At 50.8% G+C, this 57,671-nt stretch carries 45 protein-coding genes and 6 pseudogenes (2 of these 51 cut by a window edge); 27 read left to right on the plus strand and 24 right to left on the minus strand.

Annotated elements, in window-relative coordinates; translation table 11 throughout:
* The 4 genes from ACLJRS_RS03730 to ACLJRS_RS03745 all read right to left on the minus strand — a co-directional run.
* Positions 1–1,153, minus strand: partial view of an MFS transporter gene (locus tag ACLJRS_RS03730; protein ID WP_000824240.1) — the 5' portion only. 134 nt of this gene lie to the left of the window's left edge; the window shows 1,153 of its 1,287 coding nt (coding positions 1–1,153); it begins with the start codon at positions 1,151–1,153; its stop codon lies beyond the left edge, outside the window.
* Positions 1,154–1,329: 176 nt separating this feature from the next.
* Complete coding sequence (locus ACLJRS_RS03735; RefSeq protein WP_000476919.1) at positions 1,330–2,886, minus strand: PhoPQ-activated pathogenicity-related family protein; 1,557 nt, start codon at positions 2,884–2,886, stop codon at positions 1,330–1,332.
* Between the two features lie 69 nt (positions 2,887–2,955).
* Positions 2,956–4,197, minus strand: a complete 1,242-nt coding sequence (locus tag ACLJRS_RS03740; RefSeq protein WP_001095725.1) for an MFS transporter — start codon at positions 4,195–4,197, stop codon at positions 2,956–2,958.
* The gene (locus ACLJRS_RS03745) at positions 4,187–5,695 is read right to left on the minus strand and encodes an FAD-dependent oxidoreductase (RefSeq protein WP_000214835.1); all 1,509 of its coding nucleotides are present in this window, start codon (positions 5,693–5,695) and stop codon (positions 4,187–4,189) included. The genes ACLJRS_RS03740 and ACLJRS_RS03745 overlap by 11 nt, the downstream gene beginning before the upstream one ends.
* 44 nt (positions 5,696–5,739) lie before the next feature.
* Here ACLJRS_RS03745 and ACLJRS_RS03750 point away from each other — a divergent pair, with 44 nt between their 5' ends.
* Together ACLJRS_RS03750 and ACLJRS_RS03755 are read left to right on the plus strand one after the other, a co-directional pair.
* Complete coding sequence (locus tag ACLJRS_RS03750; protein WP_001293637.1) at positions 5,740–6,228, plus strand: MarR family winged helix-turn-helix transcriptional regulator; 489 nt, start codon at positions 5,740–5,742, stop codon at positions 6,226–6,228.
* A 192-nt stretch (positions 6,229–6,420) separates the two neighbouring features.
* The gene (locus tag ACLJRS_RS03755; protein WP_000954688.1) at positions 6,421–7,500 is read left to right on the plus strand and encodes an S-adenosylmethionine:tRNA ribosyltransferase-isomerase; all 1,080 of its coding nucleotides are present in this window, start codon (positions 6,421–6,423) and stop codon (positions 7,498–7,500) included.
* 51 nt (positions 7,501–7,551) lie between these two features.
* Here the strand turns inward: ACLJRS_RS03755 and ACLJRS_RS03760 are convergent.
* A pseudogene (locus tag ACLJRS_RS03760) lies at positions 7,552–7,683 on the minus strand (Rid family hydrolase); the annotation flags it as partial.
* Positions 7,668–7,796: pseudogene (locus ACLJRS_RS03765) on the minus strand (type II toxin-antitoxin system RelE family toxin); the annotation flags it as partial. The pseudogenes ACLJRS_RS03760 and ACLJRS_RS03765, both read right to left, overlap by 16 nt.
* A 153-nt stretch (positions 7,797–7,949) precedes the next feature.
* Between ACLJRS_RS03765 and ACLJRS_RS03770 the strand changes: the two are divergent.
* Together ACLJRS_RS03770 and ACLJRS_RS03775 are read left to right on the plus strand one after the other, a co-directional pair.
* Positions 7,950–8,387: pseudogene (locus tag ACLJRS_RS03770) on the plus strand (STM2901 family protein).
* Positions 8,381–8,710 (plus strand): annotated as a pseudogene (locus ACLJRS_RS03775) (DUF1493 family protein); the annotation flags it as partial. The pseudogenes ACLJRS_RS03770 and ACLJRS_RS03775, both read left to right, overlap by 7 nt.
* Positions 8,711–8,803: 93 nt before the next feature.
* Here ACLJRS_RS03775 and ACLJRS_RS03780 read toward each other — a convergent pair.
* Positions 8,804–8,977: pseudogene (locus ACLJRS_RS03780) on the minus strand (DUF29 family protein); the annotation flags it as partial.
* Between the two features lie 298 nt (positions 8,978–9,275).
* Between ACLJRS_RS03780 and ACLJRS_RS03785 the strand changes: the two are divergent.
* The 4 genes from ACLJRS_RS03785 to ACLJRS_RS03800 all read left to right on the plus strand — a co-directional run bounded on the left by ACLJRS_RS03785 (position 9,276) and on the right by ACLJRS_RS03800 (position 13,394).
* Positions 9,276–9,398 (plus strand): LysR family transcriptional regulator, encoded by a 123-nt coding sequence (locus tag ACLJRS_RS03785; RefSeq protein WP_001176644.1) that lies wholly within the window; start codon positions 9,276–9,278, stop codon positions 9,396–9,398.
* 178 nt (positions 9,399–9,576) lie between these two features.
* Entirely contained in the window at positions 9,577–10,584 is a 1,008-nt protein-coding gene (locus tag ACLJRS_RS03790) for a LacI family DNA-binding transcriptional regulator (protein ID WP_000201080.1), read from the plus strand.
* A 143-nt stretch (positions 10,585–10,727) separates the two neighbouring features.
* Entirely contained in the window at positions 10,728–12,179 is a 1,452-nt protein-coding gene (nhaC, locus tag ACLJRS_RS03795) for a Na+/H+ antiporter NhaC (protein ID WP_410957750.1), read from the plus strand.
* Between the two features lie 12 nt (positions 12,180–12,191).
* Positions 12,192–13,394 (plus strand): MalY/PatB family protein, encoded by a 1,203-nt coding sequence (locus ACLJRS_RS03800; protein ID WP_000347162.1) that lies wholly within the window; start codon positions 12,192–12,194, stop codon positions 13,392–13,394.
* A 112-nt stretch (positions 13,395–13,506) separates the two neighbouring features.
* Here the strand turns inward: ACLJRS_RS03800 and glgX are convergent, their stop codons facing one another.
* The 6 genes from glgX to ACLJRS_RS03830 form a co-directional block, all read right to left on the minus strand.
* Positions 13,507–15,582 (minus strand): glycogen debranching protein GlgX, encoded by a 2,076-nt coding sequence (gene glgX, locus ACLJRS_RS03805; RefSeq protein ID WP_000210600.1) that lies wholly within the window; start codon positions 15,580–15,582, stop codon positions 13,507–13,509.
* Between the two features lie 56 nt (positions 15,583–15,638).
* Complete coding sequence (gene treY, locus ACLJRS_RS03810; protein ID WP_000613147.1) at positions 15,639–18,167, minus strand: malto-oligosyltrehalose synthase; 2,529 nt, start codon at positions 18,165–18,167, stop codon at positions 15,639–15,641.
* Positions 18,164–19,948, minus strand: coding sequence for a malto-oligosyltrehalose trehalohydrolase (gene treZ, locus ACLJRS_RS03815; RefSeq protein ID WP_000095544.1), 1,785 nt, complete (start codon positions 19,946–19,948; stop codon positions 18,164–18,166). Before treZ ends, treY begins: the two co-directional genes overlap by 4 nt.
* Positions 19,949–20,076: 128 nt before the next feature.
* A complete protein-coding gene (locus ACLJRS_RS03820) occupies positions 20,077–20,862 on the minus strand; it encodes an OBAP family protein (protein WP_000698592.1) in 786 nt (261 codons plus the stop codon).
* Positions 20,863–21,004: 142 nt separating this feature from the next.
* Positions 21,005–21,334: an acid-activated periplasmic chaperone HdeB gene (hdeB, locus tag ACLJRS_RS03825; protein WP_001032161.1), complete on the minus strand. Its 330-nt coding sequence runs from the start codon at positions 21,332–21,334 to the stop codon at positions 21,005–21,007.
* Between the two features lie 349 nt (positions 21,335–21,683).
* Positions 21,684–22,115: an OsmC family protein gene (locus tag ACLJRS_RS03830; RefSeq protein WP_000152297.1), complete on the minus strand. Its 432-nt coding sequence runs from the start codon at positions 22,113–22,115 to the stop codon at positions 21,684–21,686.
* A gap of 511 nt (positions 22,116–22,626) precedes the next feature.
* Between ACLJRS_RS03830 and bdm the strand changes: the two genes are divergently transcribed.
* The 4 genes from bdm to adhP all read left to right on the plus strand — a co-directional run bounded on the left by bdm (position 22,627) and on the right by adhP (position 26,250).
* On the plus strand, positions 22,627–22,842 hold the full coding sequence (gene bdm, locus ACLJRS_RS03835) for a biofilm-dependent modulation protein (RefSeq protein ID WP_000495700.1): 216 nt from the start codon (positions 22,627–22,629) through the stop codon (positions 22,840–22,842).
* A gap of 94 nt (positions 22,843–22,936) precedes the next feature.
* Complete coding sequence (gene sra / locus ACLJRS_RS03840) at positions 22,937–23,080, plus strand: stationary-phase-induced ribosome-associated protein (protein WP_000841559.1); 144 nt, start codon at positions 22,937–22,939, stop codon at positions 23,078–23,080.
* Between the two features lie 176 nt (positions 23,081–23,256).
* Complete coding sequence (locus ACLJRS_RS03845; RefSeq protein WP_000450509.1) at positions 23,257–24,954, plus strand: NAD-dependent malic enzyme; 1,698 nt, start codon at positions 23,257–23,259, stop codon at positions 24,952–24,954.
* Between the two features lie 285 nt (positions 24,955–25,239).
* Positions 25,240–26,250 carry an alcohol dehydrogenase AdhP gene (adhP, locus tag ACLJRS_RS03850; protein WP_000642447.1) on the plus strand — a complete coding sequence of 337 codons (1,011 nt, stop codon included), beginning with the start codon at positions 25,240–25,242 and terminating at the stop codon, positions 26,248–26,250.
* A gap of 90 nt (positions 26,251–26,340) precedes the next feature.
* Here the strand turns inward: adhP and fdnI are convergent, their stop codons facing one another.
* Genes fdnI through fdnG form a run of 3 tightly spaced genes read right to left on the minus strand, consistent with a single transcriptional unit; the run spans position 26,341 to position 30,935 of the window.
* Positions 26,341–26,997 carry a formate dehydrogenase-N subunit gamma gene (fdnI, locus tag ACLJRS_RS03855; RefSeq protein ID WP_000045660.1) on the minus strand — a complete coding sequence of 219 codons (657 nt, stop codon included), beginning with the start codon at positions 26,995–26,997 and terminating at the stop codon, positions 26,341–26,343.
* On the minus strand, positions 26,990–27,874 hold the full coding sequence (fdxH, locus tag ACLJRS_RS03860) for a formate dehydrogenase subunit beta (RefSeq protein WP_000061599.1): 885 nt from the start codon (positions 27,872–27,874) through the stop codon (positions 26,990–26,992). The genes fdnI and fdxH overlap by 8 nt, the downstream gene beginning before the upstream one ends.
* Positions 27,875–27,887: 13 nt before the next feature.
* Positions 27,888–30,935 (minus strand): formate dehydrogenase-N subunit alpha, encoded by a 3,048-nt coding sequence (fdnG, locus tag ACLJRS_RS03865; protein ID WP_001574320.1) that lies wholly within the window; start codon positions 30,933–30,935, stop codon positions 27,888–27,890.
* A gap of 277 nt (positions 30,936–31,212) precedes the next feature.
* Between fdnG and yddG the strand changes: the two genes are divergently transcribed.
* From yddG to ACLJRS_RS03880, 3 genes are all read left to right on the plus strand, one after another.
* Positions 31,213–32,094 carry an aromatic amino acid efflux DMT transporter YddG gene (yddG, locus tag ACLJRS_RS03870; RefSeq protein WP_000203795.1) on the plus strand — a complete coding sequence of 294 codons (882 nt, stop codon included), beginning with the start codon at positions 31,213–31,215 and terminating at the stop codon, positions 32,092–32,094.
* 524 nt (positions 32,095–32,618) lie between these two features.
* Positions 32,619–33,707: a porin OmpD gene (ompD, locus tag ACLJRS_RS03875; protein ID WP_000769037.1), complete on the plus strand. Its 1,089-nt coding sequence runs from the start codon at positions 32,619–32,621 to the stop codon at positions 33,705–33,707.
* A 143-nt stretch (positions 33,708–33,850) separates the two neighbouring features.
* Positions 33,851–34,231, plus strand: coding sequence for a GFA family protein (locus tag ACLJRS_RS03880; RefSeq protein ID WP_014343841.1), 381 nt, complete (start codon positions 33,851–33,853; stop codon positions 34,229–34,231).
* Between the two features lie 24 nt (positions 34,232–34,255).
* On the opposite strand, the gene smvA is transcribed toward ACLJRS_RS03880, so the two are convergent.
* The gene (smvA, locus tag ACLJRS_RS03885; protein WP_000489726.1) at positions 34,256–35,743 is read right to left on the minus strand and encodes a methyl viologen efflux MFS transporter SmvA; all 1,488 of its coding nucleotides are present in this window, start codon (positions 35,741–35,743) and stop codon (positions 34,256–34,258) included.
* Positions 35,744–35,860: 117 nt separating this feature from the next.
* On the opposite strand from smvA, the gene ACLJRS_RS03890 reads away from it, so the two are divergent.
* The 7 genes and pseudogenes from ACLJRS_RS03890 to ACLJRS_RS03920 all read left to right on the plus strand — a co-directional run bounded on the left by ACLJRS_RS03890 (position 35,861) and on the right by ACLJRS_RS03920 (position 45,773).
* Positions 35,861–36,439, plus strand: coding sequence for a TetR family transcriptional regulator (locus tag ACLJRS_RS03890; protein WP_000121040.1), 579 nt, complete (start codon positions 35,861–35,863; stop codon positions 36,437–36,439).
* 213 nt (positions 36,440–36,652) lie between these two features.
* Positions 36,653–38,041 (plus strand): annotated as a pseudogene (locus ACLJRS_RS03895) (NarK family nitrate/nitrite MFS transporter).
* Between the two features lie 91 nt (positions 38,042–38,132).
* Positions 38,133–41,873, plus strand: a complete 3,741-nt coding sequence (locus ACLJRS_RS03900; RefSeq protein ID WP_000040391.1) for a nitrate reductase subunit alpha — start codon at positions 38,133–38,135, stop codon at positions 41,871–41,873.
* Positions 41,870–43,414, plus strand: a complete 1,545-nt coding sequence (gene narH / locus ACLJRS_RS03905; RefSeq protein WP_000702587.1) for a nitrate reductase subunit beta — start codon at positions 41,870–41,872, stop codon at positions 43,412–43,414. Before ACLJRS_RS03900 ends, narH begins: the two co-directional genes overlap by 4 nt.
* A complete protein-coding gene (gene narW, locus ACLJRS_RS03910) occupies positions 43,414–44,097 on the plus strand; it encodes a nitrate reductase molybdenum cofactor assembly chaperone (RefSeq protein WP_410957751.1) in 684 nt (227 codons plus the stop codon). The genes narH and narW overlap by 1 nt, the downstream gene beginning before the upstream one ends.
* Positions 44,094–44,774, plus strand: a complete 681-nt coding sequence (narI, locus tag ACLJRS_RS03915; RefSeq protein ID WP_000617106.1) for a respiratory nitrate reductase subunit gamma — start codon at positions 44,094–44,096, stop codon at positions 44,772–44,774. The genes narW and narI overlap by 4 nt, the downstream gene beginning before the upstream one ends.
* 105 nt (positions 44,775–44,879) lie before the next feature.
* Positions 44,880–45,773, plus strand: coding sequence for a PhzF family isomerase (locus ACLJRS_RS03920; RefSeq protein WP_000804298.1), 894 nt, complete (start codon positions 44,880–44,882; stop codon positions 45,771–45,773).
* A gap of 35 nt (positions 45,774–45,808) precedes the next feature.
* Here ACLJRS_RS03920 and nhoA read toward each other — a convergent pair whose 3' ends face one another.
* Complete coding sequence (gene nhoA / locus ACLJRS_RS03925; protein WP_000200330.1) at positions 45,809–46,654, minus strand: N-hydroxyarylamine O-acetyltransferase; 846 nt, start codon at positions 46,652–46,654, stop codon at positions 45,809–45,811.
* Between the two features lie 283 nt (positions 46,655–46,937).
* Positions 46,938–47,570, minus strand: coding sequence for a type III secretion system effector SteA (gene steA, locus ACLJRS_RS03930; protein WP_001120858.1), 633 nt, complete (start codon positions 47,568–47,570; stop codon positions 46,938–46,940).
* A 512-nt stretch (positions 47,571–48,082) separates the two neighbouring features.
* Between steA and ansP the strand changes: the two genes are divergently transcribed.
* Positions 48,083–49,576: an L-asparagine permease gene (ansP, locus tag ACLJRS_RS03935; RefSeq protein ID WP_000857112.1), complete on the plus strand. Its 1,494-nt coding sequence runs from the start codon at positions 48,083–48,085 to the stop codon at positions 49,574–49,576.
* 76 nt (positions 49,577–49,652) lie between these two features.
* On the opposite strand, the gene ACLJRS_RS03940 is transcribed toward ansP, so the two are convergent.
* Both ACLJRS_RS03940 and ACLJRS_RS03945 read right to left on the minus strand, forming a co-directional pair.
* Positions 49,653–49,874, minus strand: coding sequence for a YgdI/YgdR family lipoprotein (locus ACLJRS_RS03940; RefSeq protein WP_000732362.1), 222 nt, complete (start codon positions 49,872–49,874; stop codon positions 49,653–49,655).
* A gap of 144 nt (positions 49,875–50,018) precedes the next feature.
* Positions 50,019–51,080 carry a YncE family protein gene (locus tag ACLJRS_RS03945; protein WP_000550641.1) on the minus strand — a complete coding sequence of 354 codons (1,062 nt, stop codon included), beginning with the start codon at positions 51,078–51,080 and terminating at the stop codon, positions 50,019–50,021.
* 263 nt (positions 51,081–51,343) lie between these two features.
* Between ACLJRS_RS03945 and pqqU the strand changes: the two genes are divergently transcribed.
* A complete protein-coding gene (gene pqqU / locus ACLJRS_RS03950; protein ID WP_000692055.1) occupies positions 51,344–53,464 on the plus strand; it encodes a TonB-dependent receptor PqqU in 2,121 nt (706 codons plus the stop codon).
* Between the two features lie 55 nt (positions 53,465–53,519).
* Here pqqU and mcbR read toward each other — a convergent pair whose 3' ends face one another.
* Together mcbR and ACLJRS_RS03960 are read right to left on the minus strand one after the other, a co-directional pair.
* Positions 53,520–54,185 (minus strand): colanic acid/biofilm transcriptional regulator McbR, encoded by a 666-nt coding sequence (gene mcbR, locus ACLJRS_RS03955; RefSeq protein ID WP_001119592.1) that lies wholly within the window; start codon positions 54,183–54,185, stop codon positions 53,520–53,522.
* Between the two features lie 333 nt (positions 54,186–54,518).
* Positions 54,519–55,556: an NADP-dependent oxidoreductase gene (locus ACLJRS_RS03960; RefSeq protein WP_001522633.1), complete on the minus strand. Its 1,038-nt coding sequence runs from the start codon at positions 55,554–55,556 to the stop codon at positions 54,519–54,521.
* Between the two features lie 211 nt (positions 55,557–55,767).
* Here ACLJRS_RS03960 and mddA point away from each other — a divergent pair, with 211 nt between their 5' ends.
* Together mddA and ACLJRS_RS03970 are read left to right on the plus strand one after the other, a co-directional pair.
* A complete protein-coding gene (gene mddA, locus ACLJRS_RS03965) occupies positions 55,768–56,283 on the plus strand; it encodes an L-methionine sulfoximine/L-methionine sulfone acetyltransferase (RefSeq protein WP_000155373.1) in 516 nt (171 codons plus the stop codon).
* Positions 56,283–56,732 (plus strand): DMT family transporter, encoded by a 450-nt coding sequence (locus ACLJRS_RS03970; RefSeq protein WP_001076571.1) that lies wholly within the window; start codon positions 56,283–56,285, stop codon positions 56,730–56,732. Before mddA ends, ACLJRS_RS03970 begins: the two co-directional genes overlap by 1 nt.
* 4 nt (positions 56,733–56,736) lie before the next feature.
* Here the strand turns inward: ACLJRS_RS03970 and ACLJRS_RS03975 are convergent, their stop codons facing one another.
* A complete protein-coding gene (locus tag ACLJRS_RS03975; RefSeq protein ID WP_000018721.1) occupies positions 56,737–56,970 on the minus strand; it encodes a YdcY family protein in 234 nt (77 codons plus the stop codon).
* A 223-nt stretch (positions 56,971–57,193) separates the two neighbouring features.
* On the opposite strand from ACLJRS_RS03975, the gene srfA reads away from it, so the two are divergent.
* Positions 57,194–57,671 carry the 5' portion of a virulence-associated effector SrfA gene (gene srfA, locus ACLJRS_RS03980; RefSeq protein ID WP_001129948.1) on the plus strand. It continues 842 nt past the right edge of the window, so 478 of the gene's 1,320 nt are visible here — the first part of the coding sequence; the start codon lies at positions 57,194–57,196; its stop codon lies beyond the right edge, outside the window.

Below are 57,671 nucleotides of genomic sequence, written 5' to 3' on the forward strand. Positions count from 1 at the left end.
CGATAAAACCGGTGACAAGCGGACCGATAATACCGGATATATTAGCCAGGCCATGCATGGCTCCGCCGACGCTCCCTACCTTATCTTTATGAACAACATCCTGAATAACCGCCCAATAAATTGGGCCTGTTAAATAGAGCAGGAAGAGTGAAACTGACATGAGCGTAATTGCGCTACCAATAGTGCTAACGGTACCGGAAACGGCAACACATACCGCCGCGCCTGCCAGACATACGCCCAGAATAAGTCGACGTGAGAGCAGGGCATTACCGGTAATCCGATAAATTACATCAGAACAGACGCCGCCGAGCACCATACCAATGGCGCCGATGACCCAGGGAATTACCGTGGCGATACTAATTTCTTTAATATCGAGATGTAACGAATGGTTCAGATAACTTGGGAACCAGGTCAGGAAGAAAAAAAGAATATAGTTGTAGCTGAAAAAAGCCAGAGTTGTCGCCCATACCATTGGTTGTTTCATGTAATAGCCGAGTGAAGGCGTAGCCCGGCCATCATCAGATAAAATAACGTCCTCATGATTTTCAAAATCAATGCGTTCTTCCGGCGCCAGGCGTTTACTCATTGTTGGCTTATCGCTAACGATAAAGTACCACAGTAGTACCCAGACCAGGCCAAATAAGAAAATAATGCCAAATGCGGGGCGCCAGCCTAAGGATAACGCCAGCAGGCCCACTATCGGCCCGGACACCGCGCCGCCGAGCGGGGAACCGGCGCTAAAAATTCCGATCGCCGTGGCAGACTCCTTTCGGGAAATCCAGTTATTGATGATTTTATTTCCGGCAGCGCTGACCGGTCCTTCAGCCATACCGAAAAGAACGCGCACGATAAGCATTGTCCACAATCCGGTGACCAAACCAGTTAAGCCACAAAATACAGACCATAGTAACGCTGCGATGAGAAAAACCGTTTTTGGCCCAACTTTATCGCTGGCCCAGCCACCAATAAAATTAAACAGGGCGTATCCGATAAAAAACGCGCTGAAGATCATCCCCATCTCCGCGGCGTTAAATCCTAACTCCTTTTCGATCAAGGGGGCAGTTATCGACAATGCTGAACGATCCATATAGTTGAGCATGTAAACTATAAATAGAAGAAAAACGATAAGCCATCCCATTGTTTTTCTTTTCATGATTAATCCTCTTATTGTGGTCTAGCGGCCTGACCACAATATTTTAAGGTTATTTTCAAATCACCTCTCTTGTGGTTAGAACGTGATCAATATAACAAAAATTTATCGCAGAGGATTTTTATCCATCGCAAGCGTGATGGATGAAGTTCTTTAAAATCAGACAATTACTTGAAAATTCAATCGAGACTATCGTTTTCCCCTAATCCACGCCCCGGTAACGTTTGACATGCAGCGTTAACAGAAGGTGGCGCTGTCTGTGGGTATTTTTCATCGGGCGTAATATAAACCTGACTCGTGGCGACATAGCCATCATTAAAAGTGGCTTCGATATAGGTAGCTTCCCAACCTGTCTTCGGTTCATTTAACGTAATACTGATCTTATTGTTGGCGGGAATATCTATTGTAAGCGGCTGATAGCGGATGCCACAGGCATAACGAAAATCACGCGCATTTGGATTGTTGGCTGTCCAGCGAACGACTTTTACCGGCGCTTCTGAGAAATAGACCGTAAGAAGATGGTGGTGAATAAGGCCGATCAACTGTGGTAATGTTTTTTTACTTTGAAACCTATTAATAAATGGAACGAGGCTTTCTTCAGCGAACTGGTTAATTGAGTAGTGGTTCATATTAGACACTATACGTAATGATTTTACGCCAGGAAGTTTGCTATAATAAAAGCGAGTGTTGTCTGGTACGAAAAAATCATCGCCACTTGCATTAATAATATATTTCGGTATTGCAAGGCGGGGTTGATAAATAGTATTGAGATATCTTAACGGATCTATTATTTGCCTTAGTTGGGTAAATGTGGGGGATTTTATTTTCTCATCTATGCCTTGCTGGTAGTAGGGGTAGAATGTAATGGGCCAATTTCCACCGTATGATTGATAAATATGCTCAAGAGAAGCATCAATATCAAGTAGATCAATGGCGAAGGGAACAATTGCTTCAACATCAGGATCGGCGATAGCTGACAACCAGGTGGTCCACCCACGCTTTGAAATACCTGTAATGATAAAGGAATTTATATTCCATTGCGTTAACTCCTTTTTTGCTAATCTCATCGCTTGCGATAGGGCAGTGACCATAGGAATATTTAAAGGCATTAACTTACGTTGCTCCGGCGCTTCCATAAATAATGCCCAGCTTCGGGAAACGCTTTCGTCCTCTTTCAGTAGTTTTTTATCATCCTGAAAGGTTAAATATTGGTTAGGTATATCACTCACTGATATTACGATGGTATTCGTATCACGGGAGATGCTTGCCAGTGTTTGCTGAGTAAAATCAACGGGTTTACTGGGGATTTGTACGCCTTTTTCATAATTAATTCCGTTGTTTACAACCACCAAAGCATGGTGCTCTTTTGCCGTTTCAGGGATATAAATATCAACGTTATGTCGCCATTGCGCAGGGGTTACCATGTCATCTGGCGACCAGTGTTGCGATAATAATTCATAGTGTCTGACTACCACCTGTGCTAATGGAGCTGTATTAATCAAGGTATATTTTAGCGGTGTGCCTGAAATCTGCTCCCGGTAGTCGGGGAGAACATGAGACAAATCACACTCCGGGCTGTTTCGACAAAAGAAGATGTTGTTATGAAGTAGTGTATAAACTTTTGTAGAAATGAAAAACAGTACGATAACAACGAGATATGTTTTTTTCATGCTTTCCCCGCGCTTTACAAGGGCAAATGCCAGCCAGCATAATTTCCATAAATACCTCTTAAACATTCAATATAAGTACAATACTTTTGATAAATAAGGGAAGAAGGGAACAATAATGTTTGTGACGTTGTCACATTATTCTGTTTCTGGTTTCACTATTAGCACTGAACTTTTTGAAAGGTAAATCATTGCCGTCACCAGACCAATAATGGCGACAGAGATAGCTATACCGATCCAGACGCCATACAGAGCATAACCCAGGACAAATCCGCCCAATACGGGGGATATAAAATCAGCGATTGCGATTAATGCCTGCGCCGTTCCGATGACGATACCTTGTCGGGCAGACGATACATGGACGGACAAGGCGGCAAGATAAGTGGGTTTGGCTAGCGCATCAGCGATGCTAATACAAACGATAGCAAAAACAAGCACAGGTATGGTCGTGGCGATACCCGCAGTGAGAAATCCAGTACAAAGAAGGGCGAAGATGAGGATAATTAGCTTTCGCTCCGAAAAATATTGGCTCACCCAACCTAACAGAAATAGCTGAACGAAAATATTAATAACCCCGTCCGCCATTAACAGATAGCTTAACGCTTTTGGCCCAAAGGGAAGCCCATTCCAGATGAAGGTGTCAGAAAGAAAAACAGGTAATTGTGAAGAGTACATGCCATAGGCGAAGAAATGACAAAGCATTACGATGATTAAGACGCGAAGGACAGGCATCTTTAAAATAGCGCGGGCAGAGAACGCCGCTATTTTATCTGTGGTACGTGATGTTGTGGAAGGGTCTTTTAACCCCCAAATCGCGACCAGGGCAGACCCAAGGACAAGTATAAAGGCGGCGTAGATCGGCGCGCTCAGACTGATACGCGATAACCCCCCGGAAACGCCTGCCCCGACAATACCGCCTAAACCAATGCAGCCTGTGAGGATACCGATTGCCTGACGCCGATTTCTGACGTGCGTACAATCGGCAATATAGGCTGCGGCGGCTGACAAATTCCCGGCGCTAATGCCAAAAAGCGTGCGGGCGAGCAGGATAAACAGGATACATTGCGCGTTGGCGAGTAATAGTAAACTTATCGCCGCAATAGCCAGCGTGACAATCAGTATTCGCTTGCGGCCAACGCGATCGGAAAGGTGGCCAATCAGGGGCGCCGCACAAAATTGGCTAAAAGCTTCAGTGGCGATGATGATTCCAATGATAAGCGGCGAACCGCCCATCTCGCGGATATAAAAAGGCAGTACCGACATTACAGCCGCTGTACTGGCGGCATAAAGGCCGACAAGCAGGAAAACAGGCAAAATACGCCGCTTGTTGAGCGGGGTGATAGTTTCGCTGTCGGTGTTCTCATAGACATTAGTATTCATCTTTAATCCCTATGGCAAAACGAGAGAGATAATTTTCAATATCGTTGCTCTGTTTGCCGTGAAAGAATGCGCCGACATAGCCATCGGGTCGGATCAGCACGCATTGACCCGGCGCCAGATGATAGGATTCCCGGAAGTGCCCCAGGGTATCGATGAGCTCGTCCTGCTCGCCAATGTGATGAATACGCAGTCCTCGCCGCGCATCGATGACCTTACCATGGGTTTCGTAGGCCAACAGATTCCAGTCCGGACCTTGTAGTAACTGAAATAATCGTAATGATTGGCCGCCGGCGCCCAAAAGAGGAGCATCCGGAGCTCTTTCTCCCGCTTGTAACCCATGCTGACGTTCGGGTAACGTGTGGGCTAAGGGGGAGTTGGTATACTGGATGTCAAGTTGTTGAACATCGCGTTCTCGTTTGATGCCTCCCTGTTTTTGAGAGTCAAGTAATCGGGTAGAAAGGTGGAGCAGTGATTCGGCTATCGGGCGGCGTTCCTGTTCATAGCTATCGAGAAGTTCTTCTCCTGCGCCCCGCAGCGAGGCTGCCATTTTCCATCCCAGGTTATAGGCATCCTGGATGCTGGTATTTAACCCTTGCCCACCCGTCGGCGGATGCACATGAGCGGCATCACCGGCTAAAAATACCTTACCCACACGGTAATGTTCCGCTATGCGCGCATTCATCTGGTACTTCGATACCCAGGGAATCGAATGGATGCGAACATCCATCCGCCCGATTCGTTCAGTAAGAAAAGCCGTGAGCACGTCGGCTGAGAAATTCTGCGAGTCGTCCGGGGCCAACAACGCCTGGATTTGAAAGAGCTGCGTGCCGGCGAGAGGGCAAATCGTTATCATCCGCGCCATATCGCCATCGTTAAAATGGTGCCATACATCCCGGTTCAGACCGGAAAGTGAAGCGTCAGCCACAAGCGCATGGATTCCCAACGTACGACCGGGGAAGCTGACGCCTAATTTTTTTCTGACAAAGCTTCCGCCGCCATCCGCACCTATCAAATAATGCGCGATGATGACCTCTTCTCCAGCCGGCCCGGCAACATACGCGGTGACTGTGCGTGGGGTTTGCGCAAAATGTCGTAACTCGCAGCCGAACTCCACCCGATGTCCCCATGCTTTTAATTGCTCTCGCATAATCGTTTCTGTCACGTTCTGTGGAACCATCAATGGCAGATGGTAGGGTTCGGCGTGGGTCGGTTTTGTATGATGCGCAATATCTGAATCTACATAGCTTCCGTCGTGACGGTAGGTTCGTAGTCGGGGATAGAGCCCGCCGGCGGCGACCACTTTATTGAGTATTCCAAGATCCTCGAAGATTTCTTGCGTTCGCGGCTGAATACCTTTACCGCGGGAGCCGATAAAAGGCGTCGTTCTTTTCTCAATCAGGCGAAATGAGACCCCGTGACGCGCCAGTTCGATGGCTAAAGTAAGCCCGGTAACGCCAGCGCCGCAGATCAGTACATCTGTAGTGGTGTATGTTGTCATCGTCTCTCCAATATGTGTATTATGCACATAAGAGGAGACATGCTATGTCAGAAAATAAAAATGTGCAAGATACACATATTTCCGAGCAAATGAAGGCGCTTCACGGTGCGTTGATTCGCGTGGTAAGCGCGCTTAACCGGCCTCGTAATGATGAGAAATTAATTGCAGAAGCGGGGATTCAACTCGATCGTGCGCTATTTTCGATCCTTATTAGTATCGAACGTTTAGGGCCGATTGGCGTTGTTGAGTTAGCCGAACGTGCCGGTCGTGATTATACGACGGTAAGCCGACAGGTCGCCAAACTGGAGAAGCTGGGATTGATAATACGGCAGCATAATGCCATCGATCGTCGTATACGCGAGGCCGTTATCTCCCGGACAGGAAAGGCGATGACGGAGCGTATAGACGCTGCGCGAGAGCAAATGGGCAACGTTGTTTTTAAAGACTGGCCTCAGGATGAAATTGATATCTTTGTTCGGTTAATGCAAAAGTTTGCCGATGCAATGGATAGCGATGCTTCAATGCCGGAATAAGCAAAAGAAAAGGGCGGTCAAATCCGATCGTCCAGGCTAATATCGGTATCTGACATTGATTAAATAGCCAGCAAAGTAAATATAACAACAACATTTATCGAGTTAATTTTCACCCTTTGAAAGGCCAACGTATACTGCAGAATACGGCTATATAACAATCGCCGTATCAATGGTTTTTCAAAGGGTAAATATATGCTTACCGAAAAATATGATTTTCGCATTACCGATCAGATGACTATCCCACTCAGACCTCATTGGATAGCCAATGATTCATACAGGGAAAAGTGTAAAATGCTTGTCCTCAACCGGAGTAAAGGGGAAATTCATAAGGTAGACTTTAGTAAATTAACAGATTATATCAAAGAAGGTGATGTAATCTGTTTTAACGACAGTACTATAATAAACCATATGTTTATCTGTAAAACAAGACAGAATAGGTTAATTAAAATTGTTTTAGAGGGATTTTTACCAAATAATAGAGTAATTATTTCCGGACTTTTAAAAGAAAGGCTTAACGCGAATGATGTTTTCTATTTGGTTGATAACCCTGAAATTTCCATTAAGATAGAGCAAAGGTTTAGCGAGGAGAGCCAGTACCGGGCCGTCGTGGAAAATCATGAGGCCTTAATTTGCTATTTAGCCAGTCATGGTGAGCGTCTTGATGAGTATGTGGACTCCAGCTTGTTTTATAAATATCCAGATGCTTACCGTTCCGTTTTTTCTAAAAAATATGGTTCTTTGGAAATACCTTCTGCCGGCATTCATTTTACCTGGGATCTTATCCAAAGAATCAAAGATAAAGGTGGGTTAATATCCTTCATCACTTTACATGTTGCATCAACAGAAATGTTGTCCAACAGAAAAATACAAACAAAATGTGTAGAGGAAGTGACTATCAACGAAGAATACTACGAGGTTCCACAAGCTACAGCGGATATCATTAATACTGCGAAGCAAAATGGCGGACGTATTTTTGCCGTAGGAACTACCGTTACACGATGTCTGGAATCTGCGTATTCGAGGGAACACAATTGCCTCAAAGCAAGTTCTGGCTGGACTGCGCTTTATATACATCCAGGCTATCAACTGAAAGTGGTTGACTGCCTGCTAACGAACTTACATCAGCCAAAAACGACGCATATGGTGTTAACTGGTCAGTTTGCTGGGGTTGATCTACTCATTAAGGCCTATACCTCAGAACATATCCAGTCATGTCAGTTCGATATGTTTGGTGATTGCATGTTAATCATACAGGATGAAGGGCAGGGATGAATAAAATAAAACCGGTACATATAATGCTACCGGTTTTACCGAGAATAAGCATCAGGGGATTCGGGCAATAACCTTTATTTCGAAATCAAAGCCGGCCAGCCAGGTAACGCCAACAGCGGTCCAGTTAGGATAAGGGGGATGGGCAAATATCTCCTGTTTCACCGCCATCACGTCGTTAAGTTGTAGACGGCATCATTTTCACGCTTTCCAACACCAATGACAGTTACCGTGATAATTTCATCTTCGACGCTGTAGACCAGTCTGTATCCTGTACCACACGGCTTAATTTTGTACTTAACTGCTTGTATCGATTACCAGGAACGTTAACAGCGTGCGCACCAGCTTGCCATTGTCTAATTCAAGCACACGACGAACAAATGTGTTATAACAATCCTATAAAGTGGTTGCATTGCCAATGCATAAAGTTAATTTAATCAGGAAATTAGAGTATGGATACAGTTGAAGAGCTTAATAGCACTTATTTTTATGCCGGACGTTCAAATCTGACTGCTAGTCAGTTGCTGTTTATGATTTAGTTGGGTGTTCAGGATTTTGGGGCGATAGTGTCTATTGTGGCTGGATTGAATGTTTCGCCTACGCGGACAAAACCGCGTGGTGCTATTGAGGGTACATCGTTAGCTTCCCGTGGTTCTCGTAAAGTATTTGGTACTGCTAAATTTCCTTGGGGAATACAGTTGCCATCTGTGATAGGTGGATACCCGCCATCAACGTTAAAAATAAAAATGGTTGCGAAAATTAGCGCGTTTACCGGTCGTGCTATACCTGTTGTCGGATGGATAATTCTGGCCTCTGATGTGTCGCAGATTGCATATCGTACAGTCAGGGATTACAACCGTATTGCCAGAGGAAGCGATAAAATATGGTAAGTGATACTCTTGAACAGCGGATTTATGAACTGGTAAGAAGCCATGATGGAATTTACCTCTTTAAGAAAAAAGAACTGACACCGTCAACAGATTTGGATTCAGATCTACGGCTGGAAGATGATGAAGCACTGGCATTGATGGATGATTTTTTTACGACATTTAATGTAGATAGAGGGAGTTTCTCGATCACAACATACTATCCGCCAGAACCACCGCTAAAGCATTTGCTTAATCCGTTTCGCAAAAACGATATTCCTCAGGTGCCGGATTTCACTATAGGTATGCTCATTGCGTCTGCCAGGGCTGGTCGCTGGTTGTATGAACTGATTCACGCTGGGGGGCTGCTTTTCGCCTTCCGCTATTATGGTGCGCATAATGTATATTATGTTAAATGCACCAGAACAATTAAAAGACATGTCGTCGCGCAGCGTATCAGCGAGCGCCCACGGCATTTCAGACGGAAAACTCTTTTCACGCGCTGCAGATAACACGGCATCGCCGTAGGACTCAACAGCCATTTCCGACAGTTCCCGTTTTAATGACGGGCTTTTTTCCAGATGACGGGCAATTTTCCTGCGCTGCGCTGACATGGGCTAAAAAATCAATGGGAATCTCATTTCATGAGGTTTGATTATTCACTATCTGCCAATGTCTTGCATTCACACTCGCCACCTACACTGGCGGCGGTCAAACATAATTCATCGGTTATCAGTTCGTATTTTAACGTCGCGCCTGGCATGACCTGCACATGCGTAACCGTATCGCCTGGCCTGTTTGTTTTTGTAGACGACGCCGAACATCCAAAAAGGTTGCGAAGATTCCAGCAGACAGGAATGTTATAAGGAGCTTCCCCCTTCGACACAAATAATGGTTGAGGACTGAGAACAGATGCAGCTGAATATGCTGGAAGCCATGAATATTTATGTCAATGTGGTAGAGCAAGGGAGCTTTATCCGCGCGGCGGAGGTGCTTGAGCTGCACCGCCCTGCTTATTCCTCCCCTATCCTGTGACTACCGGCTCACCACCGGACAAGCCGCTGTGCTTATCAGCAAAGCCGAAATGATTGTTTTAGGATGATTTTAAAAATGTTTATAAATTCAGGCTGCGCCGCAGTGATTGCACTGATTTCCACGTAACATGATAATCAATGGCTTTGATACCCTTTAAACGAACAAATATGAGCTTAACATGGCGACAATAAAGGATGTTGCATCCATGGCCGGTGTATCAACCGCGACTGTATCACGCGTCATTAACCAGACCGCGTGGGTTGAACCCGTCACGCGCGAACGTGTAGAGAAAGCCATGCGCGATCTCAATTATCGCCGGAATGCCGCCGCTATCGCGCTGGCGAAACGTAGCGGCGATATGCTCGGATTGTTAACCGGCAATCTGGCAGATCCTTTTTTTGCCCGCCTTGCTCGCGGCGTAGAAGATGTTTCTCGTAAGCAGCAGTATCGCTTGATGGTATGTAGCGGCGGCCACGACGAAGAAATGGAAAAAGCGGGACTGGATTTTCTGGTTAATCAAGGTTGTGAGGCTATTGTTGTACACGCCAGCCGATTACCGGATAAAGAGCTGCTGCGCTACGCAGCCCACTTTCCAGCGCTGGTTGTTGTGAATCGTTATATCGCCGGTATGGCCAACCGGTGTATCTGGCTGGAAAATCGCAGCGCCGCCAGGGAAGCGACCCGATATCTCCTGGCGAACGGGCATCGGCGCATCGCCTGTGTGACATCTGACTTGCCAATTATCGATCGTCAGGAACGCCTTGATGGTTACCGTGAAGCGCTGGAAGAATATGGTATTTCTCCAGACCCTCGCTGGGTGATTAGCGTTCCGTTTAACGAAGAAGGCGGCGAGCGGGCCGCGCATCAACTTATTAATAGCGGGCTTCCCCTTACGGCAGCGGTCACGTTTAACGATGTGATGGCCGCTGGCATTATGCGTATTCTTCATCAACGCGGCGTTCAGCTTCCGCAACAGCTCTCTATTGTCGGCTTTGATGATGTGGTGCTGGCCCGGTATCTTTATCCGGCGTTAACAACAATGCATTATCCGGTCGAACAAATGGCGCGTTGTGCCGCGCAACTGGCGATACAGTTATACCAGGGCATTACGCCGCCGCCCAGCAGCAATCATTTCAATGCCGAACTGGTGATCCGCGATTCTGTCGCGCCCTATTTTTCACGGTGAATGCGTCGTCAACAGTAAAAACTGTGATGACTATCAAATTAACCCTTCTCATGTAATCGGTTACATGGACGAAAGTAATGGATCACAGTAGTGAGAAGCGTATCCCCCTACCCTTGAGCTACCTTACTGACCGGAGCTCCATTATGAGTGCATCACAAAACAAGAAGAAAACGCTGTCATTGGGTTTAGCGCTAATCCCAGTCATCTCCATGTTGTTATTGTTGATTATCGGTTTCGGCATCATGGGGCTACGTATCGAACCGCTCCTTCTGTGCTCTGCGGCGGTAGCGGCAGGCATTGCATGGTGGCAAGGATACTGTTGGGAAGACATCATCAACTCAGTGGTGGATAAACTGGCTAAAGCAATGCCGGTTATCATGATCCTGATCTGCGTGGGCGGTTTGATTGGCACCTGGATGTTTAGTGGCACCATTCCCTACATGGTGTACTGGGGGCTAAAACTCATAAGCCCGGAATATATTTTGATTGCAGCCTTCTTTTTAACCAGCGTGGTCTCCGTCTGTACCGGCACATCGTGGGGGTCCGCCGGGACGGTTGGCGTTGCGTTAATGGGGGTTGCCGCCGGGCTGGACGTGTCTCTTGCAGCAGCAGCTGGCGCCGTTGTTTCTGGCGCTTATTTCGGCGACAAAATCTCACCGTTGTCCGACTCGACTAACTTTGCCGCGATTGTCGCAGACACTACTCTGTTTGAGCATATTCAGCATTTACTTTGGACGACCCTGCCAAGTTTCCTGCTTGCCGCCGTGGTTTATCTTATCGCCGGACACAGTAATATGCTGGGCGAGGTGGCTACGCCGCAGCGCGTTACGGACATCATCCACTCGCTGGAGTCGCTATACCATTTTAATATTGTTCTTATTTTGCCGCCGGTGATCGTACTGTGGGGCGCAATTCGCAAGAAGCCTGTCATCCCATTAATGTTAAGCGCCTGCGTACTTGCCTTATTCCTCGGCGTCATCATGCAGGGACTGAGCATCAAACAGGGACTGGACGCTTTCATTGATGGATTTGATATCGCCATGTTCCCACAAGGCGCAGAAGGTGTCGTGGCCGATGTTCCGCGCCTGCTAAACCGGGGCGGAATGTTCTCGATGATGGGAACAATACTGTTAGTTTTCTGCGCTTTTTCATTTGCCGGAGCGCTAACGTTAACCGGCGCGTTAACGATCATCATTAACCGACTGCTGACCATTATTCATAGCGTTGGTCAACTCATTGCCGCCACTATCGGCACCACAATTTTGGTCACAGGAGCGACCAGCGACGGTAAACTGGCATTGTTAGTTCCCGCCGAACTGTTTAAAGATGCCTATCGTCGTATGGGGCTGGATACTAAAAACCTTTCACGGACGATAGAAGATGCCGGTACCGTTATCGAACCTCTCCTGCCGTGGACCTCGGCTGGCGTCTACATGGCAACCACGCTGGGCGTTAGCACGCTTGATCTTCTGCCCTGGGCTATCCAGTGCTATGCGGCAATCTTCTTCGCATTAATTTATGGTTTTAGCGGAATTGGTATTGCCAGAACTGCCTCCGCCTCAGAAAAGTCGCCGCAATCGTCAGTGACGGAATAATAAGGAAACAAGATGGATTTTAACCAGATTATCAATCGCAACAATACTGGTTCGGTAAAGTGGGATTTTATTGAGCGTCACTTTGGCGATGGCGCAGGGAAACTGCTGCCGATGTGGGTTTCTGATTTCGATTTTGCCTGCCCGCCTGAGGTTCAGGCGGCATTGCATCAGCGAATCGAGCATGGCGTATTTGGCTATAGTGAACGTGATGAGGCCTATTTTAACGCCCTGCTTCACTGGTTTTCGTCACGCCACCAGCTCACGTTAAAACAGGAATGGGTATGCAGCGTGGAAGGCGTCGTACCAGGGTTGGCGCTCTTGGTGCAAATGTTGACGCATCCAGGCGACGGCGTAGTGGTACAGGGACCATACTATGGCTCCTTCGCCAAAATAATCACGCTTAATGGTAGAAAAATGCTGGAGAATCCCCTTAGCGAGTCGCCGGACGACGGCTACCAGATGGATTTTTGCCAACTGGAAAGGCTGTTTCGCCATGAGCGCCCTCCGCTGATGATTTTGTGTAATCCACATAATCCAACCGGGCGTTGCTGGTCGGCCAACGAGCTGGAGCAACTGCTTTTATTATGTGAAGCTTATGATGTCACTCTCATCTCGGATGAAATATGGGCCGATCTATTGCTGCCCGGCGAAACCTTTACCTCGGTACTGCATTTAGGGGAGCGCTGGCATAAACGGGTCATCTCCGCCACTGCGGCCAGCAAAACGTTTGGCTTATCGTCGTTGCGAATTTCTAATTTTCTCATTCCCGATCCTACGCTTCGCCAGCGATTCCTGTCTCGTCTGGACGCTCATGGGCTGGACGTCTTTAACGCCCTCTCCGTTCAGGCGGCGACTACCGCATGGAATGAAAGCAGACAGTGGCTGGATTCGCTACTGGATTACCTGGCGGAAAACCGCCGCTGGTTTGTTGAACAGGCGACAGAGCACCTTCCCTGGGCAAGAATTGTCCCGGCGCAGGGAACCTATTTATTATGGATGGATTGTAAAAAACTGGGACTGGATGACGAACAGCTAAAATGGGTAATGGCGGATGTCGCGGGTATTGCTCCTTCAATGGGCAGCGGCTTTGGCCCGGCGGGCAGCGGATTTATCCGTTTAAATCTGGGATGTCCACGTACCTACCTTGAAATGGCAATAGACGGCCTGAAGCGAATATCGGTGAAGACAATCAAAGGAATACCAACAGGCGGATGAATTTTTCGGGCGGTAAACTGACAACGGTGTTATTTCTGCGGCATGATATCGCCTGAGCGCCAGTAAAAAACCGGCCATCAAGGCCGGTTGGGTCCGGAGCGCGGTTTTACTATCAGGGGCGTCTGAATAATACGATGCTGCGCCCGGCCAGATCGAAATCCATTTCTTCGGTAATCCGCATTCCCTGCTGCGCGTTATCGGCAGTCGTCAGTTCAAGTACCCAGCCGCCTTCTCCCCACATCGGAATACGGAACGGTACGCTGCCTTCAAACGGATTGAAAAGCAGTAAGGCGTCATGCCAGATCCCCGCTTCCGGCTGGAGATCGGGACGACTAATGCATACGCCTATGGTCGATCCCTCATCCCATTGTTCGGATTGCTGCGCCCCTCCGCCGGCGTTAAACCAGCGGATCTCCAGACCGTCACGCCAGCTCTCCCGGCGCAGCAACGGTTGCGTGGCGCGCAGTTGAATCAGATGACGGGTAAACTCCCGTAGCGCATTGGCGGTTTCCGGCAAATTATCCCAGTGGACCCACGATATTTCACTGTCCTGACAGTAGCCGTTATTATTGCCCATCTGACTGCGGCCAAACTCATCGCCCGCTAATAACATCGGCGTGCCGTGCGAGAAAAGCAAGGTGGTCAGGAAATTGCGTTTCTGTTGCTCGCGTATCGCATTGATGCCTTCGTCGTCGGTTGGCCCTTCTGCGCCATAATTACAGGAGCGGTTATCATTATGCCCATCATTATTATCTTCGCCATTGGCTTCATTATGCTTGTCGTTATAAGACACCAGATCGTTCAACGTGAAGCCGTCATGGGCTGTAATAAAGTTAACGCTTGACCAGGGGCGACGGCCGCGCAAATCATAGAGATCGCCGGAACCCAGCAGGCGTGCGGCGAAATCATTTGTGACGTTGTCACCTTTCCAGTATTCGCGTACCGTATCGCGGTATTTATCATTCCATTCGCCCCACCCTGGTGGAAAGCCGCCAACCTGATAGCCGCCCGGTCCGATATCCCAGGGTTCGCCAATCAGTTTCAGTTTTGCCAGCACCGGGTCTTGCGTTACCGCATCAAAAAAGCCGCCTCTCTGATCAAAGCCTTCCGGCTCACGACCAAGAATGGTGCCCAAATCAAAACGAAAGCCGTCGACATGCATTGACTCCGCCCAATAGCGAAGGGAATCCATCACCATTTGCAGTACCCGTGGATGAGAGGTATTGACGGTATTACCTGTCCCTGTATCGTTAATGTAATAGCGATGCTGATCGGGCATGGTGCGATAGTAAGAGAAGTTATCGATACCTTTGAATGACAGCGTGGGGCCAAGTTCATTTCCTTCTGCCGTATGGTTATAGACCACATCCAGTATCACTTCGATGCCGGCATCATGGAAAGCGCGCACCATATCGCGGAATCCCTGAATACCTTTTGGACCATAGTAGCGCGTCGCCGGCGCAAAAAAGCCCAGCGAGTTGTATCCCCAGAAATTTTTCAGTCCTTTATCGAGCAGATGCTGATCGTCCGGGAACCAGTGAACGGGTAAAAGCTCGACGGAGGTAATCCCCAGACTTTTAATGTAATCCACGCTGGCTTTATGCCCCATGCCTTCAAACGTACCGCGTAGAGGCTCAGGGATCGCGGAATTAAGCTGGGTAAAGCCTTTTACATGCGTTTCATAAATAATGGCGTTCGACCACGGTATGGAAGGCCGTTGTCTATCCTCCCAGTTAGCCTCATCCGGATCAATCACCCGGCATTTAGGCGTAAATGGCGCGCTATCCTGGTCATCAAAGGTCAAATCTTTATCGTCATGAAGTAATTGATATGCGAAATGCGCATCGTTCCACTGAATATCGCCCACCAGTTCACGGGCATAAGGGTCAATAAGCAGCTTATTGGGGTTAAAACGATGACCATTTTCCGGGTCATAAGGACCGTAAACGCGGTACCCATACAGCGCGCCGGGCTGCAACTTCGGGACATAGCCGTGCCATATTTCGTCGGTATATTCCGGTAACTCCAGACGAGCGATTTCATGCTCCCCGCTCGGATCGTAAAGACAAAGCTCGACGCGTTCCGCATGGGCGGAAAAAATAGCGAAATTCACGCCTTCGCCGTCATAATTTGCGCCAAGCGTATGGCTGTATCCTGATCTGATTTCAAAAGCCCTGTTTGTTGTCATTCTCTTTCTCCACCCACGGTAAACGTTGTCCTGTCACGGCACATCAACACATAAACTCAGTCGCTCATTAAAACCAGTACGCCGCCCTGATGTGAGGCCAACGACAGGCGTTCACCAGACATTAACCTCTCCTGGGTAAGCACATTGCGATAATGATGCTGATTAAGCTGTCCGGGTATAATAATGTCTGTTCCTGCCCAGAAACCGCTATGCGATTGTGACAATAAGCCGTCACATTCGGCGAACACCAGTCGGGGCGCAACAACGATCAGCGCATCATCATGATTGACTCTGGCGTAAGCGATGACCTTGTCGGCACGCTGACCAATAGCCCGCAGCGGTATATAGTCGCCAAAACGGAAGAGCTCATGATTCTGCTGACGCAGACGCAGTAATGCAGCGGTGACATACTGATTCACCTGCCCGTTCAGCCAACTCTCTTCGCGCGAGAAAACTCCCGGCGTCAGTTGGTCTAACTGCTGCGCCAGCGTGGCGAAATCCGGTTCGCGGCGGTTGTCGGGATCGACAAGACTAAAATTCAACGCCTCGCTTCCCTGATAGATATCAGGTACTCCCGGCGCGGTTAATTTGATAACGGTCTGCGTCAGGCTGTTAACCAGCCCTGCGCGGATGAAGGGTTGCAAGGAACGATAAAAATCCTGCAAAAATGTCTGATTATCCGGTGCCAGTAAATAACGGGCGTAATCAAGCATTGCCGTTTCGTAAGCCTCATTACTGTCCACCCAATCGGTACGTAGCTTCGCTTCGCGTAGCGCTTTCTCCACAAAGGCTTCAAAGCGTATTTTCAGCGCGTTTAAACCTGTTTCGTCCTGTGGTTGTAGCATCGGGGGCCAGACGCCGGTCAGCGCCTGATATAACATCCACGTATCCGCCGATTTTGGCGCAGTGCCATCATTCAAAAATTTGACATGGGTCTGGTTCATCTGCCGCCAGCGGGCAAGGCATTCGCTCCACTGTTCCGGCGCTTCGGTAAGCGTATACAGGCGTGCTCGCGCATCCTCGCCTCGCTTGGTATCGTGGGTCGACGTACCGGATAACGCATCAGGCTGTCGCGCCTGTCGGGTTTTCATCTCATGGTGAAAGCGTTCGATGGAGAAGTGATGAGTGACGGGCTCGGCGCCGACTTCATTTAACGCCAGTCCCATGTTTTGACGAAAGAAAAGCGTATCCTCTACCGATTTCGCCATCAGCGGACCGGTGAGTTGCTGGAACCGAACGCGAAACTGTGTCGCCTCCTCCTGGCTGGAGGCGGGAACATCGCCGGTAAGAAGGCGGCTCAGAAATGTAAGCGCTTCTGGCTGCGGAGGGTTTTCAAGCGTCTTTACCCGTTCCACAATACGGTGTAACAGGCAAATATCGGTCGGCGGTAGCCCTTCTGCCGTGCCGTAAGTGCGATATACAGGAAAGGCAATTAATAACTCGCGTAACGCCTGCCGAACGATGCTCTCTTCCTGTGCGATCTGTAGCTCGCTGGCAATCGACAGCGCAAGCGCGAGCAGCCGGGTAAATTCCCCCTCGAAATTGCGATCGACCATCAGCAATTTAGCCGCCCGTAATTCCGCCCGCATATCCACTGGCGCGCCTTTAACGGTCTCGTAAGCCTGGCGCAGATTGTCTATCTGCTCATCGTCAACCAGCACCTCCGCCAGCGAGGCGATAAATTCATAGCCTGTGGTGCCGGAAACCGGCCAGTCATCAGGAAGTTGCTCGCCTTTAGCGAGAATTTTTTCCACGGTGATATAGCACGCCGGCCCCACTTCCTGACGTAAACGCGCAAGATAGGCTTTCGGATCGGCAAGGCCGTCGATATGATCGATACGTAAACCGTCAACCGCCCCCGTTCTGACCAGCTCCAGAATCAGCCGATGTGTATCGTCGAAGACGGTTTTATCTTCCACCCGCATTCCTACCAGCCCTGTGACCTCAAAGAAACGCCGATATGAAAGCGAGCGAGCGGCCTCGCGCCAGGACATTAATTTCCACGGCTGGCGCTCATGCAAATCAGCAATAGCGGCTTTATCGGTAAGCGCCAGTATTTCGGCCTCGCGCCCCTGCCATGTCGCCGGCGCAAGCGGATAATAGTTATCATAATAGGCGAACGCGGGTTTACCCGTAGCGGGATCGGGCTTGATCGCAATTTCTCCGTTTTCCAGCACGGCGTCAAACGTGTCGCCTAAAAAAGGCAGCGTCAGTCGGCGCGACCAGTCAATATCGAAATGGCGCGCGTAACGGCTCTCCTTGCCATATTCAAGCACGTCGCGCCACCAGGCGTTTTCCAGCGAGCTGGCCATGTGATTAGGCACAATATCGATGATCAATCCCAGCCCTTGCGCTTTAAGTTCGGCCACCAGTCTTTCAAATCCTTCGCGCCCGCCAATAGAAGGCTCAATCTCATTCGCATCGGTGACATCATAACCATGCGTTGACGCTTTGGTGGCGGTAAAGATGGGTGAGGCATAAAGATGGCTGATACCCAGATTTTTAAGGTAAGGCACCAGCGCCGCAGCGCGATCGAAGGTCATGCCATTACGAAACTGAAGACGATACGTTGCAGTTGGGATCATGATGCAGACTCTCCCTGGGCTAAGCGGACAATAAGAGAATGTTGGGAAAGCGACCCGGTGGATTCATTCGGCCAGGCGAAGAGAGTCTTACCCGGTAAATCGGGCAGCAATACTGTCGTGGCGCTAATATTCAGCGCCAGTGACAGTGTTCCTCCCGGAAAACGCCAGCTAACGGCAATAAACCCGGGCGCGGTTTGCAATACCGTTCCTGAGCTCTCACGGGCAGCGGACAACAGCGGCACGATATGCTTCTGGCGCAAAAGCAGTAGTTCGCGGGTAAACGCCAGCCACGCTTTACCCTCTTCACTGTGCTGTTGCTTCCAGTTAAGTTTTGAGCGTTGAAAGGTCTCTGGCGCATTCGGGTCCGGAACATTCTCCCCTGCATGATCGGCAAACTCTTTTGCGCGACCTTCACGAACGGCGCGGGCTAAATCCCCATGGAAATCGGTAAAAAAAAGAAAAGGACGGCTTTCGCCATACTCTTCGCCCATAAAAAGCAGCGGAATATGCGGTGAAAGCAGCAACGTGGCGAGCAATACTTTTGTTCGTTCAGCGCCCGCCAGGGTTATCAGTCTGTCGCCCTGGGCGCGGTTACCGACCTGATCGTGATTCTGAATAAAATCCACAAAAGCGACCGGGGGTTGTCCGGTACTTTTTACGCCGCGAGGTTCGCCGGTTTGCGGTGAAATTTCTCCCTGATAAGCGAATCCTTCGGCCAGCGCTCTTGCGAGGTGTTTTTCCGGGGCATCAGCAAAATCGTTGTAGTAGGCCTGGGTCTCTCCGGTCGCAAAAACGTGGACGGCATTATGAAAATCGTCATTCCATTCGGCGGTAAACAGCGGCGCATTGCCATCCTGATCTCGGGGATGCAGAGAAATAATATTGCGGCTATCTTCGGTGGTCAGATGAATGGGCCTGTCGGTAATGTCTTCCCGAATACGTTGTGCGATTTCAACCAGCACATGCCTGGCGCTACTGTCCTCAATCTGATCGATAGCGTCAAAGCGTAAGCCGTCGAGATGGTATTCTGTCAGCCAGTATAACGGCGCCTCGATGATATAGCGCCGCACGGCGTCGACATCATAGGCGATACCATTTCCCCACGGCGTCATGCGCTCTTTGTGGAAAAACGCCGGCGCCAATAGCGGTAAATAATTTCCTTCCGGGCCGAAATGGTTCAGCACAATATCCAGGACGACGGAAAGACCATACCCATGCGCGGCGTCAATAAACGCTTTGAAATCATCCGGCGTCCCATAGGCAGAATGCGGCGCGTAAAGCAGTACGCCGTCATAGCCCCAGCCGCGCTCGCCGCCAAATTGCGCAACGGGCATCACTTCAATAACGGTAACGCCGAGTTCAGCGAGATAAGGCAGCTTCGCTATTGCGGCGCGGAAGGTGCCTTCCGGAGTGAACGTGCCTGTATGCATCTCGTACACCACGGCCTGCTCCCAACGGCTACCTTTCCACCCGGTGTTGCGCCACGCGTAGCTGCCTGGATCAACCACATATGACGGACCGTTGACGTCAGTTTTTTGGGCGCGGGAAGCCGGATCGGGGACCACCATGCCATCGCTGAGTACAAAGTTATACTCCGTACTTGGCATCACCCCGGAGACGTCCAGCGTAAACCAGCCGTCACCGCTCGCCTGCATTTCCTGGTCTTTACCCGCAAGCCTGAGCATAACCTTTTGCTGACCGGTGGCCCAAAGACGAAAGCGGACAACATCAGCGGCGATATATTCAGCCCCCCAGCTTTTGCAAAAAATTTTTGAACTCATTTGTCGCTCCGTTTAACCCATAACCTCTACAACATCCGAAGAACAAGCATAGACTATGGGGCTAATCTTTACGTGACACTGTCACTTAACAGGCATTCTTTTTCGTATCTGCGTGTAAAACCGTGGAATTATTGTCGGGATTGCTCAGATGTACCGAAGTGCGCGGTATCGCCTCGCCCGTGTTCGCCAGAGCCCTGAACACGCTGTAGCTGGATAACCTCCCCCTGCTCCCAGGCGTTAGCCCCCTTAACAACGGGATGTTCAGGCAGATCCTGCCGCTCGCGTTTAATGGCTCGGGTATCAATTCCCAGACGGCGATCCCGATCGGCCAGCAGCGCGGGGGCAAGCTGCCCGTCGCCAGTAAAGCCCATCATCAGCGCAGGGATGCCCATTGGCAGGGTTTTATCCCGGTCGGTATGCCAGGTGTGCCAAGTCTTGCCATAAGTATTAACAATCTTACTCATCAACGCCTTATCAGCGACCTGCGGTAAGCCAGGCGCCACCAGGCTACCGGATTTCACCTCGTACTGGTGGCTGTGCCACAGTTTTTTCTCCTCGGGAGGAAGCGTTTTAAATAAACGTTCGCTGATAATGTACTCCACCCCCATCAGGCGCGCGTTTTTCGTATTGCCGTCGTAAATCACCGCCTGCATGACATCTTCGTTCAGGACGGTAACGTAATGGTGCGCTTCCATCTGTCCGTTTTTATCACCGCTATAAAAATGGAACCCGTCAAGGTAGGTACTGATGGCATCGACAGGTGGTCTGGATTGAATAGCCGCCGCGCCTGTTTCCAGGGTACGTAATTTGGCAGATGTTTTTTCCCCGGGAATAGGTGTTTGCGGCGGCGTATTATTGGCGCCGCATCCGGCCAGAAAAGGAATGATAAAGAGTGCCAGCGGTAAAATTTTCATTAGGTCTCCATATAGTGAAAGGACTCTAATGAAAATAGTGCAATACCACGTGATTGGTAGAAGAAATGGAAGATGTTATTTGTGACGGTGTCACAAATAGTAAAACCCGACACACAGGCCGGGTTTTGATATCAGTTTTCTCTTATTTTGAGAGTTCTTTCTTGATTTCGTCTTTTATTTTGCTTAATTCACTCTGCGGGTTTTTCTTACAAAGCTCAACGGCTAGCGGCACTGCTGTCGTCTCAGTTTCCTGGAAATCAACGTAGTCCCCGCCTTTAAAATCTTCATCTTCATTCAGCACCCAGAAAGCGACTGGCGCCATCGTCTGCGGATTGAGGTCAACAAACTCCTGGCAGCTCATACCTTTAGGCGTAACGTTTGTTTTAGTAGTATCTGTTGCCGCATTCACGCTAACACTGGTTACCAGCGCTGCCACGATAATACCTGCTGTAGCAAGGGAGAATTTATTCATTGTTGTTGCTCCAATAATTATATAAATAACCTCTACATCTGCGCGTTAACCCGTTAATGTAGAACACAGTAAATAATACCCCTCCTCTCTCAGGAATAAAGATCACCCTCCGTGATATGGCTATTATTGATATTTACGTTGACTGATTTTGATGTTTGATGAATAAAGCAACATGGCGAGCAGATTTTAAGGCGAAAAAGTAGGCCACGACAATAGCCGCAGACGTGGTCTACGGCGCGTTGAGGTGATAGAAATACGGCAGGCATTCAGATAGACCGGGAGCGAGCCCTCCGTCTGAATGTATATTCATCAGCCCGATCAACCCATCGTTACCGGGCTGGAGAGGTTATCAGGCGTTAAGCTGGTAGTCGAGGGTGATTTCCGCATTCAGAACCTGCGAAACCGGACACCCGGCTTTTGCTTTCTGGATGATTTGATCGAAAGTTGAAGCATCAATATCTGCTACCGCGACTTTGCTTTGTAGCGCAATTTTGGTAATGGCGAAGCCCGCCTCCACCTTATCAAGCGATACGTCAGCGGTGGTGTCAATGGATGTCGGCGTAAATCCAGCCTCTCCCAGCATAAGTGATAGCGCCATGGAGAAACAGGCCGCATGTGCGGCGCCGATTAACTCTTCCGGGTTGGTTCCCTGCGCGCCTTCGAACCGGGTATTGAATCCATACGGTTGTTGATTAAGCACGCCGCTTTCTGTTGATACAGTACCTTTACCCCGTTTGATGTCGCCTTCCCAGTGTGCCTGACCTTTCTTATGGATTGTCATTTTTGCTCTCCTGTTGGCTCAAAAAATAAAGTATAGACCATGCTGCTAATCTGCGTTGTCCATGCCGATGGAGGTAGCATGTTGTCGATTACCCGCACTTCAGATATAGAAAATAGTTGTATGTTTTTTCAGTGATGAATATTAAACCAACAGGCCTCCCTTTCTTTAAAGAATATATCCCTCCTTTTATCCTTACTTTTTCTTCCGGAAGCGTATTCCATTATGTATATTTTCATTCAAATTAAGATTTGTCTTATCTCGTTGTAATAAAGGATAAAAATCGCAATAAGTAGCCTTTTAAATGTATATTTATTGTCCACTACTAGTATGAGGATATGTAATTGGCAAACGTAATATATTTTCTTCTGGGGTAAACAATTAGAGTTCTGCCTTGCGTTAAAATAACTCCAGGACTAATCTTAACCACAGCCGCAAAAATATTTGCCATGCTGAATACGAATTAATTTTCTGCGAGCCGTACTAAATAAATACATGTTCACGGAGGCATTATATGTTTACTTATCACTCAGCAAATACCTCAGCAGCACAACCGGCCCTGGTCAACGCGATTGAACAAGGATTACGCGCGGAGTTAGGCGTTGTCACCGAAGATGATATTTTAATGGAGCTGACCAAATGGGTTGAGGCTTCCGACAATGACATCCTCAGTGACATCTACCAGCAGACCATCAACTATGTGGTAAGCGGGCAGCACCCGACTCTGTAAAACCTGCTATGCTGTATCGGCAACCTTAGGGGTTACGTTTCTTTCGCGTAAGCGAATTTGTCCTTAAAACTAGCAACAGGATTGAGGAGTTAACATGAAATCGAACCGTCAGGCTCGTCATATACTTGGACTGGATTACAGAATTTCCAACCAGCGTAAGGTTGTTACTGAAGGCGACACCAGCAGCGTGGTGAATAACCCAACCGGCAGAAAGCGCCGCGCCGATAGCCAAAAGTAATCGTACAGTCCTGAAATGACGTTAAACACCATTGCATCTGCAATGGTGTTTTTGTTTATAGGAATGACCTTAACGTCTCACAATGCTTTATACTCAGGGTCGGTTCCCTGGTGGAAGGCAATATATGATGATAAACGACGGTGCCAGGGACAGTTATTCGAAAAAGAGTGAGTAACATGGAAACTACAACCAAGAAAGCACGTTCCCTTTATATCCCTTACGCTGGCCCTGTATTGCTGGAATTTCCCCTGTTAAACAAAGGCAGCGCTTTTAGCGTAGAAGAGCGCCGCAACTTCAATTTGTCAGGGCTGCTGCCGGAGGTCGTCGAGTCGATTGAAGAACAGGCCGAACGCGCCTGGCTCCAGTATCAGGGGTTTAAAACAGAAATCGATAAGCATATTTACCTGCGTAACATCCAGGATACCAACGAAACGCTCTTTTATCGACTGGTGCAAAACCATCTTGAAGAGATGATGCCGGTTATCTATACCCCGACCGTGGGCGCGGCCTGTGAGCGCTTCTCTGAGATTTATCGCCGGGCGCGCGGCGTATTTATCTCTTATCCGAACCGTCACAATATGGACGACATTTTGCAGAATGTGCCTAACCACAACATTAAAGTTATTGTGGTGACGGATGGCGAGCGGATTCTGGGGCTTGGCGATCAGGGCATCGGCGGGATGGGGATCCCTATCGGTAAGCTGTCATTATACACCGCCTGCGGCGGCATTAGTCCGGCCTATACCCTTCCCGTTGTGCTGGATGTCGGCACCAACAATCAACAGTTACTCAACGATCCGCTTTACATGGGCTGGCGTCATCCGCGCATTACCGACGATGAGTATTATGCGTTTGTCGATGAGTTTATTCAGGCCGTTAAGCAGCGCTGGCCAGATATCCTGCTACAGTTTGAAGATTTCGCGCAGAAAAACGCAATGCCGCTGTTGACGCGCTATCGTGATGAGATTTGCTCCTTTAACGATGATATTCAGGGCACCGCAGCCGTGACCGTCGGTACGTTGATCGCCGCCAGCCGCGCTGCCGGCAGTCAGCTTAGCGAGCAGAAAATCGTTTTCCTCGGCGCGGGTTCCGCCGGATGTGGGATTGCTGAACAGATCATCGCGCAGACTCAGCGTGAAGGTTTAAGCGAAGATGCCGCCCGACAGAACGTTTTTATGGTCGATCGCTTCGGCCTGTTGACGGACCGGATGCCTAATTTATTGCCGTTCCAGGCAAAACTGGTGCAGAAATGCGACAATCTCCAGCACTGGGATACCGAAAATGACGTGCTGTCGCTGCTGGATGTGGTGCGTAACGTGAAGCCGGATATCCTGATCGGGGTTTCCGGCCAGACCGGGCTCTTTACTGAAGAGATCATCCGCGAGATGCATAAGCATTGCCCTCGCCCGATCGTCATGCCGCTCTCTAATCCCACCTCTCGCGTGGAGGCCACGCCACAGGACATTATCGCCTGGACGGAAGGCAACGCGCTGGTGGCAACCGGCAGTCCATTCTCGCCGGTCATCTGGAAAGATAAGATTTATCCGATCGCACAATGTAATAACGCCTATATTTTCCCCGGCATCGGTCTGGGGGTTATCGCTTCCGGCGCATCGCGCATTACTGATGAAATGCTGATGTCAGCCAGTGAGACGCTGGCGAAACATTCTCCGTTGGTCAATAACGGCGAAGGATTAGTGTTACCAGCGCTTAAAGACATCCAGGTCGTGTCGCGCGCTATCGCTTTTGCCGTAGGTAAAATGGCGCAGCAACAAGGCGTAGCGGTGAAAACCTCTGCGGAAGCGCTGCAACAGGCGATTGACGATAACTTCTGGAAACCGGAATACCGCGACTACCGTCGGACTTCCATTTAATACGTACCCGGCGGTGAATGCCGCCGGATATCACTTTCTTCTTTAGTTTTGGTGAGTCTGTCGACACACCTGAATTCCTTTCCCTGCTTATTTGTCAAGCTACTAATATTAGCCACCTTTATGTATTGAACGGGGATTTATCAGGATAATCCTGGCTAAACTATTACATTGTATTTCTGCCGCCTTGCATAACTCATCAGAAATATTAATCCTAAAGAGGTAATAGCGCCTTACCTGCTATTACTTACCTGCTATGCAGTTCACTATTAATAAAAGGAGAAGGTTATGAAAGCTGCTGTTGTCACACAAGATCATCAGGTTGATGTTACTGAGAAAACGCTGCGTCCCCTTCGCCACGGTGAAGCTTTGCTAAAAATGGAGTGCTGCGGCGTATGCCATACCGATCTACACGTGAAAAACGGCGATTTCGGTGACAAAACCGGCGTTATTCTGGGACACGAAGGCATTGGCGTCGTGGCGGAAGTCGGTCCTGGTGTCACCTCGCTGAAACCCGGCGATCGCGCGAGTGTCGCGTGGTTTTATGAAGGATGCGGACACTGTGAGTATTGCAATACGGGCAATGAAACCTTATGCCGCAACGTGAAAAATGCCGGTTACACGGTAGATGGCGGTATGGCCGAAGAGTGTATTGTCGTCGCGGATTATGCGGTGAAAGTACCGGAAGGTCTGGACTCTGCAGCGGCAAGTAGTATTACCTGCGCGGGCGTTACCACCTATAAAGCGGTGAAGATTTCTCATATTAAACCTGGCCAGTGGATTGCCATCTACGGTCTGGGCGGTCTGGGTAATCTGGCCTTGCAGTACGCGAAAAACGTTTTCAATGCGAAAGTGATCGCCATTGATGTCAATGATGGACAACTGAAACTGGCCGAGGAAATGGGCGCAGATCTGACCATTAATTCACGTACGGAAGATGCGGCTAAAATTGTGCAGGAAAAAACCGGTGGCGCGCACGCAGCGGTGGTTACCGCGGTCGCTAAGGCGGCGTTTAATTCCGCAGTAGATGCCGTTCGCGCCGGAGGCCGCGTGGTGGCAGTCGGGTTGCCGCCAGAAGCCATGAACCTTGATATCCCTCGCCTGGTGCTGGATGGCATTCAGGTTGTCGGTTCGTTGGTGGGGACACGCCAGGATCTGACCGAAGCCTTCCAGTTCGCGGCGGAAGGAAAAGTCGTGCCAAAAGTCGCTTTACGTCCGCTTGAAGATATCAACGTTATTTTTAAAGAGATGGAACAGGGACAAATTCGTGGCCGTATGGTCATCGATTTCCGCCGTTAAACGATTTGCTGTGGTCGTCTGAGTATACAGACAGCAGATGAAAACAAGGCGCTACGAGGATAGCGCCTTGTTTATCAGATCGCGAAAGAATTACTGAATACCTTCTTCGGTCTCTTTTTTTGCTTCCGCCTTCTCGATTTCACGATACCAGCGTGGATGATGTTTCTTCGCCCAGCGACGGCTGACCTTCCCTTCGATCATGCCTTTAATCGAGCCTTTCACCCAAAACGCCATATACATATGGATGAGGATCGCGTGCATTAAAATAATGCCCGCCGCCGCATGAATTAACAGGCTATAACGCACCACCTGCATGGGGAAATACTGCGCGAAATACGGACGCCAGATAATCACGCCAGTCACCAGCAGCACAAAAATCATGCTCATAATGGACCAGAACATCATCTTCTGTCCGGCATTGTATTTACCGACATCCGCCACCTTATGCTCATTGCCTTTCAATACTTCGACAATATTTTTCAGCCACGGAATATCTTTTTTATCCGGGATGTTGTGGTGGACGAAACGCACGAACATAAACATCAGCGCGATGAAAATGGCAATACCGAAGAACGGGTGCAAAATACGTCCCATCTGCGGCGTGCCGAAGGTTTGCGTCAGCCATTGTAGCGTCGGGAAGAAAAACGAAATTCCCGACAGCGCTACCAGGAAGAAGCAGATCACCACCGTCCAGTGACAGGCGCGGTCGACAAATTTCGTGCGCACAATCATTTTCGACTTACTCATGATGATCCTCCTCATCGTCGTCCGTTTCTTTATTCGGGCCAATACCGATGTAGTGGTAAATCAGACCGGCGAAAGTGGCGATAAAGCCCGCTGCGGCCAGCGGTTTTAGCGCCCCTTTCCACAGATTGATTGAGGTATCGATCTGCGGATCTTTCGGCAAGCCGTGGTACAACTCCGGCTGATTGGCATGGTGCAGCACATACATGACGTGCGTGCCGCCGACGCCCTGCGGGTTGTAGATACCGGCATGTTCAAAGCCGCGCGCTTTTAACTTCTCCACGCGTTGCTCGCCCAGTTCCAGCATCTCTTTTTTGGTGCCGAAGTGAATAGCCCCGGTCGGACAAGTTTTGACGCAGGCCGGTTCCTGGCCCACGCTGACGCGATCGACGCAGAGCGTACATTTATAAACGCGGTTGTCCTCTTTGTTGAGGCGCGGAATATTAAACGGACACCCGGCGATACAGTAACCACAGCCGATACAGTGTTCAGATTGAAAGTCAACAATCCCGTTCGCGTACTGGATGATAGCCCCGGCAGATGGACAGGCTTTAAGACAGCCTGGATCTTCACAGTGCATACAACCATCTTTACGAATCAGCCACTCCAGCTTGCCGTTCTGCTCGGTTTCGGTAAAGCGCATCACCGTCCAGGACTTGGCGCTGAGATCGGCAGGGTTATCGTACACCCCGACACAATGACCAACGTTATCGCGAATATCGTTCCATTCAGAACAGGCTACCTGGCAGGCTTTACAGCCGACACAGGAGGAGACGTCGATCAGTTTCGCGACTTCGGCTTTGTAATCACGCGCCTGCGGAGGCGGCGTGATGGCGTTTGTTGCGGACCGTTTAATAATGTCCTGCGTTTCCATAGACATATGTTCGCCTCCCTTACGCCTTCTCGATGTTAACTAAAAACGCTTTGTATTCCGGCGTTTGCGAGTTGGCATCACCGACATTTGGCGTCAGAGTATTGGCGATATAGCCTTTGCGCGCGACACCCTCAAAGCCCCAGTGAATCGGGATCCCCACCGTTTCAACCTGCTGACCGTTGACATGCAGGGTGCGAAGACGACGAGTTACCACCGCGACCGCGCGAATAAACCCGCGTTTACTGCTCACCTTCACATAGTCGCCGTTAGCAATACCTTTCGCTGCCGCCAGCGTCTCACTGATCTCCACAAACTGTTCCGGCTGAGCGATAGCGTTAAGTAGCGCATGTTTGGTCCAGGTATGGAAATGCTCTGTGAGGCGGTAAGTCGTGCCCACGTACGGAAACTGCTCCTTCTTACCCATGCGCAGCGCATCTTCTTCATACAGACGCGCAGCCGGGTTCGAGACCACATTCGGGTGCAGCGGGTTAGTGCCCAGCGGCGTTTCCATCGGCTCGTAATGCTCAGGGAACGGTCCTTCCGCCATTTTATCAATAGCAAACAGACGTCCCAGCCCTTCCGGCTGCATGATAAATGGATTGGTCCCGCTCCCCGGCGCCGCGTTGTTAAAGTCCGGAATATCGTTCCCTGTCCACTTCGCGCCGTTCCACTGGATCAGCATCCGTTTTGGATCCCACGGTTTACCCTGCGGGTCCGCCGAAGCGCGGTTATACAATACGCGACGGTTTAGCGGCCACGCCCACGCCCAACCCAGTGTATTGCCAAGCCCTGACGGGTCGGCGTTATCACGTCTGGACATCTGGTTGCCCTGCTCCGTCCAGCTACCGGTATAAATCCAGCAGGAGGAGGATGTCGTACCGTCATCGCGCAGTAATGCAAAGCTGCTCAACAACTGGCCTTTCCTGGCAAGCAGTGTACCGTTGGCGTCATAGAGATCTTCCAGCGCATAGCCGTTGTTCTCTTTCGCCACTTCTTCCGAATGCGGTTCATCCGGCTGCTTGTAGTTCCAGCTCATCTTCAATAGTGGTTCGGCGCCTTTACCGCCTTCTGCGCGATACATTTCACGCAGACGATGGTAAATACCGGCCAGAATCTCGCCGTCGTTACGCGCTTCGCCCGGCGCGTCCTGACCTTTCCAGTGCCACTGTAACCAGCGACCGGAGTTAGCGATAGAGCCATCCTCTTCCGCAAAACAGGTAGACGGCAGACGGAAGACTTCGGTCTGAATCGTTGTCGGATCGACATCATTAGATTCGCCGTGGTTCTGCCAGAACGTTGACGTTTCAGTCACCAGCGGATCGATAACGACCAGATACTTCAGTTTGCTTAAGCTTTGCACCACTTTGTTTTTGTCCGGGAAGGACGCCACCGGGTTAAAGCCCTGACAGAAATAGCCGGTGACTTTTCCGCTATCCATCATGTTGAAATATTTGATCACGTCATAGGACTGATCCCACTTAGGCAGCCAGGCAAAGCCCCAGTCATTCTCTTTCTGCGCCGCATCGCCATAGAAAGATTTCATCAGGCTGACGAAGAACTTAGGATAATTACCCCAGTAGTTGACCTGATCGGCCAGCGTCGCTTTGGGGGTATTCGCGGCCAGATAAGTTTGCAGATCGGCCTGTTTTTCCGATGGCAGCGTCAGGTAGCCCGGCAGGCTGGTGGAGAGCAGTCCTAAATCCGTTAAGCCCTGAATATTAGAGTGGCCGCGCAAGGCGTTCACACCGCCGCCAGCCATCCCCATATTGCCGAGCAGCAACTGGATCATCGCCATAGTACGGATGTTCTGCGCCCCGACGGTATGTTGCGTCCAGCCCAGCGCATACAGGAAGGTGGTAGTGCGATCCGGCGCGCTGGTAGAGGCCAACACCTCACACACCTTCAGGAAATCCGCTTTCGGCGTACCGCAGATGTTTTCCACGACGTCCGGCGTGTAGCGCGAAACGTGCTGCTTCAGCAGATTCCACACACAGCGTGGGTGCGTCAACGTTTCATCACGTTTGGCATAGCCGTTTTCATCGAACTGGTAGTTCCAGGAGGATTTATCGTACTGACGCTTTTGGGCGTCATAGCCGCTGAAAAGACCGTCATCAAAGGCAAAATCATCCCGCACCAGCAGGCTGGCGTTGGTGTAATGCTTAACGTATTCAGCGTTGATTTTGTTATTTTCGATCAGGTACAGCAAAACGCCGGACAGAAAGGTAATGTCTGTACCGGAACGTATTGGCGCATAGATATCCGCCACCGACGCCGTACGCGTAAAGCGTGGATCAACGACAATCAGCGTCGCATCGTTATTGTTTTTCGCTTCCATCGCCCAGCGGAAACCCACCGGATGCGCTTCTGCGGCATTGCCGCCCATCACCATCACGACGTTGGCGTTTTTAATATCCACCCAGTGGTTGGTCATCGCACCGCGACCAAATGTTGGAGCAAGACTTGCTACCGTTGGTCCGTGTCAAACGCGCGCCTGGTTATCTACCGCCAGCATACCGAGAGAACGCGCAAACTTCTGCGTCAGCATACCCGTTTCATTGCTGGCCGCCGAGGCGCACAGCATTCCGGTAGAGAGCCAGCGGTTAACCGTGACGCCCTGCTCATTCTTTTCAATAAAGTTGGCGTCGCGGTCGGCTTTCATTAATTTAGCAATACGAGTGAAAGCGTCATCCCAGCTAATGCGCTGCCACTTGTCGGAACCCGGCGCGCGGTATTCCGGATAGCGTAGGCGATCTTCACTGTGAACATAGTCCAGCAAACCGGCCCCTTTCGGGCACAGCGCGCCACGGCTTACCGGATGATCCGGGTCGCCTTCAATATGGTAAATCGCTTCTTTCGCGTTTTTTGCCCCATCTCCCAGGCTATACATTAATAGCCCGCAACCTACGGAACAGTATGTGCAGGAGTTACGGATCTCTTTTGCGCGCAACAGCTTATAGTTTCGCGCCTGAGCCAGGGCCATTTTAGGGGTAAAACCCAGTGCGGCCACCGTTGTTCCCGCCATACCGCCCGCGCAGATTTTAAAAAATTGTCTGCGGCTGACGTCCATTGCTTTCCTCTTTTTTCCACGGATGCACGCCTCCTTCGAACTGCAGCAAAACCTCAGCCCAGGATGCGTGTATAACTTCGCGAGGAAACTAACAGCAAAATCGATAACTTTTTTGCGTCAAATCAATATTGAAACGGTTCCGCTATTAAATAGCCCTATTTTTAAACTGCTATAACTCCAGGGAGGTACTAAAAAATGACACTGCATGGCATCGCCCTCGGAAAAAGTGCTATAAGTGGCAGTTTATTTTGCGCGGTATTCAGGACAGTCACAAAGCATGACATCACAAAAAGCAACGCTAATAGGGCTTGTTGCCATCGTTCTGTGGAGCACGATGGTTGGGTTAATTCGCGGCGTCAGCGAAGGTCTTGGACCGGTAGGCGGCGCAGCCATGATCTATTCATTAAGCGGCCTGCTGCTGATTTTTACCGTCGGATTACCTGATATCCGCCGTTTCCCGGGGCGATACCTCATCGCAGGCAGCGTACTGTTTGTCAGTTATGAAATATGCCTGGCGCTTTCTCTCGGTTATGCCGCCACTCGCCATCAGGCTATCGAAGTCGGCATGGTTAACTATTTATGGCCCAGCCTGACCATTCTGTTTGCCATTCTTTTTAATGGGCAAAAAACTAACTGGCTTATTGTTCCTGGATTGCTTATTGCACTTACTGGCGTTTGCTGGGTTCTGGGGGGCGAGAATGGTCTTAATCCAGGAGAAATTATCAGCAATGTCGCCACCAGTCCGCTAAGTTATTTACTGGCATTTCTTGGGGCGTTTATATGGGCGACGTACTGCACGGTCACAAATAAATATGCGCGTGGTTTTAACGGTATCACAGTCTTTGTGTTACTCACCGCCGTGGCGCTGTGGTTCCACTATTTTCTTACGCCGCAACCTGCCATGATATTTAGCCTACCGGTGATTGCTAAACTTTTTACCGCGGCATTAACGTTAGGGTTTGCCTACGCCGCATGGAATGTGGGCATACTTCATGGCAATGTGACTATCATGGCCGTAGGGTCTTATTTTACCCCCGTCATGTCCTCTGCTCTGGCCGCGCTGTTACTCAGCTCGCCACTGTCATTCTCCTTCTGGCAAGGCGCAGTCATGGTTTGCGTAGGTTCGCTACTTTGTTGGCTGGCAACGCGGCGGCGCTAAGCGACGGGCGGGCCGATGTTGATATAAAATCCGCCCACTGCACCTTGACACCCTTCACAACACAACTACGCTTTTATCTATCGCCTGTGTGTATTTGACGATTTTCCATTTTCACGTGCTCCCCCTGCGCCATACCAGGATTGCGCTGGTAAAAAATACGGATTTTATAGAATAGTTAAATATGTTAATCTGATGATATAATTTTATTAACAAATATATAATTAACGCTAGCTGGCAACTGTATTAGTGCATATAATAATCAGTCGTTACTACCAAAAATAAAACCATAAACAGCCCAATAGTCCCCTCCGAAAATATATCTTATTAGACAGTCCCTATTTAAATTAATACTCTCAAATGTATTAAGGAGATCTCGATCACACAAATTAAAATAATTTGTAATCTTATGAAACTTATTATTGAACTTATGCCACTCCGTCATTTAAAAATAGTCTGCCATTGACAAACGCCTCGTTTAACAATGGTTGAGGAAACACGCTAAGAAAATTATAAGGATTATTAAAATGAAACTTAAGTTAGTGGCAGTGGCAGTGACTTCCCTGTTGGCAGCAGGCGTTGTAAATGCAGCCGAGGTATATAACAAAGACGGCAATAAACTGGATCTGTACGGTAAAGTTCACGCTCAGCATTATTTCTCTGATGATAACGGAAGTGATGGTGACAAAACTTACGCGCGTCTGGGCTTCAAAGGCGAAACGCAGATCAACGATCAGTTAACCGGTTTTGGCCAGTGGGAATATGAATTCAAAGGCAACCGTACTGAAAGCCAGGGCGCTGACAAAGACAAAACCCGTCTGGCGTTTGCTGGTCTGAAATTCGCTGACTACGGTTCTTTCGACTACGGTCGTAACTACGGCGTTGCTTACGACATCGGCGCATGGACCGACGTTCTGCCAGAGTTTGGTGGCGATACCTGGACTCAGACTGACGTCTTCATGACTGGCCGTACTACTGGTGTTGCCACCTACCGTAACACTGACTTCTTTGGCCTGGTTGAAGGTCTGAACTTTGCCGCGCAGTACCAGGGCAAAAACGACCGTGACGGCGCGTACGAGTCTAACGGCGACGGTTTCGGTCTGTCCGCAACGTATGAGTACGAAGGTTTTGGCGTAGGTGCGGCCTATGCGAAGTCTGACCGTACTAACAACCAGGTGAAAGCAGCGAGCAACCTGAATGCTGCGGGTAAAAACGCTGAAGTCTGGGCTGCTGGTCTGAAATATGATGCGAACAACATCTACCTGGCGACCACCTACTCCGAAACGCTGAACATGACCACCTTTGGTGAAGATTCAGCGGGTGATGCGTTTATCGCGAATAAAACCCAGAACTTTGAAGCAGTTGCTCAGTATCAGTTCGACTTCGGTCTGCGTCCGTCCATCGCTTACCTGAAATCCAAAGGTAAAAACCTGGGTACTTACGGCGACCAGGATCTGGTTGAGTACATCGATGTCGGTGCTACCTACTACTTCAACAAAAACATGTCCACCTTCGTTGATTACAAAATCAACCTGCTGGACGACAGCGACTTCACCAAAGCGGCTAAAGTGTCTACCGACAACATCGTTGCTGTTGGTCTGAACTACCAGTTCTAATTTTGTTGTAGTCTGAATACAAAGCCAGTCCTTTCAGGGCTGGCTTTTTCTCTTGATGTAGACTCGGTCATAAGGAGTATGCCGTGCAGACGTTCACTGGTCGTTGTCTTTGCGGACAGAGCCATTTTACCGTTGACGTCGAAATGCTGGATGTCTATGCCTGCCATTGTACGCTGTGTCAAAAATGGTCGGGTGGAATAGCCATGTATCTGGAAGCCTGCGGGCAACCACAGCTAGCCCCCCTTTCCCCGGAACCGCCATACTTTTCATCCTCTTCGCGCGGCGAACGCTACTTCTGTTCCGGCTGCGGGTGTCCGCTGTGGTTTCGGCTTACCGATACCGATCGCTATTTTATTCCCTGGACCTTACTGGAACTGAACGAAGTTGATCGCCGTCGGCTGATTCTGGCTGCGGAAATTTATACCGAAACCCAGCCTGCCTTCTGGCGACTGACGGGGCAATACGCACGCCTCAGCGGTAAAGAGGTTGAGGAAATGGACTCCCCCTGCCAGCTAGCGCATTAAGCGCTTATCTCACCAGGCGTTATGTTATCGGCGTTGGGCTTTTGCCAGGCTGAACCACATCCCTACCGCCAGCAAAAGAAGCATACTCCCGGCGCTGCTTAACGCCACGCTATGCGACCAGATAAAGGCATGTCTGGCGGCGTCCAGTATTGCCTGCCCCTGCGTGGGCGGTAGGCTATTCGCCAACTGCACGGCTTCTCCCATTGAAGATGACGCTCTGGCAATCTCTTGCGCCTCAAGCCCGGCAGGCAGACGGATAGACGCGGAGAAGCTACGGCTTAACAACAGACCGAAAATGGCAATGCCCAGTCCCGCGCCCAGTTCATAAGCCATCGTTTCTATCGCGCCGGCCGCCGCCGCTTTTTCTGCCGGCGCAGCGGCCATAATTGCCGACGTGGAAGCCAGCAATGCGCTGGCGGCGCTAAATCCCAGCAGCGCCATCAGCCCCCAGGCCTGCCATTGTTGGGTGCTGAAATCCGTCATCGCCAGGCCATAAAAACTCAGCGCGCTTAACGCCATGCCGCCCGTCGCGACCAGCCGTAGTCCCAGACGCGAGACCAGCACGCCCGCAATCGGCCCGCTGAATCCACTGGCGACCATTACCGGCAGCATAAATACCCCGGCCTCATAAGGCGATAGCCCGTGAACAAACTGCAGCTCTTGCGCCATCAGCAGCTCAAAACCCACCAGAGTGATCATCGCGGTCATCGCCATCACGACGCCGCTCAGGATAATGCGATGGGTAAATAGTCGCATATCAATCATCGGACGCGATGTCGCAAGCTGTGTGCGGATAAAGAGTCCCAGGAGCAGCGCGCCGGTAAGCAGGGTAAGCGAGATGACCCACAGCGACAGATGCCCTTTCAGCGCGGTTTTAGCGCTATAGACCAACAGCAAAATGGCAATAATCAGCATCACCGCATGGCCAAGATTGAGCGGTTGATCGCGACGGCCCGCCTGGCGAGGAACATAGCGGGCGGTTAAGCCCATGACGACCAGCACAATCGGCACGTTGATCAGGAAAACCGCTCCCCAGTAAAAATGCTCTAATAATATGCCGCCGATGAGCGGCCCAAACGCCGCTCCGCCCGAACCTACCGCTGCCCAGACGCCCAGCGCCATGTTGCGATGCTTCTCTTCGCAAAAGGTGGCGCGTATCCCGGCCAGCGTCGCCGGTACAATCATCGCCGCGCCAATAGCCAGTAATACCCTGGTGGCGATAAGCCAACTGGCGGTATGCGAAAACGCCGCCGCCAATGACGCCAGGCCAAAGAGCGTCCCGCCCAGCATCAGCAGGCGTTTAAAACCGATACGATCGCCAAGCGCGCCCATCGGCAATACCATGCCAGCCATGACCAAAGAATAAATATCAATGATCCACAGCAGCTCGTTGCCGCTGGCCCCCAGTGTCATACTCAGTGTCGGGGCGGCGACATGCAAGACCGTGGCATCAATGGCGACAGGAATATAGACCAGCACAATAATGACTAACGTTAACCACTGACGAAACATAACTCTCCCTTCAAAAACTCAAATTTGGACGCCTGTCCAGTTTCAGGATCCTACGGTAAGTTGAACGAATGTCCAGCTTTTTGTTACACTGCGCGCATTGGCTAATGTGGGGAAAATATGAGTTACCTTAACCGGGATGAACGCCGCGAAGTGATCCTGCAAGCGGCGATGCGCGTGGCGCTGGCAGAGGGGTTTGCCGCCATGACGGTGCGACGAATCGCATCAGAAGCCGATGTCGCCGCCGGCCAGGTGCATCACCACTTCAGCTCGGCGGGCGAGCTCAAAGCGCTGGCCTTTGTCCATTTGATCCGCACCCTGCTTGATGCCGGGCAAGTTCCGCCGCCCGCCACCTGGCGTGCACGGCTTCACGCTATGTTGGGTAGCGAAGACGGCGGCTTTGAGCCTTACATAAAATTGTGGCGAGAGGCGCAAATTCTGGCCGATCGGGATCTGCACATCAGAGATGCTTATCTCCTCACGATGCAGATGTGGCATGAGGAAACGGTCACAATTATCGAGCAGGGCAAACAGGCAGGAGAATTTACGTTTACTGCTAACGCCACGGATATCGCCTGGCGGCTTATCGCACTGGTGTGCGGGCTGGACGGTATGTATGTGCTGGGTATTCCGGAAATGGCCGATCCCGCGTTTAAATACCATCTGGATCGTATGATTACGCTTGAACTCTTTGCGTAAAGTTACAAATAATTTAATAAAAATCACTTTTAGTTTACAAATAGTAACAATTAAGAAACATTATATCTCCTCTTCGCGCCGCGCTGGCCTGGTTTTTTATCTATTCTTTCACTCAATATTCTAAAAAAACTTCAATAAGTTCTCAAAAGAGCGCGTGACGCTCTGTCTCTTTTTTGTGTTTTTTTCAAATGATATGCGCATGTGAGGGGTAAAATGACACGACAAAACGAGAATTATAACCGTTATCTCTTGAGTGACTGGCGACCCGAAAATCCAGCCTTCTGGGAGAATAAAGGGAAAGGCATCGCCAGAAGAAACTTATGGATTTCAGTAAGTTGTTTGCTCCTGGCATTTTGCGTCTGGATGTTGTTTAGCGCTGTTGCCGTCAACCTCAATAAAATTGGATTTAATTTTACCACCGACCAACTCTTTTTATTAACCGCATTACCTTCTCTTTCCGGCGCAATATTACGCGTTCCCTACTCCTTTATGGTGCCACTGTTTGGTGGTCGTAAATGGACCGTATTAAGCACCGTAATATTGATTATTCCCTGCGCCTGACTGGGATTCGCCGTGCAAAATCCCGCCACCCCTTTCGGGGTATTTATGCTCATCGCTCTGTTGTGCGGTTTTGCGGGGGCAAACTTCGCGTCCAGTATGGGCAACATCAGTTTTTTCTTTCCAAAAGCCAGACAAGGTAGCGCGTTGGGTATTAACGGCGGACTGGGAAATCTTGGCGTCAGTGTGATGCAGTTGATTGCGCCGCTGGTTATTTTTCTGCCGATATTTACTTTTTTAGGCGTCCGGGGCGTGCCGCAACCTGATGGCTCCCTGCTCGCCCTCACTAACGCCGCCTGGATCTGGGTGCCGTTACTGGCTGTCGCGACGCTTGCCGCCTGGTTTGGTATGAACGATATCGGCAGTTCAAAAGCGTCTGTCGCCTCGCAATTGCCGGTGCTAAAACGTCTGCACCTGTGGCTGCTTAGCCTGCTGTACCTGGCGACATTCGGGTCATTCATCGGCTTTTCCGCAGGTTTCGCCATGCTCGCCAAAACGCAATTTCCCGACGTAAACATTCTGCAACTGGCGTTCTTTGGCCCCTTTAGCGGCGCGCTGGCGCGATCGGCAGGCGGCGTGATCTCCGATAAATTCGGCGGCGTTCGCGTCACGCTCATTAATTTTATCTTTATGGCGCTGTTTACCGCCCTGCTATTCCTCACGCTGCCAGGCTCCGGCGCAGGCAGCTTTAGCGCGTTCTATCTTGTTTTTATGGGCCTGTTTTTGACAGCGGGTCTCGGCAGCGGTTCTACCTTCCAGATGATTGCGGTGATCTTCCGTCAGATCACGCTCTACAACGTCAAACTGCGCGGCGGGAGCGATGAGCAGGCGCAGCGCGAAGCGGTGACGGATACCGCCGCCGCGCTCGGTTTTATCTCCGCTATTGGCGCTGTGGGCGGCTTCTTTATTCCAAAAGCGTTTGGCACCTCTTTGGCCTTGACCGGCTCGCCGGTGGGCGCCATGAAAATCTTTTTGCTGTTTTACATCGCTTGCGTCCTGCTGACCTGGCTGGTCTACGGGCGTCGTAAGCCTAAACAACAATAACAACATACGCACCTGTAGGACGGCCATCCGGTAATGGTTTAACGCCAAATCGACAGGGTGGCGGAAAATTTATCGAAGCAGGAGAAATGTCATGAGTAAACTGTTGGATCGCTTTCGTTACTTTAAACAAAAAGGCGATACCTTTGCCGACGGCCATGGTCAGGTGATGCATACCAACCGCGACTGGGAAGACAGTTATCGCCAGCGCTGGCAGTTTGATAAGATCGTGCGCTCAACCCACGGCGTCAACTGCACGGGCTCCTGTAGCTGGAAAATTTATGTCAAAAACGGTCTGGTGACGTGGGAAACTCAACAAACCGACTACCCGCGCACGCGTCCCGATTTACCGAACCATGAACCGCGCGGCTGCCCGCGCGGCGCCAGCTACTCCTGGTATCTCTATAGCGCCAATCGTCTGAAATACCCTCTGGTGCGTAAGCGGCTGATAGAACTGTGGCGCGAGGCCCTTTCCCGGCACAGCGATCCGGTACTGGCATGGGAATCTATAATGAACGACCCGCAAAAATGCCAAAGTTACAAACAGGTGCGCGGACATGGCGGCTTTATTCGTTCGAACTGGAAAGAGCTGAATCAGCTCATTGCCGCCGCTAACGTCTGGACAATCAAAACCTATGGTCCGGATCGTGTGGCGGGGTTTTCACCTATTCCGGCGATGTCGATGGTTTCTTACGCCGCCGGAACACGTTATCTGTCACTGCTTGGCGGTACTTGTCTGAGCTTCTATGACTGGTATTGCGATCTTCCGCCCGCGTCGCCAATGACCTGGGGCGAGCAGACTGATGTGCCGGAGTCTGCCGACTGGTATAACTCAGCCTACATTATTGCCTGGGGCTCTAACGTGCCGCAGACGCGTACCCCGGACGCCCACTTCTTTACCGAAGTGCGCTACAAAGGCACTAAGACGATCGCCATCACCCCGGACTATTCCGAAGTCGCTAAACTGTGCGATCAGTGGCTGGCGCCAAAGCAAGGTACCGACAGCGCGCTGGCGATGGCCATGGGTCACGTTATTTTAAAAGAGTTTCATCTCGATAATCCCAGCGACTATTTTCTTAACTATTGCCGCCGTTATACCGATATGCCAATGCTGGTCCTGTTGGATGAGCGCGCAGACGGCAGTTATGTACCGGGGCGTATGATGCGCGCGTCGGATCTGGTGGATGGACTGGGAGAAGCCAATAATCCGGAATGGAAAACCGTCGCGCTCAACAGTACGGGCGAACTGGTCGCGCCCAATGGTTCTATCGGTTTTCGCTGGGGCGAAAAGGGAAAATGGAACCTGGAACCGGTGGCGGCGGGCGTCGAAACTGAACTGTCGCTCTCTTTACTCGGTCAGCATGATGACGTGGCGGGTGTCGCTTTCCCCTATTTTGGCGGCAACGAAAACCCACATTTTCGCAGCGTGCGGCAGGAACCGGTGCTGGTACGTCAGTTACCGGTGAAACGCCTGGCTCTGGCGGACGGTAGCGAGCGGATGGTCGTCAGCGTTTACGATCTGGTGCTGGCTAATTATGGGCTGGATCGTGGTCTGGATGACTGCCATAGCGCCAATAATTATAACGACGTAAAAGCCTACACGCCGGCCTGGGGCGAACAGATTACCGGCGTGCCGCGTCGACATATCGAAACTATTGCGCGTGAATTTGCCGAGACCGCCCATAAAACTCACGGTCGTTCGATGATCATCCTCGGCGCGGGAGTGAATCACTGGTATCACATGGATATGAATTACCGTGGGATGATTAACATGCTGGTGTTCTGCGGCTGTGTTGGACAAACCGGCGGCGGCTGGGCGCACTATGTCGGCCAGGAGAAGCTGCGGCCGCAAACCGGCTGGCTGCCGCTGGCCTTCGCGCTGGACTGGAATCGCCCGCCGCGTCAGATGAACAGTACCTCGTTTTTCTACAACCATGCCAGCCAGTGGCGCTATGAAAAACTGACTGCGCAAGAGTTGCTGTCGCCGCTGGCCGATCCGGCTAAATTTTCCGGACACCTGATCGATTTCAACGTGCGCGCGGAACGTATGGGCTGGCTACCCTCGGCGCCGCAGCTTAATCTTAACCCGCTCAGCGTGAAAGCGAGCGCCGATAAAGCCGGGCTGTCTGCGGCGGATTATACCGTGCAAGCGTTGAAATCAGGCGCTATCCGTTTTGCCTGCGAACAGCCTGACAGTGGTCATAATCACCCGCGAAATTTATTTGTCTGGCGCTCTAACCTGCTCGGCTCCTCCGGGAAAGGTCATGAGTACATGCTCAAATATCTGCTGGGCACAGACAGCGGTATCCAGGGCGAAGCGCTGGGCTCCAGCGAAGGAATTAAGCCTGAAGAGGTGGAATGGCAGTCCGCCGCGATTGAGGGCAAGCTCGATCTGTTGGTCACGCTTGATTTCCGTATGTCCAGTACCTGTCTGTTTTCCGATATCGTTTTGCCGACCGCCACCTGGTATGAAAAAGACGATATGAATACCTCGGATATGCATCCGTTTATCCACCCCCTTTCCGCCGCGGTCGATCCTGCCTGGGAATCCAAAAGCGACTGGGAGATCTACAAAGGTATCGCCAGCGTCTTTTCTGAGGTGTGTGTCGGACATCTCGGACAGGAAACCGATGTGGTGTTACACCCGCTCCAGCATGATTCCCCGGCGGAACTGGCGCAGCCATTTGATATTCTCGACTGGCGTAAAGGCGAGTGCGAACTTATTCCGGGCAAAACCGCCCCCAATATCGTCGTGATTGAACGCGATTATCCGGCCACCTATGAACGGTTTACCTCGCTGGGTCCCCTGCTGGATAAATTAGGCAACGGCGGTAAGGGTATTGCCTGGAATACGCAAGATGAAGTCGATTTCCTCGGTAAGCTCAATTACACCAAACACGATGGTCCGGCGAAAGGACGTCCGCGAATAGACACCGCGCTGGATGCTTCGGAAGTGATTCTTGCCTTAGCGCCGGAAACCAACGGCCAGGTGGCGGTGAAAGCCTGGCAGGCGTTGGGCGAGATGACCGGGCGCGAGCACACCCATCTGGCCATCAATAAAGAAGATGAGAAAATTCGCTTTCGTGATATCCAGGCGCAACCGCGCAAAATTATCTCCAGCCCGACCTGGTCAGGGCTGGAAAGCGAGCATGTCTCTTATAACGCCGGCTATACCAACGTACATGAACTGATCCCGTGGCGCACGTTGTCGGGGCGGCAACAACTCTATCAGGATCATGCGTGGATGCGCGCTTTTGGCGAAAGCCTGGTGGCATATCGTCCGCCGATTGATACCCGCAGCGTCAGCAAAATGCGAGAAATTCCGCCCAACGGTTTCCCGGAAAAAGCGCTTAACTTCCTGACGCCGCACCAGAAATGGGGAATTCACTCCACCTACAGCGAAAACCTGCTGATGCTGACCTTGTCGCGCGGCGGGCCGATTGTCTGGATCAGCGAAGCCGATGCCCGTGAACTGGGTATTGAAGATAACGACTGGATTGAAGCCTTCAACGCTAATGGCGCCCTTACCGCTCGTGCGGTGGTCAGCCAGCGCGTCCCGCCGGGTATGACCATGATGTACCACGCCCAAGAGCGGATTATGAACATTCCGGGTTCGGAAGTCACCGGGATGCGCGGCGGGATCCATAACTCCGTGACCCGGGTCTGTCCAAAACCGACGCATATGATCGGCGGCTATGCGCAACTGGCTTACGGCTTCAACTATTACGGAACCGTGGGTTCGAATCGCGATGAATTCATCATGATCAGGAAGATGAAAAACATTAACTGGCTGGATGATGAGGGCCGGGATCAGGTACAGGAGGCGAAAAAATGAAAATACGCTCACAGGTTGGGATGGTACTGAATCTCGATAAATGTATTGGCTGTCACACCTGCTCCGTCACCTGTAAAAACGTCTGGACCGGACGTGAAGGGATGGAATACGCATGGTTCAATAACGTCGAAACTAAACCGGGTATCGGCTATCCCAAAAACTGGGAAGACCAGCAGGAGTGGCAAGGCGGTTGGGTTCGTGATGTTAATGGCAAGATAAGGCCCCGTCTGGGCGGCAAAATGGGGGTAATTAGCAAAATTTTCGCCAACCCGGTGATTCCGCAAATCGATGATTACTATGAACCCTTTACCTTCGATTATCAGCATTTACATAATGCGCCGGAGAGTAAGCATCAGCCCACTGCCCGCCCTCGTTCACTGATCGACGGAAAACGGATGGACAAGGTGATCTGGGGGCCAAACTGGGAAGAGCTGCTCGGCGGCGAGTTTGAAAAACGCGCCCGCGACCGTAACTTCGACAACATACAAAAGGAGATGTACGGTCAGTTCGAAAACACCTTCATGATGTACCTGCCGCGCCTGTGCGAACACTGCCTGAACCCCAGTTGTGTCGCCACCTGCCCAAGTGGCGCTATTTACAAGCGTGAAGAAGACGGCATCGTGCTAATCGACCAGGATAAATGCCGGGGCTGGCGTTTGTGTATCAGCGGCTGCCCGTACAAAAAAATCTACTTTAACTGGAAGAGCGGCAAGTCTGAGAAGTGCATATTCTGCTATCCGCGTATTGAATCCGGTCAGCCGACCGTTTGTTCGGAAACCTGCGTCGGGCGCATCCGTTATCTTGGCGTTCTGCTCTATGACGCCGACAGGATTGAAGACGCGGCCAGTACCGAACACGAGACGGATTTGTATGAACGTCAGTGTGATGTGTTTCTCGATCCGCACGATCCGGCGGTCATCGAAGAGGCGCTTAAACAGGGCATCCCGCAAAACGTCATCGACGCTGCCCAACGGTCGCCGGTGTACAAAATGGCGATGGACTGGAAGCTGGCGCTTCCGCTGCACCCGGAATACCGTACCCTGCCGATGGTCTGGTACGTACCGCCGCTGTCGCCCATCCAGTCATACGCCGACGCGGGCGGGTTGCCGCACAATGGCAATATTCTGCCGGCGGTGGAGACGCTGCGTATTCCGGTCCAGTACCTGGCCAATATGCTCAGCGCGGGCGATACCGGTCCGGTCATTCGGGCTCTAAAGCGGATGATGGCGATGCGCCACTACATGCGCTCGCAGACGGTTGAAGGCGTGACGGATACCCGCGCGATTGACGAAGTGGGTCTGAGCGTACAACAGGTTGAAGAGATGTATCGCTACCTGGCGATTGCCAATTATGAAGATCGTTTTGTCATTCCCACCAGCCACCGGGAAATGGCGCGCGACGCCTTTCCGGAGCGCAACGGCTGCGGCTTTACTTTTGGCGACGGTTGCCACGGGTCGGATACCAAATTCAACCTGTTCAACAGTAGCCGTATTGATGCCATCAATATCACCGAAGTACGTGATAAAGCGGAGGGGGAATAATGCAAATCCTCAAAGCGATTGGCCTGTTGATGGAGTATCCGGACGACGAGTTGTGGGAATGTCGGGATGAAGCGCTTGCCCTTATCCAACACGATGCGCCAATGCTGGCCGACTTCACTCGCGAGCTGCTTTATGCGCCGTTACTGGATAAACAAGCAGAATGGTGCGAAGTGTTTGACCGCGGGCGCGCCACTTCATTGCTGTTATTCGAGCATGTTCATGCGGAGTCCCGCGATCGCGGCCAGGCGATGGTCGATTTGTTAAGCCAGTATGAAACCGTGGGCCTGCAGCTCAACTGCCGCGAACTGCCGGATCACCTGCCGCTCTATCTGGAGTACTTAAGCGTGTTGCCGGAAGCGGAAGCGCGCGAGGGATTACAGAATATTGCCCCTATTCTGGCGCTACTGGGCGGTCGTCTGAAACAGCGAGGAGCGCCGTGGTATCAACTGTTTGACGCCCTGCTGACGCTGGCGGGCAGTACGCTTACAAGTGACAGTGTCACCAAACAGATTGTTCAGGAATCGCGGGATGATACCCGTCAGGCACTGGATGCCGTCTGGGAAGAAGAACAGGTGAAGTTTATCGAAGATAACGCCACGACCCCGTTACACCATTATCAACGACGCTTTAGCCAGGACGCGGCGCCGCAGTACGTCGACGTCAGCGCGGGAGGCCCGAAATGATACAGTACCTGAACGTCTTTTTTTACGATATCTACCCCTATATTTGCGCCACGGTCTTCTTCCTCGGCAGTTGGCTGCGCTATGACTACGGACAATATACCTGGCGCGCGTCGTCCAGCCAGATGTTGGATAAGCGTGGGATGGTGATATGGTCGAATCTGTTCCATATTGGCATTCTGGGGATCTTTTTTGGCCATCTGTTTGGGATGCTGACGCCACACTGGATGTATGCCTGGTTCCTGCCGATTGCGGTAAAACAGCAGATGGCGATGATCCTCGGCGGCGTGTGCGGCGTATTAACGTTGATCGGCGGCGCGGGATTACTGTGGCGTCGTCTGACCAATCAGCGTGTGCGGGCGACATCCACTACACCTGATATTATCATCATGAGTATTTTGCTGATTCAGTGCCTGCTTGGCCTGAGCACCATTCCGTTTTCGGCGCAATATCCGGATGGCAGCGAAATGATGAAGTTGGTGGGCTGGGCGCAAAGTATTGTCACCTTCCGCGGCGGGTCTTCGGAAATGCTGAGCGGTGTGGCGTTTGTTTTCCGCGTTCATCTGGTGCTGGGAATGACTATTTTCCTGCTCTTCCCGTTCACCCGCTTGGTTCATGTCTGGAGCGCGCCGTTTGAGTATTTCACCCGTCGCTACCAGATTGTTCGTACCCGCCGCTAATTCTCTTTGCCCGGGGGTACGCTTACCGGGCAAAGAAAAACGCCTGGGCGTCGTCATTCGGCAACGCACAGGCTATGATGATTCTTCAGTCAAAGGAGAACATCAATGAAACCGCAGATTTACCATGTTGACGCCTTCACCAGCGAACCCTTTCGCGGCAACTCTGCTGGCGTTGTCTTACATGCGGATACGCTAAGCGACGCGCAGATGCAGCTGATTGCCCGTGAACTTCGTCACTCGGAAACCGCCTTTTTGCTAAAAAGCGAAGAGAGTGATGTGCGCATACGCTACTTTACACCGACAGTAGAAGTCCCCATCTGTGGTCATGCCACCGTGGCCGCGCATTATGTTCGGGCAACGGTACTGGGGTTGGGAAACACCACCGTCTGGCAAACCTCGTTAGCGGGCCGTCATCGCGTTGAAATTCATGCCGAACACAACGACTATCGCATCACGCTGGAACAAGGTCAGCCCTCTTTTGAACCACCGTTAGTCGGAGAGATTCGGGCTGCCATCATCACCGCACTGAACCTGACTGAAGATGATATCGTGCCGGGAGCGCCAATTCAGGTGGCTTCAACAGGACATGCAAAAGTGATGATCCTGCTCAAACCAGACGTTGATATTGATGCCCTTTCTCCTAATCTGGCAGCCCTGACGGCAATCAGCCAGCAAATTGGCTGTAACGGCTTTTTTCCTTTCCAGATTCGTCCGGGAAAAAACGAAACCGATGGGCGAATGTTTTCCCCGGCGATAGGGATTGTGGAAGATCCGGTAACGGGAAACGCCAATGGCCCGATGGGTGCATGGCTCGTCCATCATGGTCTGATGGCGCATGACGGTAAAACGCTGCAGATTCAAGGCCATCAGGGGCGCGCTTTAGGCAAAGAGGGTACTGTTGATGTTACCGTCACCATTCGCGATAACCAGCCGGAAAACGTCACCATCTCCGGCCAGGCGGTCATTCTGTTCCATGCCGAATGGGCCATTACTTTTTAATCTTTGTCAGGCCCGCTAATCCTCGCGGCAAAAAATTATTTTCCCGCCTCCGGATGGGTATCAAATGCAGCCATTACCGCGGCCAGCTCCGCCTCGGTAAAACCGTGCTTTACATCATTTACGCCGAGACCAAACTGCTGCTGAAGTAACCGATACAACGACGGCACATCCGGTACATTGACCTGTTCAACGGCATGTCCCTGGTGGTAACGCGTGAAGTGGAAATTCGTTAATGTCAGCTTGCCGCCATCAGGCAAATGGCGGCACATCAACAAATGATGACGAAAATGGGATTGCGGCCAGTGAGCCGACCAGAAATTGCCCATTACATGATCGCTCTGCTGCTGCACCCCCAGATCAAAACAGTACATCGACTGCCAGTGCTCATGGTGGCGGAATTGTAAAATCCATGTGCTCCCCTCCTGCATCAGGCGGTATTCGCCATGCGGCGTTTGCTGAGCAATTTCAGCCTGCAGACGAAGCGGCGCGGTTAGCGTTTGGCCGCCAAACCCCACGTCCGCGATCCACTGCTCATCCTCAACATCAACCAGCAGCAAACGGTGCGTGCGTGGCGGTAAACTGGCGGGATGAGACAGAATGACCCGCCCCAATAAGCTTCGGACGTTAAAACCGATGTCGCGTAACGCGCGTTCAAACAGGCCATTCAGTTCAAAACAGTATCCACCGCGTCGGGCATAAAGCAGTTTCTCCTCTAATGCCGTCTCATCGAGCTGTATTTCACGAGGCAGTAGCACATCCAGATTTTCAAAAGGAATCGCGCAGTTGTGCGCTAAGTGAAGCGTTCTGAGCGCTTCAACCGTAGGAACCCCCAACGGCTGACAATGTAATCGCGTAAAATAAGCATGTAAAAAAGAGGTCATCTGAGGCTTCCATTAACATTAATGCTTGCGTTCGGCACACAGGCTGAGGCGGATATCGCTGCGCAACAGGATACCCTATCCGTGGAATAGCGTTGGATACTTTTGAAAAAAATAAGACAGGCCGGCTGTCGCGCCGGAGGTACGTGGAATTTTGGCGTACAAACGGAAATCGGGTTCTGAGAATCTCTTTGCGACACGCCGCCAAAATAGCGGCGTGTTAAAATTTTTAACGCCGGCTCAGCGAGTCTGATTTCTAACAAAACTGGCTAAACATAAACGCTTTTTAATAATTGTCCAAATAGTTATGGTAGCGAGCTTTTATGTCGGCCGCCCATTGCGCTTTCGCCTCCTGCATGTTGCTGGCCCGAGCGATATAATATTCTAAACACGGAATGGCGCCTAATGCCTGAGGTAAGGCATTATATGCTGCCATTCGCTCTCTGACGGTTTTATATTTTTCATCAATATCATAATCATAGTACGCTGGCGCTTCAAAAAAGCCCTCTTCCAGTCTCATACAAATCTCTTCAAAGGTCCCCTCAACCTCAACGGTATGCTTGCCATCCGATATCCTGACGATTGGCTTACCTTCAGCTATCAGCGAGAGTTGTTCGAATGTTAACATCCGACCATCAGAAAGCTCGACATCTATAGTAAACAGTCCATCACGTACAGCATCAGCAAGGTGATTATGGATATTCCCTGCATTGGCACAGAACTCCGCAACTTTAGGCGTAACATTACAATAATGTTCAATTACTCTTGTAAATCCGTAGGCTAATCCTGCTGTAAGCACATACAAGATGCCTTTCATGATTTTTGTTGATAATTTATTTTCATAATCTCCTGCAGCAACATGAGGTAGCTTATTTCCTGATAAAGCTCTGGCATAGGTAGAAACTGATGTATGTGGCATATCCTACTCCTTCAAATTTTGCTCAATAGCTTTATATGTCCTACTCCTCTCTCATTATGACGATATGTCAATCAACAAAATTGCTCAAAGGCATACATTTTCAGGAGGAAATGAGAATAACAGGCGCAACGGCCTGATCTTATGCTGCTTCAATATCGTCAGGTGGTTTATCGTTCGAGGTCATATCTATGACCATAAATCCCTGCAGGGATTAACTCTGATTAATTATTGCGCAACGCAATCACTGCGGATTTGTGCTGGCGTCTTATCTGGCTGAATCGTGACCACACCGCACCACATCTGACCACACAAATAAACTCGACATCCTCATTTTGTTCTTTCCGTATGTTTTGCGTCATTTAACAATTGCAGGTAGGATGCTCCGCCGGCGGTTTTATCCCTGTCACAGAATCAGGGAAAAGCGGCATTCGCCATTGCAGGCAATCGATTGGTGAGCGCCCGTCGCGGCATAAGGAATTTTTCTGTCAGGACAGGCTATAACAGGTAACGTAATGAAAACACAGACTACGCACGCCGCAGAACAACATGCGGCGAAACGACGCTGGCTGAACGCCCATGAAGAGGGGTATCACAAAGCGATGGGGAATCGTCAGGTTCAGATGATTGCTATCGGCGGCGCGATTGGCACCGGTTTATTTTTAGGTGCAGGCGCCCGATTGCAAATGGCCGGACCGGCACTGGCGCTGGTCTATCTGATATGCGGCATTTTTTCTTTTTTCATTTTACGCGCGCTGGGCGAACTGGTATTGCATCGCCCTTCCAGCGGGAGCTTCGTCTCCTACGCCCGTGAGTTTTTGGGTGAAAAAGCGGCCTACGTCGCAGGCTGGATGTACTTTATTAACTGGGCGATGACCGGGATCGTCGATATCACCGCAGTGGCGTTATATATGCACTACTGGGGCGCATTTGGCGACGTTCCGCAATGGGTGTTCGCGCTCGGCGCGTTAACCATTGTCGGTACCATGAACATGATCGGCGTAAAATGGTTTGCCGAAATGGAGTTCTGGTTCGCGCTGATAAAAGTACTCGCCATTGTTATCTTCCTGGTGGTAGGCACGATTTTTCTCGGTACCGGTCAACCGCTTGAGGGTAATGCCACCGGTTTTCACCTGATTACAGATAATGGCGGCTTTTTCCCGCACGGCCTGTTGCCCGCGCTGGTACTGATTCAGGGCGTGGTGTTCGCTTTTGCGTCGATTGAACTGGTCGGTACCGCCGCTGGGGAGTGCAAAGATCCACAGACGATGGTGCCAAAAGCCATCAATAGCGTGATCTGGCGTATTGGTCTTTTCTATGTAGGATCGGTCGTATTGCTGGTTTTACTGCTGCCGTGGAACGCCTACCAGGCGGGGCAAAGTCCGTTTGTCACCTTCTTTTCTAAACTTGGCGTGCCTTATATCGGCAGTATTATGAATATCGTGGTGTTAACCGCCGCGCTTTCCAGCCTGAACTCCGGGCTTTACTGTACGGGGAGAATTTTACGTTCAATGTCGATGGGGGGTTCCGCGCCGAAATTCATGGCGAAAATGAGCCGTCAGCATGTGCCCTATGCGGGTATTCTGGCGACTCTGGTGGTTTACGTGGTCGGCGTGTTCCTGAATTACCTGGTCCCCTCCCGCGTGTTCGAGATCGTTCTTAATTTTGCCTCGCTCGGCATTATCGCGTCGTGGGCGTTTATCATGGTGTGCCAGATGCGTTTACGCCAGGCGATAAAAGAAGGCAAAGCCGCAGACGTCAGTTTTAAACTGCCCGGCGCGCCTTTTACCTCCTGGCTAACGCTGCTGTTTTTACTAAGCGTGCTGGTACTCATGGCGTTTGACTACCCGAATGGAACTTACACTATCGCCTCGTTGCCGCTGATCGCTATTCTGCTGGTCGCCGGCTGGTTTGGCGTGCGACGTCGCGTGGCGGAGATCCATCGCACTGCGCCAGTGACGGCGGATTCGACAGAGAGTGTCGTATTGAAAGAAGAAGCAGCGACATAACATTACCCTTCCCCGGCAGCCCCAGGCCTGCCGGGTTTAATGCGTGTTGCCGCCAACACCGCATCGCGCCCAATGCTTAGTCAGCCTTAATCAACTGCGCCACATCATTGCTGTTAATTTCCCGCTGGTTGCCTTCCTGATCGGTATAACTGGTCATCCCCGTCTCTTTATCTAACTGTGGCTTACCCTGAGTTACGATCGTTTGCCCATTCTTCGTCGTCATTACATAGTTGGTTGTGCAACCCGCAAGCATAAAAAACATCATGCCCAAACCTGAGCATATAAATAACTTTTTCATATTTTCCTCGTGAATATAATGAGTTAACTACAGCAAAAAGGCAGTGTAATTCTCACAGAATCATCAGGCTATCGGCGGGGTGTAACGAGGCGTATCGGTGCGTTTAAAGAGATGACTGGAGGGGTTTCCCCCTCCATACCCTATTTACAAAGCAATGCGAATAACATCATCCGGCTGCGTCGCTTCCTGCTCACGTGTCGATTTCTGCTTCACGCTGACGTAGAGCGTTTTACCGTCTGCCGATAGCGCCAGGCTATTCGGGTACGTCGGCGTATCGAACGTTTTAACAACGTTATAGGTCTTCGCATCGATCACGCTGACCTGACCTGCCTGACGATGTGTCACATACGCCTCGTTACGTGTCGGGTTAAACAGGACGGCCAAAGAAGCAGGCGCCGCGATTTTGGCAAGAATATTGCCATTACGGGTATCGACAACCAGAACCTCAGTCGCCTTCGAGTCGGTGATAAACGCGCGATGACCTGCGGTATCGAGACTCAGGTTAATAAAGAAGTGTTCTTTACCGTCATCCAGCAACTTCTTACGACTGAGAATTTTATTGCTGGCGGTATCGATGGTGATAAATTCGCCATCCGCATTGGTGGTGTACAGGCGTTGCGCTTTACTGTCGAGCGCCAGACCCGTACTCATTTTGCCGGTATTTTCGATCGTCGTTTTCAGTTTGATGGTTTCGCCATCCACTACCCAAATAGCACTCTCTTTACCAACACCGCTAATGTAGATCGTGTTGGTAGACGCATCGGCAACCAGCTCACGGGGCTGTAACGGACGAACCTCTTCAGTACGTTTGCGCGCATCAAGTACCAGACGACCTTTTACATCACCCGTTTTGGCATCAATCGCGGTAACAGCGCTGTTAATGGTATTGCCAAACCACAGCGTTTGGGTCGCGGCATTGATGGTGGCGCCGAACGGCTTGAGATCGTTATGAATCGCTTGCGTGATTTCCAGCGTCACCGGGTCGAGACGATAAACTACGCCGCCTTTATCCAGTTTACGGCTTTGCGATGTAGCCAGCCAGAGCGCGTTTTCTTGCTGACTCCAGGCCATCTCATAAGCGCCTTTGCCTACCGCTTTACGCAGCATGTCTTCCGCCGCCAGCGTGCTAAATGAGGATGCGACGAGGAGCGAACCTAACAATAAAGAACCACGCAGGCGCGGCGAAAAAAGATGACGTAAGTGCATGACGACTCCCTTTGATAAAAACGTGTATAGCTGCTTCACACTACTTCACTGCGCGGGATCTTCGTTCCGCACTTATTATAAGTTGAGAATAATAATCATTATTTATCAGAAAGTGGAGCTTTTCCTCGCCTGCGAATGTCATGGCACTTAAATAACGCACATTTTCTTAACTTAATGTGCGATTAAAATTTCAAAACTTTACATATTGACTACCCTTAATGTCACGTTTTCCGTTGATACGCTTACATTTATCCGGCATTTTCATGAAAATTATTTCCGTTAGACAGCGACTTTATCCCGCCCTCTTATTGCCTCTGACCTTCTCCCCGGTCCTTCAGGCCGCCAGCGCGTCCAATGAACAAACCATGATAGTCACCGCAACGCCGCAAACCGTATCCGAACTGGATACACCTGCCGCCGTTAGCGTCATTGAGGGAGAAGACATGCGTCTGGCGACGCCGCGCGTTAATTTATCTGAGTCTTTAACCAGCGTCCCGGGATTGCAGGTGCAAAACCGGCAGAACTACGCGCAGGATCTGCAAATCTCTATCCGTGGATTTGGCTCGCGTTCCGCCTTTGGCGTGCGCGGCATTCGTCTGTATGTTGATGGCATTCCCGCCACCATGCCGGATGGACAAGGCCAGATTTCGAATATTGATATTAACAGCATACAAAACGTTGAAGTGTTACGCGGCCCCTTCTCAGCGCTATACGGCAATGCTTCCGGCGGCGTAATAAATGTCACCACCGAAACCGGGAGACAGCCGCCCACCCTTGAGGCCAGCAGCTACTACGGCAGTTATGGAAGCTGGCGCTATGGGCTAAAAGCCACGGGCGCGATGGGTGACGGCACACAGCCTGGCGACGTGGATTACACGGTATCAACTACCCGTTTCACCACCCACGGCTACCGCGATCACAGCGGCGCGCGAAAAAATCTGGCTAATGCCAAACTGGGCGTGCGCCTTGACGATGTCAGTAAACTCTCGCTGATTTTTAATAGTGTGGACATTAAGGCGGACGATCCCGGCGGACTTACCGAATCTGAATGGAAAGCCGATCCGCAACAGGCGCCCCGCGCTGAACAGTACAATACGCGTAAAACCATCAAACAAACTCAGGCAGGATTGCGTTATGAACGTCAGCTCAGCGCGCAGGATGATATCAGCGTGATGGCCTACGCCGGAGAGCGGGAAACCACGCAATACCAGTCTATTCCCCTGGTGGCACAGCTAAAACCAGCCCAGGCTGGCGGCGTAATTACACTGCAACGCCACTATCAGGGAATTGATTCCCGCTGGACTCACCGGGGAGAATTAGGTGTGCCGGTCACCTTCACTGGCGGGTTAAACTATGAAAACATGAGCGAAAACCGCAAGGGTTACAATAATTTCCGTCTCAACAACGGCACCCCTGAGTTCGGGCATAAAGGCGATTTACGGCGGGATGAGCGTAACCTGATGTGGAATGTCGATCCTTATCTGCAAACCCAGTGGCAGCTTACGCAAAAACTCTCGCTGGATGCTGGCGTGCGCTACAGTTCCGTGTGGTTCGATTCTAACGATCACTATATCGCGCCCGGCAATGGCGATGACAGCGGCGACGCCAGCTATCACCACTGGCTACCCGCCGGATCGCTAAAATATGCGTTAACTGACGCCTGGAATCTCTATCTTGCTGCCGGTCGCGGATTTGAAACTCCCACTATCAATGAACTTTCTTATCGCGCTGACGGCCAAAGCGGGTTCAACTTTGACCTCAAACCGTCGACCAATGATACGGTGGAAGTCGGCAGTAAAACGCGGATTGGCAATGGCTTGTTGACCGCCGCGTTATTTCAAACTGATACCGATGATGAAATTGTCGTCGCCAGCAGTATGGGAGGACGCACTACCTACAAAAACGCGGGCAAAACGCGCCGCCAGGGCGCAGAGCTCGCGTTGGACCAGCGCTTCGCCGGCGACTGGCGGGTGAAAGCATCATGGACCTGGCTGGATGCGACCTATCGCAGTAACGTTTGTCAGGGGCAAAACTGTGATGGAAACCGGATGCCCGGCATCGCCCGTAATATGGGATTCGCCTCATTAGGTTTTATCCCGGATGAGGGGTGGTACGCCGGAACAGACGTTCGGTATATGGGCGATATCATGGCCAATGATGAAAATACCGCCAAAGCGCCTTCGTATACCGTTGTTGGACTAAATACAGGGTATAAATTTAATTACAGTCAGCTTACCGTCGATATTTTTGGGCGGGTAGATAATCTATTTGATAAAGAATATATCGGTTCGGTGATCGTTAATGAATCTAATGGCCGATATTATGAGCCAGCGCCAGGGCGTAACTATGGCGTGGGGATTAATCTGGCATGGCAATTTGAATAAATATCCGGCAATAGCGGGGCATCCCCGCTATTGATTAGTCATAGTTTCATGAAAGTTACATGAAGTACTGATTTTTAATCGTCGCTACGTTTTGTTGCAAAACGTTCTGTAGGCAGTGGCGACTGGCTTCTTTATCACCAGTCACTAACGCATTAAGCAATTTTCTGTACAGATTAACGCCGTTTTGATAATCATCAAGTTTAAAATTATCATATAAAAAATGCAGACTTGGCCCCAGGCGTACCCATAATTGCTCGATCATGGCATACAGCGTTGGCATATCCGCGTAGTGGTAGATCTCAAAGCGGAATGCGCGGTTGGCCAAAAGAATTTTCTCCATAACGCCACTTTCCAGCGCCTGTTGAAATTCATCTAATAGCGCATTCAGCGTCTGCTCGCGATCCGGGGTAATCTTACCCGCAGCGGCGACCACCGCCATCTCCTCCAGGGCAGTACGAATCGTATTAATTTCCAGCAAACTTTCCAGTGAAATCTCCGGCACCATAAACGCCTGTGCTGGCGCCACCGCCAAAGCACTGGAAGAGACCAGCCTTAACAGGGCTTCACGCACCGGCGTAATACTGACGCCTAACTCTTGAGCGATATTTTTAGTGATAAGCCTTGCGCCTGGTTTTAATGCGCCAATAGACAATTGATGCTTTAACCGATTTTCAACCTGTGTGGTCAGGCTTATATGTTGTGTTTTTTCCGTACCCGGCATTTTCCTTCCTTCACCTCTTGGCAGAACAACATCGCAATCGAGTCCCGAAGAAGTTTCGGAACTTAATTGTAAAAAAGATAATCCAGGCCTGAACGGCCAAATAAATAAAAGTGATAATTTACTTGCGTGATATTCTCATCTTTTACAACAATACAGGTTTCTTTATGGCAACCGTTTTATCTCCGTCATTCCTTCATGTATCGAGATTTTTGACCGGTTCAGGCCGCTGAGGGAGATAAGCTGCCCCACCGCGATCTGAATGATGAATATAAGTAAAGCCGGAATTTTAAAATTTGCACATTTTTATGGCGACATAATGCCGCCATTTTTTCTTTACGCATCGTCCGCTAAACGTATCACGACTTTGCCAAAGTTCTTCCCCGCCAGCAGCCCCATAAACGCTTCTGGCGCATTTTCCAGCCCATCAGTAATCTGCTCCCGATAATGTATTTTCCCTTCTTTGATCCAACGCCCCATTTCTTGCTGAAACTCATGTATCCGGTGACCATAGTCCTGGTTGATGATAAAACCTTGCAGACGAATACGCTTTTTAAGTAATGTCGCCATCAGCAGAGGCAGTCTGTCTGGACCGTCCGGCAACGCTGTCGCATTGTAGCCGCTGACCAGACCGCAGAGCGGAATCCGCGCCGATGTATTCAGTAGCGGTAAGACGGCGTCAAAGACTTTACCGCCGACATTCTCATAATAGATATCGATTCCCTGCGGGCAGGCCTGCGCAAGCTGTTGTGGGAAATTATCAGCGTGATGATCAAGGCACAGATCAAATCCCAAAACGTCTGTCGCATGGCGGCATTTTTCCGCACCGCCGGCAATACCCACGACCCGGCAGCCCTTCAGCTTGCCAATTTGCCCAACCGTTGCGCCTACGGGGCCGGTGGCGGCGGCGACAACCAGCGTTTCGCCCTCTTTCGGCTGACCGATATCCAGTAACCCCATATAGGCGGTAAACCCCGGCATCCCTAAAACTCCCAACGACCAGGAAGGATGTTGCGGATTATCACCCAGCTTTACCAACCCTTCGCCATCTGAAATGTCATAATCCTGCCAGCCATTGTAACTCAACACCCATTCGTCTGGTCGGTAATCAGGATGGTTCGACGCGACAACGCGACTGACCGTACCGCCAACCATAACGCAGCCAGGTTCCACAGGCGGCGCATAAGAGGGTTCATCGCTCATGCGGCCACGCATATAAGGGTCGAGTGATAAAAAAACGGTACGCAATAGCACCTGCCCTTCACCGGGCGTCGCGACGTCATCTTCTTCGAGGCGGAAGTTATCCATCTGCGGCGCGCCGTGGGGACGCGAGGCCAAAACCCAACGACGATTTCGGTTGGTCTGTTGCTTCATTCTATTCTCCTCATGCCTGGCATAATCCATCAATAATAGTCGAACATTAGCTTTCTGAGGGAGTTAAACACTCTCAGATATCAGGCTGTGCGCTTTTATGAACGACTTTCTTTCCCCTCTCGCTAAATATGAATTCTTGCGCTAATGCGTTGATTTATGCCGCCTTCAATAGTATTTCTAACACTATCGTAAACATTCCCTGGGGTTCCCTATGACGATTCGCTTTGCCGATAAAGCAGACTGCGCCGCGATTACCGAAATCTATAACCATGCGGTATTACATACTGCGGCCATCTGGAACGATCGGACGGTCGATACGGATAATCGCCTTGCCTGGTATGAGGCCCGTCAATTACTGGGCTATCCGGTGCTGGTAAGCGAAGAAAATGGCGTGGTGACTGGCTATGCATCATTTGGCGACTGGCGCAGTTTCGACGGTTTTCGCTATACCGTCGAGCACTCGGTTTATGTTCATCCGGCGCACCAGGGGAAAGGACTGGGGCGAAAACTGCTCAGCAGACTGATCGATGAAGCCCGACGCTGCGGCAAGCATGTGATGGTGGCCGGTATTGAGTCACAGAATGCCGCCTCGATACGCCTGCATCATTCGCTGGGATTTACCGTCACCGCGCAAATGCCGCAGGTCGGCGTAAAATTTGGCCGTTGGTTAGATCTTACGTTTATGCAGCTCCAGCTTGATGAACACGCCGCGCCGGACGCCTGCTGATGAACCAGTCGCTGACGCTTATCTTTTTGATCGCCGCCGGCGTCGGGCTGGTGGTACAAAACAGTATTATGGTGCGTATTACGCAGACATCATCGACGATTCTGATCGCTATGCTGTTGAACTCGCTGGTAGGGATCGTTTTATTTGTGACGATATTGTGGTTTAAGCAAGGCGCTACGGGCTTCGGCGAGCTGGTCGCCAGCGTTCGCTGGTGGACTTTGATCCCCGGTCTGCTGGGGTCATTTTTTGTATTTGCCAGCATTAGCGGGTATCAGAACGTTGGCGCCGCGACGACTATCGCGGTACTGGTCGCCAGCCAGTTAATCGGCGGACTGGCGCTGGATATTGCGCGTAGCCACGGCGTCACGTTACGCGCAATGGTCGGGCCGGCGTTTGGCGCGCTGTTGCTGGTCATTGGCGCATGGCTGATTGCGAAGCGCCAGTTTTAATGGATTACAGGATCGTGCCGCCTTTGGTGAGCTGCTCGCGGCGCGCGTCCCGATCTTCTTGATATTGCCTGCCGTGATGCGCGATAGCCGTGCGTAAACGCTGCTGCTGCACATAACGATCTTCGCGACGTAATTCAGCGTCATCGCTCAAGGCAATCAGCAATTCATTCATATGGGTAATTACGCTCTCCGCGATGGCGGCATCCACGCGGGCGCTCACTTCCTCCAGGTGCGACATAAGCTCTCCTACTCTTTATTCTGTAATAGCATGATTCGCCTATTATACGCGTTATTGTCGCCCGATGCGGTAATTCGCCGCCGCCACCCTGATTTAACTTACGTCAAGTGGAAACACGGGGCTTAATAGACCGAGAATTCGCGCCTTTTTGCCTTTCTTCCGCCGTTTGCTTGCGTATAGACCCCGTAAAGTAGACGCGTGAAGAAGTCTAAGGGATAACAACGTGGCAAAATCTCTCTTGCGCAGCGGCAATCTGGATGATTATCAGGCCGTGGGCGGCGGCGGTCAGGCCGTATTTGAATCAGCATTGCAAATTCGCGAAACGCTTCGTCTGCGTAAACAGCAGGCGATGGTTGACTGTCTGGCGATTCCGCAACTTAACGATAATGGCGATCGGGTTGACTGGTATTCGCCGATTGAAGGTCAGGCGATAGCGTGGAAAGCGGCTGACGAAGAGACACGTTCTCGGGCTTTACGTTATTTAGCCAGCACTTTTGAAAGCGCGGCTGCACTCAGTCGCAAAAGTCTGCAATCCGGTAAAACAGCGCTCCAGCTATTTGGTTCGCTACTTGAGAAAGCGACGCAATTTCCCGGTGAAAATCATGTTTTCCTGGTTAACGGCAAACCGGTTATCACCTTCTGGGGATTCGTTAATCTCAACGAAAATACACGCGATGATGTGCTGGACTGCCTGCGGGTAA

The sequence above is a fragment of the Salmonella sp. SAL00670 genome (assembly GCF_046552235.1).
Taxonomy (GTDB): Bacteria; Pseudomonadota; Gammaproteobacteria; order Enterobacterales; family Enterobacteriaceae; genus Salmonella; species Salmonella enterica.

Excerpts from the sequence above, each read along its gene's own strand:
- ACLJRS_RS03735 (WP_000476919.1), bottom strand. The coding sequence starts at position 2,886 with ATGTTTAAGAGGTATTTATGGAAATTATGCTGGCTGGCATTTGCCCTT.
- ACLJRS_RS03740 (WP_001095725.1), bottom strand. The coding sequence starts at position 4,197 with ATGAATACTAATGTCTATGAGAACACCGACAGCGAAACTATCACCCCG.
- ACLJRS_RS03745 (WP_000214835.1), bottom strand. The coding sequence starts at position 5,695 with ATGACAACATACACCACTACAGATGTACTGATCTGCGGCGCTGGCGTT.
- ACLJRS_RS03750 (WP_001293637.1), top strand. The coding sequence starts at position 5,740 with ATGTCAGAAAATAAAAATGTGCAAGATACACATATTTCCGAGCAAATG.
- ACLJRS_RS03755 (WP_000954688.1), top strand. The coding sequence starts at position 6,421 with ATGCTTACCGAAAAATATGATTTTCGCATTACCGATCAGATGACTATC.
- ACLJRS_RS03785 (WP_001176644.1), top strand. The coding sequence starts at position 9,276 with ATGCAGCTGAATATGCTGGAAGCCATGAATATTTATGTCAATGTGGTA.
- ACLJRS_RS03790 (WP_000201080.1), top strand. The coding sequence starts at position 9,577 with ATGGCGACAATAAAGGATGTTGCATCCATGGCCGGTGTATCAACCGCG.
- nhaC (WP_410957750.1), top strand. The coding sequence starts at position 10,728 with ATGAGTGCATCACAAAACAAGAAGAAAACGCTGTCATTGGGTTTAGCG.
- ACLJRS_RS03800 (WP_000347162.1), top strand. The coding sequence starts at position 12,192 with ATGGATTTTAACCAGATTATCAATCGCAACAATACTGGTTCGGTAAAG.
- glgX (WP_000210600.1), bottom strand. The coding sequence starts at position 15,582 with ATGACAACAAACAGGGCTTTTGAAATCAGATCAGGATACAGCCATACG.
- treY (WP_000613147.1), bottom strand. The coding sequence starts at position 18,167 with ATGATCCCAACTGCAACGTATCGTCTTCAGTTTCGTAATGGCATGACC.
- treZ (WP_000095544.1), bottom strand. The coding sequence starts at position 19,948 with ATGAGTTCAAAAATTTTTTGCAAAAGCTGGGGGGCTGAATATATCGCC.
- ACLJRS_RS03820 (WP_000698592.1), bottom strand. The coding sequence starts at position 20,862 with ATGAAAATTTTACCGCTGGCACTCTTTATCATTCCTTTTCTGGCCGGA.
- hdeB (WP_001032161.1), bottom strand. The coding sequence starts at position 21,334 with ATGAATAAATTCTCCCTTGCTACAGCAGGTATTATCGTGGCAGCGCTG.
- ACLJRS_RS03830 (WP_000152297.1), bottom strand. The coding sequence starts at position 22,115 with ATGACAATCCATAAGAAAGGTCAGGCACACTGGGAAGGCGACATCAAA.
- bdm (WP_000495700.1), top strand. The coding sequence starts at position 22,627 with ATGTTTACTTATCACTCAGCAAATACCTCAGCAGCACAACCGGCCCTG.
- sra (WP_000841559.1), top strand. The coding sequence starts at position 22,937 with ATGAAATCGAACCGTCAGGCTCGTCATATACTTGGACTGGATTACAGA.
- ACLJRS_RS03845 (WP_000450509.1), top strand. The coding sequence starts at position 23,257 with ATGGAAACTACAACCAAGAAAGCACGTTCCCTTTATATCCCTTACGCT.
- adhP (WP_000642447.1), top strand. The coding sequence starts at position 25,240 with ATGAAAGCTGCTGTTGTCACACAAGATCATCAGGTTGATGTTACTGAG.
- fdnI (WP_000045660.1), bottom strand. The coding sequence starts at position 26,997 with ATGAGTAAGTCGAAAATGATTGTGCGCACGAAATTTGTCGACCGCGCC.
- fdxH (WP_000061599.1), bottom strand. The coding sequence starts at position 27,874 with ATGTCTATGGAAACGCAGGACATTATTAAACGGTCCGCAACAAACGCC.
- yddG (WP_000203795.1), top strand. The coding sequence starts at position 31,213 with ATGACATCACAAAAAGCAACGCTAATAGGGCTTGTTGCCATCGTTCTG.
- ompD (WP_000769037.1), top strand. The coding sequence starts at position 32,619 with ATGAAACTTAAGTTAGTGGCAGTGGCAGTGACTTCCCTGTTGGCAGCA.
- ACLJRS_RS03880 (WP_014343841.1), top strand. The coding sequence starts at position 33,851 with ATGCTGGATGTCTATGCCTGCCATTGTACGCTGTGTCAAAAATGGTCG.
- smvA (WP_000489726.1), bottom strand. The coding sequence starts at position 35,743 with ATGTTTCGTCAGTGGTTAACGTTAGTCATTATTGTGCTGGTCTATATT.
- ACLJRS_RS03890 (WP_000121040.1), top strand. The coding sequence starts at position 35,861 with ATGAGTTACCTTAACCGGGATGAACGCCGCGAAGTGATCCTGCAAGCG.
- ACLJRS_RS03900 (WP_000040391.1), top strand. The coding sequence starts at position 38,133 with ATGAGTAAACTGTTGGATCGCTTTCGTTACTTTAAACAAAAAGGCGAT.
- narH (WP_000702587.1), top strand. The coding sequence starts at position 41,870 with ATGAAAATACGCTCACAGGTTGGGATGGTACTGAATCTCGATAAATGT.
- narW (WP_410957751.1), top strand. The coding sequence starts at position 43,414 with ATGCAAATCCTCAAAGCGATTGGCCTGTTGATGGAGTATCCGGACGAC.
- narI (WP_000617106.1), top strand. The coding sequence starts at position 44,094 with ATGATACAGTACCTGAACGTCTTTTTTTACGATATCTACCCCTATATT.
- ACLJRS_RS03920 (WP_000804298.1), top strand. The coding sequence starts at position 44,880 with ATGAAACCGCAGATTTACCATGTTGACGCCTTCACCAGCGAACCCTTT.
- nhoA (WP_000200330.1), bottom strand. The coding sequence starts at position 46,654 with ATGACCTCTTTTTTACATGCTTATTTTACGCGATTACATTGTCAGCCG.
- steA (WP_001120858.1), bottom strand. The coding sequence starts at position 47,570 with ATGCCACATACATCAGTTTCTACCTATGCCAGAGCTTTATCAGGAAAT.
- ansP (WP_000857112.1), top strand. The coding sequence starts at position 48,083 with ATGAAAACACAGACTACGCACGCCGCAGAACAACATGCGGCGAAACGA.
- ACLJRS_RS03940 (WP_000732362.1), bottom strand. The coding sequence starts at position 49,874 with ATGAAAAAGTTATTTATATGCTCAGGTTTGGGCATGATGTTTTTTATG.
- ACLJRS_RS03945 (WP_000550641.1), bottom strand. The coding sequence starts at position 51,080 with ATGCACTTACGTCATCTTTTTTCGCCGCGCCTGCGTGGTTCTTTATTG.
- pqqU (WP_000692055.1), top strand. The coding sequence starts at position 51,344 with ATGAAAATTATTTCCGTTAGACAGCGACTTTATCCCGCCCTCTTATTG.
- mcbR (WP_001119592.1), bottom strand. The coding sequence starts at position 54,185 with ATGCCGGGTACGGAAAAAACACAACATATAAGCCTGACCACACAGGTT.
- ACLJRS_RS03960 (WP_001522633.1), bottom strand. The coding sequence starts at position 55,556 with ATGAAGCAACAGACCAACCGAAATCGTCGTTGGGTTTTGGCCTCGCGT.
- mddA (WP_000155373.1), top strand. The coding sequence starts at position 55,768 with ATGACGATTCGCTTTGCCGATAAAGCAGACTGCGCCGCGATTACCGAA.
- ACLJRS_RS03970 (WP_001076571.1), top strand. The coding sequence starts at position 56,283 with ATGAACCAGTCGCTGACGCTTATCTTTTTGATCGCCGCCGGCGTCGGG.
- ACLJRS_RS03975 (WP_000018721.1), bottom strand. The coding sequence starts at position 56,970 with ATGTCGCACCTGGAGGAAGTGAGCGCCCGCGTGGATGCCGCCATCGCG.